Here is a 57671-nt window from a genome sequence, read left to right on the forward strand (position 1 = left end):
AAAGAGATAGACTACTGCCGAGTCGATCTTATGCTAAAAGGAGAAGATATCTATTTCAGCGAAATAACATTAAGTCCCAAAAGAGGCAAGCTTAAAATCACCCCTGCAATCTGGGACGCAAAACTCGGCAGTATGTGGGATCTGTCTCTTGCTGAAACAGACCCAATCGAGCCTGTTTATTCATGCCCTTGAACAGGCCATGAGAGTTTGAAAAGTGAGCCATTTTCTTGCGTTATACCATAGCTAACGTCTCCGCCGTGGGCACGCATAATGGCTTTAACTACCGACAACCCTAAACCACAGCCCTCTGGATTAATATTTTTAGCGTATTCTCCTCGCTGAAAAGGCTGGAATAAGGACTTCTGGAGTTCTTCAGGAATTCCAGGTCCTTTATCCTGAACGATAATAAAATTATCGTTTCCCACAATACCATTCTTTACTAAAAGAGTTTGTGATGTGGAATATTTTAAGGAATTATCAAAAAGAACGGTCAGACACTGAATAATACGTAAAGGATCGCAGATGCAACGCTGACAGCTAAGCTCGGTCACTATGTTAAAGCGTTTTGTTTCAAAGTCGGGCAAAAAGGTATCAAGCGCACTGGTGATTAGTGTCGCAAGATCGACTTCACTGAGCATCAAGGAATATCCTGCTCCTCCAGAGGAGCTCACGACTCGAAGATCCTCGATTAAGTTAGTCAGGCCTTCAGTTTGTTTAAGGAGGTTTCTGAAGAGCGGTGGTTCTGGTTCGAATACACCGTCAACCAGTCCCTGAAGCCTGCCCCGCAAAATAGTCACAGGTGTTCGGAGTTCATGAGCGATTGCAGCATTCCATAAATTTCGCTGTGCATCCAGCGTCTGTAACTTCTCCGCCATCTCATTAAAATCATCGACGAGTTTATTCATTTCCCCCAACTGAGAACCACAGTTAATCGCTCTTGCGCTAAGGTTCCCCTGAGAGATTTGTTTAAGGCTGTACGCTACATCATTCAAGGGTTTTAATATTCTTGCGGATAATTTTACAGTAAAAAAGAGCGAAACGACCAGACTGGTTAATGAAGCGATTAAGATCCACATCCAATCAAGAAAGGTCATAGCGTCTTCATTTTCAACGTTTCCCCCTCCCGGAAGATAGTAAATCAAGAAACTGTAAAACAAATAGGAACCCAGTACGGCAATTGCAATAATAACGAATGTTAAAGACAGCATATATGTCAAAATCTGACGGCTCAGGATCGTTTCTTTGTTCATTTTTTGTCACCCAACCGGTACCCTAATCCTCGGATGCTTTCCGGAATGCCCTTCAATCCGGCATGTTCAAGCTTTTTCCGAAGTTTACTCATATGGCTGTCTACAGTGCGATCCAGCGAGTCTCCCTCAGGCAAACACGCATCAAGTAACTCTTCACGAGAACAGACTTTTCTCGGGTTTCTTGCCAGATAGGCCAGAAGCTTAAACTCTGTGGTGGTTAATACTGGCGTGGAAACCTCACCTTGAGCAGTGATTTCAACGTAAAACTCATCAGGATAGATCGTTATAAAAGGCGTTCTTAAAGGCCGTGAATGTGTAGACTCTGCAACCGGTCTGGTTCTGCGAAGTACAGCTTCAACCCTGGCAATAACCTCTGATGGATTAAAGGGTTTTATCACATAGTCGTCAGCCCCTAGCCGTAGACCCATCAGTTTATCAACGTCTTGATCAAGTGCTGTAACCATGATGACGGGGACATTAGTTTCCTTTCTTAACGTTGTAAGAACATTCCAGCCATCATATACGGGCAGGTGAATGTCCAGCAGCAGAAGGTCGGGTTTGTGTTGACGAGTAAGGTTGATCGCCTGCTCGCCATCTTCGGCTCTTAAGGTTTTCATGCCAGCCTTATTTAAATAGCCCGTCAGTATGGCGGCGATGTCATCATCGTCTTCTGCGACGATAATCAGATTGTTGTTCATATTTTCTTCCACAGTGCTGATGACAACATGCATTTTACCCAGAAATACCTTTTATCGTCATGCTTAATGATTTTTCAACTTAACTTTAATAGACAGATATTATTTTAAAAAGTTCATTAAAAAGTTATTGCAAACTTAACCAGCCACGCTCTCCATATTCACTACACATTTTATAAATAATTAATCAACATCGCCAGGCAATAATCTACAACCATGTTGAGGGTTACATGCAATATGTACTGTTGTCTAAAGAGAGTTATGATGCTGACTAAATTTTTATTCCGACGTGAGAATTTGATGGCCTCACTTTTATTTTGTATCGTTACATATGGATTATTATCTACCTGGCTTCGCCTTGTGCATGCAATTAATGAAAAAGTAGAATCCACTTTACCTTCATCTTTACTGATTCGTGTTTTTATAATCATTGCTGCATTGTCATTTTTTCTTCAGAAAAAACCTGGAGTTTTAAAAAGTTTCATTGCAATAACGTTCGGTCTTATCTTACTGTTTCTACAAGCCATTACTGTACTACATCTGCTTTTGAATAGTTCTCCAGATATTAATGATTTTGTTTTTTATTATGAAAGTTTTTTATTGGTTTTCTTGTGCGGAGTACCTTTGTTTTTATGTTTAAGAATGGTTTGATATTCTGCATTGTCAGAATGATACTCAAATTAAGGGGTGAGTACACATATCCTCCATAAAACATCCATTCACGATTGACATCATCACGTTACACTTAGCGCATGTTTTTATGACAGCTCTATTATGCTGCCTCATTTACTTAGCTCAAATATAAACCAACGGCAGAATGCTTTTACACCCAGATGCTTAATACACATTTATCATGATTTATAAAGGCAACAACAAACCAACGGCTCCCGGGGTTGCTATCTCACTGAAGAGACTTGCTTGGCGGCACAGGAAGAAATTATGCATTACTTTCATGCTGGTTATTGCTGAAAACGTTGCATTCCTGCTCTACCCCATTTTGGCGGGCATGGCGATCAATGCCATCCTGGGCGGACAGACGTCACGTGCGGCCCTTTATGGCCTGATGGTTCTGTTTATGTGGTGCATGGGAGCCACCAGACGTAGTGTAGATACGCGAACATTTGCACGTATCTACGCAAGTCTTGCTGTGACAGTAGTTTTAGCCCAGCGAAAATATTCACTTAATCACTCGACTATTGCTGCGAGAGTCACTCTGTCCCGTGAATTTGTGGATTTCTTCGAGTTGCACCTGCCTGTATTGATTACCTCGATCATTTCCCTTTTCGGCGCAGCAACAATGCTGTTATGGATTGAATTCTGGACAGGAATAACCTGTTTGATCATCGTAGCCATACTGATGTGTTTTGTCTCAAGTTATACTTTCAAAAATGAGACATTCTACAGACGGCTCAATAATCGCCTTGAGAAAGAGGTCGATTATGTTAACAAGGCGTCTTTTGGTGCTCTTAAGCGACATTATGACACACTTGCCCGCCTGCGCGTGGTGTTATCCGACAGAGAGGCATGGGGATATTTATGCATAGGCCTTCTGGTTTCTGCTCTCTTTTCCATGACCATTATCAGGATGAGCATGGAGTCCGGAATTAATGCAGGACATATTTATTCCGTCATGACCTATATGTGGATGTTTGCAACAAGCCTGGATGACGCACCACAACTTCTTGAGAAATTTTCCCAGCTCAGGGATATCGGTAAACGAGTTTCGACAGACGATGAGACCTCTTTATCAGGAAAACCATGCTGAATTTTTACCCTTTGTATGTTGACTGGAAGTACATCTGATGCCGCACTTTTTCATTGAGCGCCCCATCTTCGCATGGGTTATCGCCCTGTTTATTGTTCTGACTGGAATATTGTCTATTCCTCGTTTACCGGTTGCGCAATACCCTGCCGTTGCGCCACCCGGTATTATCATTTCAGTGAGTTACCCTGGTGCCAGCCCGGAGGTGATGAACACGTCCGTCGTGTCTCTGATCGAGCGTGAAATTGCGAGTGTTGACAATTTACTCTATTTTGAATCTTCCAGTGACACGACGGGGATGGCGTCAATTATTGTAACCTTCAAACCCGGAACCGACATCAAACTCGCTCAGATGGATCTGCAAAACCAAATTAAAATTGTGGAATCTCGCCTGCCGCAGTCGGTAAGACAGAATGGGATAAGTGTTGAGGCAGCTAATTCCGGTTTTTTAATGATGGTGGGATTAAAATCCCAAAACGGGGACTATCAGGAAGCTGACTTAAGCGATTATTTTGCCAGGAATGTTACTGATGAACTCCGGCGCGTACCCGGTGTAGGTAAAGTCCAGCTTTTTGGTGGGGAAAAGGCGCTCCGCATATGGCTGGACCCGATGAAATTACACAGCTATGGGCTCTCAGTTACGGATGTATTAAGCGCCATCAGTCAACAAAACGTGATTGTTTCACCGGGCAGAACCGGAGATGAGCCTGCGGCTAGCGGGCAAGGTGTGACTTATCCTATAACGGTAAAAGGACAACTCTCTTCGGTTGAAGAATTTCGCAATATCACGATTAAATCGCAGGTCTCCGCCGCCCGCCTGACGCTGGCAGACGTCGCCCGCGTGGAATCCGGGTTACAAAGTTACGCATTTGGGATCCGTGAAAATGGGGTCCCCGCAACGGCGGCAGCTATTCAGCTTTCTCCTGGCGCAAATGCGATCAGTACTGCGTCGGATATCCGCGCACGGTTAACAGAACTGTCCGGTGTACTTCCCGAGGGAATGACATTCACCGTGCCTTTCGATACGGCTCCGTTTGTAAAACTGTCGATATTGAAGGTAGTTGAGACATTTGTTGAAGCCATGGTTCTGGTCTTTTTCGTGATGCTGCTTTTCCTTCACAAGATACGCTGCACGCTTATTCCTGCGATTGTGGCCCCCGTGGCGCTGCTCGGCACTTTTACCGTAATGCTATTAAGCGGTTATTCCATCAATATTTTAACCATGTTTGGAATGGTGCTGGCCATCGGGATTATTGTTGACGACGCGATTGTGGTAGTAGAGAACGTCGAACGACTGATGGAAGACAAAAAAATGTCTCCACAGGATGCCACGCGAGAAGCGATGCGTGAAATTACGCCGGCAATCATTGGCATTACGCTGGTGCTTACTGCGGTGTTTATCCCTATGGCCTTTGCCAGCGGATCCGTGGGTATTATTTATCGACAGTTCAGCATTTCGATGGCTATATCCATTTTACTGTCGGCATTCCTGGCACTGACGTTAACCCCTGCGCTTTGTGCAACCTTGCTCAAACCACATGGTATTCATCAGGGTAAAAGCAGCGCATTTTCAGCGTGGTTTAACGCTCACTTTCATCGCCTGACGACGTTTTACGCCACTGGTCTGGGATTTGTTCTGAAGCGTACCGGCCGTATGATGATGATCTACGCTGCATTATGTTTGGCATTGTTTGCCGGTCTGTCTTCCTTACCATCATCATTTTTACCCGATGAAGATCAGGGCTATTTTATGTCCTCAATCCAGCTCCCTTCTGATGCCACGATGCAGCGGACACTTAAGGTTGTCGATACATTTGAGGAGGAGATCGCCCACAGGCAGGCGGTAGAAAGTAACATTATGATCCTGGGATTTGGTTTCTCAGGATCAGGTCAAAATTCGGCCATGGCATTCACCACCCTCAAGGACTGGAAACAACGCAAAGGAACCACGGCACAGGAAGAGGCCGACCATATTCAGTCCCAAATGGCAAACGTGCCGGACGCCGTAACAATGAGTCTGCTGCCTCCGGCCATTTCTGATATGGGAACCTCATCCGGGTTCACTTATTATTTACAGGACAGAGGGGGGAAAGGCTATCAGGCACTCAAGCAGGCGGCCGATGAGCTTATTGTGCAGGCAAATCATAATTCTCAACTTGCCGATGTCTATATTGATGGGCTTGGTGAGGGAACAAGCCTTGACCTGCATATCGACAGGGAAAAAGCGGAGGCCATGGGGGTATCGTTTGATGAGATAAATCAAACCATTTCCGTTGCAACAGGTTCCAATTATGTTAATGACTATACCAATAATGGCCGGGTTCAGCAGGTTATCGTCCAGGCGGATGCGCCGTACCGGATGCAACCAGAACAACTGTTGGCTTTGTCTGTCAAAAATCGTCTGGGGCAGATGCTTCCGTTATCCACTTTTGTGACGCTTTCGTGGAATGTTGCACCACAGCAACTGATACGCTATCAGGGATATCCTGCCATACGCATAACCGGGAGTGCTGCACAGGGAAAATCGTCGGGTACCGCAATGGCGGCAATGGACAAACTGGCTGAGCACTTACCACCGGGATTCGCCGGTGAGTGGGCGGGAAGTTCGTTACAGGAAAAGGAGTCCGCATCACAGCTTCCGGGTCTTATTGTGCTCTCGGTTCTGGCGGTATTCATGGTGCTGGCTGCGCTTTACGAAAGCTGGTCCATTCCCTTCGCAGTCATGCTTGTTGTTCCTTTGGGACTGCTCGGTGCTGTGCTGGCCGTATCCGTTACGAATATGACGAATGACGTCTTTTTCAAAGTGGGCCTGATAACCCTGATTGGACTTTCCGCCAAGAATGCGATTCTGATTATCGAGTTCGCGAGACAATTGATGAAAGAAGGAAAGAGCCTTATCGATGCGACATTGACGGCTGGAAAGCAACGCTTACGGCCAATTCTGATGACTTCTCTGGCTTTCACATTAGGTGTGGTTCCACTGATGCTCGCCAGTGGAGCCAGCGACAGCACGCAGCATGCGATTGGTACCGGTGTATTCGGCGGGATGATTAGCGGAACGCTACTGGCCATTTTCTTTGTTCCGGTATTTTTCGTGACGATCACAAAATTTACTGGCATGCGTAAAGACAGACCGGGGAATAGCCGGAACGGCTAATCCCTGCCCTGTGTCCCGGCCAGTTTAAAGCAGGTTTCTTGCTGAACTGGCTGGCATTACATTATCAAGGACATTATGAACATCATTGTCACTCAACGGTTAATCATTCGCCCTTTTAAGGCAGAGGGTGCGGCAGCACTTTTCGATTACCTCTCTTCACCACGTGCTCCTTGCTTTAAGGATGAAAAGTTACATTCGCTAGCCGAGGCGAAGAGCGACGTGGCTAAACGAGCCACGGACCCAGCACAGTTTGCCGTTAGTCTAAAAGAAACTGATACGTTAATCGGACATATTTTTGCGGACAATAGCGACGAGCCAGACAGCAATACCTGGTCAGTGGGCTGGCATTTTAATCAACGTTATGAACGTCATGGATATGCGAGCGAGTCAGTTACTGCACTGTTTGATTATTTATTTAAAGTAAAAGATGCCAGGCGTTTGTATGCCTGGGTAGAAGTTTACAATCTGGCCTCTCAAAAACTCTGTGAACGTTTGCATATGCGGCATGAAGGTTGTTTTAAAGAGTTTGTCGCCTTTGAAAACGAGGATGGTAAGGCAAGGTATGACGACACAAACATCTATGCGTTACTGCAAAAAGAATGGGCGAAGTAGAGGACGAAGAATAATGTCTGCTTCACGCCCTGAGACATTCGACAAGCTTTTTATGGCTTCAGTAAAGGCGAGCGTCGCGCTTCGAGAGCCAGCAAATACTTCGCTTCATCGTACTGGGTTCGGGTCTTCCAGCAGCGGTAAATGATCCTTATCCATTTGAAGGCCAGAGCCCGGATTGCAGACTGGTGAGATTTTCCTTTTTCTCGCAGTCCCTGATAATACAGCCTGGCCCAGTATGATGAGTTAACCGTTTTGGCAGCCCATTCAACAAAGGTCTGCCGGACGAACTTGGCACACTGCCATCGCCAGTGAACCCAGGATTTCTGGCCACTTCGTTCTGTCACCGGCGCAATACCTGCGTAGTTTTGAATTTCTTCAGCGCTGTTAAACCGGTCACGGTTATCACCAAGTGCAGCAAGCATTCGTGGTCCCATACACGGCCCCATGCCCGGAAGTGATTTGAACAGCCCCGAATCTGGCAATGTCTCAAACAGCGTTTCGATTCGTTCGTCATAGGTTTTGATGATTTCACTCACGACTTTAATTTGTGTCGCCAGTGCTGTTGCCATCAAAGCATTAGCCTCTATAACACTCGGGTCTGTCGTCAACGGGATGGCGTTATCAATACTCACCACACGCTGCTCGGTAAGGGCCATTGCGCGACCACCTTTGGCATTCAGAAAGTTACGGATCGTGTCGTGCCGGGCTCGTTTCAATTGTTGCAGACTGGGCCACCGTATAAGCAGTTCACACAATAGCAAGCTACCCCGATGTGAGAACCACTCCAGGGGTTGAGGATAATACTGTTTGAGCGTGTTGATTAGCCGGTTCACAAAACGGCGTTTATCTTCAACCAACTGACGACGCTGCTCAACCAGTTGCTGAAGTAAGCGAATATCCGCATTGTCAGGTTCAATAGCTTTTATCTTCTGGGGGTAACGCAGCATTAACTCTAATGCCAGCTCAGCATCCTGCGGGTCATCTTTTGCGCCACTGGGTGAGAAAGCCTGCCGGTAACGAGCTAACGATAAAGCGTGGACAGGGAAACCCGAGCCAGTCGCGAACTGCCGCTGATAAATGACGTTACAGAGCAGTTTGCAAAGCGTATTGCATTAACGCCACTGCAAAACGAAGAACCAGTGGGTGCGGCTCTGCTGGCAAAAATGGCAGGCTAATAGATGGGGCTACGGCCCCATTTACTGCAGCCAAACTTTTGCTTATACAGGTTATAAGTTTAAGTACTTAACCTGCTGTCGCGAATTCCGGTAGTTTGTAAAACACCATTACTGGAGTAACACGATGCACATTATTAATGCTGAAGAACAGCACATTACCGCGATACGCAATATCTATGCTCACCATGTTCTGCATGGTACAGGTAGCTTCGAAACCGAACCCCCGGATACGCAGGAAATGCTTAACCGACTGAGGAACATTCAGTCTCGAGGATTCCCATGGTATGTCGCCCTACAGGGCGATAAGGTCATCGGCTACTGTTATATTTCCCGTTACCGCGAACGCCATGCTTATCGGTATACGGTCGAAAATTCGATATATATTGATCCGGCTTATCAGCGACAGGGCGTCGGAAAAGCACTGCTCGATCATGCATTAAAATGGGCCAAATCTCAGGGATATCGTCAGATGATTGCTGTTGTGGGTGACAGCGCTAACGTCGCTTCTGTTGCGCTTCATATCCGCGCAGGATTTACTGAAATAGGCACATTAAAGGACATTGGTTTCAAACATGGCCGCTGGCTTGACACGGTTTTGCTGCAAATGAAACTTGGTGAAGGGAATAGTACTCTGCCAGAAGATTCAGATCTTATGCTCTGAGGCAGGAATAAGGGGGCGTCTGCCCCCTTTATGTTTATTTCAATCGCTTACCTGTTTCATCAACGACTTTCTCGCCGTCTTCCTTAGCAAATGCGCCTTTTTGCGCATCCGGAAGAATATCCAGTACCACTTCGGAAGGGCGGCAAAGGCGCGTTCCCAACGGTGTCACCACAATCGGGCGGTTAATCAGGATCGGATGCTGAAGCATAAAATCGATTAACTGATCGTCAGTATACTTGTCTTCGGCAAGCCCCAGTTCTTCATAAGGCTCGACATTTTTACGCAGCAGCGCCCGTACTGTAATCTCCATATCTGCGATAAGTTTGACCAACTCATCGCGTGACGGTGGATTTTCAAGGTAATGAATGACTGTCGGTTCATTACCGCTGTTGCGGATCATCTCCAGCGTATTACGCGACGTGCCGCAGGCTGGGTTGTGATAAATGGTGATGTTGCTCATATCAGTATCTCATTACAAAGTGAAAGAGAGACGTAGCGCCAGCGCGGCTAGCGTTACAAACAGCACAGGCAGAGTCATGACGATCCCGGTGCGGAAATAGTATCCCCAGGTGATGGTCATATTCTTCTGTGAAAGGACATGCAGCCAGAGCAGCGTTGCCAGGCTACCAATAGGTGTAATTTTCGGGCCCAGATCGCAGCCAATCACGTTGGCGTAGATCATCGCTTCTTTGATAACGCCTGTTGCGGTGCTTCCATCGATAGAAAGAGCGCCAACCAGCACGGTAGGCATGTTGTTCATGATGGAAGACAGGAAAGCCGTCAGGAAGCCAGTACCCAGCGTCGCAGCCCAGAGTCCTTTATCCGCCAGTACGTTCAGCACACCGGAAAGGTATTCGGTTAGCCCGGCGTTGCGCAGACCGTAGACCACCAGGTACATCCCCAATGAGAAGATGACGATCTGCCATGGCGCACCGCGCAGCACTTTGCCAGTGTTAATGGCATGGCCTCGTTTCGCCACCGCAAACAGAATGACAGCTCCTACAGCAGCAATCGCGCTGACCGGGATACCCAACGGCTCAAGGACGAAAAAGCCAACCAGAAGAAGGATCAACACTATCCATCCGGTTCTGAAGGTTGCCAGATCTTTAATCGCCTTTGCCGGTGTCTTAAGGAGAGCCAGGTCGTAAGTCGGCGGAATATCTTTGCGGAAGAAAAGATGCAGCATAACCAGAGTGGCAACAATGGCTGCAATATCCACCGGCACCATTACCGACGCATATTCGGTGAATCCCAGACCAAAGAAGTCCGCCGATACGATATTCACCAGGTTCGACACGATAAGCGGCAGGCTGGCCGTATCGGCAATAAACCCGGCAGCCATGACAAATGCCAGTGTCGTGCCTTTGCTGAACCCTAATGCCAGTAGCATGGCGATGACAATTGGAGTAAGAATCAATGCCGCACCATCGTTGGCAAACAATGCCGCCACCGCTGCACCTAGCAGGACGATATACGTAAAGAGCAAACGGCCACGACCGTTACCCCAGCGCGAAACATGCAATGCCGCCCATTCGAAAAAGCCTGATTCATCAAGCAGCAGGCTGATAATAATCACGGCAATAAAGGTCGCCGTCGCGTTCCAGACGATATTCCACACCACCGGAATATCGCCCACATGCACAACGCCAGATATCAGAGCCAGTCCCGCGCCCAGCATTGCACTCCAGCCGATCCCTAATCCCTTTGGTTGCCAGATAACCAAAACAATGGTCAGGACAAAAATAGCGCCTGCCAGTAACATAAAACCTCCTGACAGGGCGACTTTGTCGCCCTGTATATGTCAAAAAATTAACTCATCAACTCTCTGAGCTTTTCAATACCGGCGGGCTCTGACGCCAGCACCGGAACAAGCGCTATACGGTTAGAGTGCTGATTCTTAACAGCCTCAATCTGAGGCAGTTCCTGACGAGCGCGCTGGCAAAGCAACGGAGAACGCGTATCCGCAGTGGAAAGGCTGTTATTGATAATCCAGCCCCACGGATGAATCCCCGCTCTTTCAAGGTCAGCCTGCAGGTTTGCCGCTTCCAGTACCGGTGTGGTTTCAGGCAGAGTGACCAGCAGGACTTTGGTGCGTTCCGGGTCCTGAAGCTGCATCATCGGAGTGGTAAAATGACCTTTATCCCCCATCTTCTTGGCAATCTCACGGTGATAAGCCCCGGTAGCATCAAGCAGTAATAGCGTATGCCCGGTAGGTGCTGTATCCATGACCACAAACCGTTTGCCTGCTTCACGGATTACGCGTGAGAACGCCTGGAACACCGCAATCTCTTCCGTGCAAGGAGAGCGCAAATCCTCTTCCAGTAGCCGTTTCCCTGCTTCGTCCAGATCTCTTCCCTTCGTCTCAAGAACATGCTGGCGATAGCGTTCGGTTTCATCGTGAGGGTTGATGCGGCTGACCTGAAGGTTTTTGAGGCTGCCGTTCAGCGTTGTACTTAGGTGCGCAGCAGGATCAGAAGTCGTGAGATGCACGTCAAATCCCATGTCTGCCAGCCTTACGGCGATGGCAGCAGCCATTGTGGTTTTCCCTACGCCACCTTTGCCCATCAGCATAATCAGGCCGTGTTCACTGCGAGCGATATCATTGACCAAGCCAGAGAGCGATAAGTTTTCAGGCGTGTACTGGATGTTCGTTACCGGGAGCGGTAATGCCTCAGAACCGGTATCCAGCAGTCCCTTCAATGCTGAAACACCAACCATATTGACTGGCTGTAGTAATAGGGTATCTGTCGGTAGCCCAGATAAACCGGCAGGAAGATTTGCCAGTGCCTCCTGCTCACGTTGCCATATCGCAGCGGCCAGGGCGTCATGTTCAGCTTCGGCTTTAGGCAGCACACCATTAATCACCAGGTATTGGTTTTTCAGGCCAATTGCGGCGAGTTCTTCATGGGTGCGGGCGACTTCCTGCAGCGTAGATTTTTGCAGTCGCGCAACCAGAACCAGGCGGGTACGTTCAGGATCGGACAACGCCTCTACCGCATGAGCATACTGCTCACGCTGCTTTTCCAGCCCGGCCATTGGGCCAAGACAGGAAGCACCATCTGGATTACTTTCAATGAAACTACTCCAGGCACCGGGAAGCTGGAGAAGGCGAATCGTGTGGCCCGTCGGCGCTGTATCAAAAATGATGTGATCGAAGCGGGTCAGCAGGGAAGCGTCTGTCAATAAGCCGGTGAACTCATCAAACGCCGCAATCTCAGTGGTACAGGCTCCTGAAAGCTGCTCGCTGATACTGTTAACAACGTCATCAGGCAAAAGACCTTTGATAGGATCAACGATTCTGGAGCGATATTGTTTCGCGGCTTCCTGCGGGTCGATTTCCAGAGCGGAAAGTCCATGAACTGCTGCCACAGGGCGAATGGTGTTACCGATAGCCTGATCGAATACCTGGCCGACATTGGAGGCTGGATCGGTACTGACCAGCAAAACCCGCTTACCCTGTTCAGCAAGGCGGATTGCCGTCGCGCAGGAAATAGAAGTTTTTCCTACACCTCCCTTACCGGTAAAAAACAGGTAAGGTGGGATATTCTGTAAGAATTTCATATGTCCTCCTGACATACTCAGCAACAGGAAGTATTACCACCACAGCAACTGGTGGGAGCTAACCCTACCTTCTCCAGCGGAATACCGAACCAGCGAGCCAGCTCAGCACGTTTTGGGTATCGTCCTGCCATCACAGTTTCACCGTCCAACAGCAGTAGCGGAAGCCCTTCTGCTCCAGATGCTTCGAGGAATGCTTTTGCTTTCTCATTCTGAACAAAGCTCATGGGCTGCTGCGCCAGGTTGTAACGTTCAACCTGTACGCCACGTCCTTTCAGCCACTGCACATCAGCAGAAAAATCAACCAGAACCTGATCGACATCTGAGCCACATACGCCGGTACTGCAGCACATTGCCGGGTCAAACACCGTTAACGTCTTCATTTTGAATACCTCACATTTGGAAAAACATATATGTTCAGGCAAATTTTTTAGATGCAAACAGCCTTACCGCTACCAGAGCAGTTTGCCGATGCCAGCTTACGGGCGATGGCCTGTACGTCGTCCTGTTGGCTTAACCAGGCCTGCTCAATCACCTGAGCAGCCCAGGATGGAATATGCGGGGATAAGCGATAATGAACCCATTTCCCCTGCTTGCGATCCAGCAATAGACCGCTTTCCCGGAGCATTGCCAGATGGCGGGAGATCTTGGGTTGCGACTGATCCAGCGCTGTACAGAGATCGCACACGCACAGCTCTCCCATCTCTCTGAGCAGCAGTACGATCCCTAGACGGGTTTCATCGGAGAGGTTTTTGAAGAGTTGTAGGGGCTTCATAGGAATTTCTCCTCTGACGGAAACATTCATTATCACGCGGAAAAATGAAACGATCAACATCACATGCATTTTTTCATATATGAAAGCAAAACTCAAAATTTTTAAAATTTAATAGTAAAAAATGTGAATAGGAAATATGATTTAACATCATGTTTTAAAACAATAAAACGTTTCAGCTTAATAACTTAGTAGGACTTTGATATGTACACTAATGTAGGAAGCTATTGGTATAAATTTGATTTTCATACACACACTCCTGCCTCATCAGATTACAAAGCGCCAGCAGAAACAGCAAAAGAGTGGCTCATTGCCCTGATGGAAAGAGAGGTTGACTGCGTTGCAGTAACTGACCATGTTAGTGGGGCATGGATTGATTGACCTGCCCCCAGGATTAGATACAAGGCTCAGTTAGTAATATCGAATCCTTCACTCTCAGAATTACCCTTTCTCCAGCTCGCTGCAAATTCAGACGGCGTCTGATAATTCAGCGTGGAGTGCGGGCGACATTCGTTATAATCCTGACGCCATTCGCTGATGGTTTTCCTGGCATGATTGACGTCGCTGAACCAGTGTTCATTCAGGCATTCATCGCGAAAGCGTCCGTTAAAACTCTCAATAAATCCGTTCTGCGTCGGCTTGCCGGGCTGGATAAGTCGCAGCTCCACTCCATGCTCAAAGGCCCACTGATCGAGCGCGCGGCAGGTAAACTCCGGGCCCTGATCGGTTCTTATCGTAGCCGGATAGCCGCGAAACAGCGCAATGCTGTCCAGAATACGCGTGACCTGCACGCCTGAAATCCCGAAGGCAACAGTGACCGTCAGGCATTCCTTTGTGAAGTCATCGACGCAGGTAAGGCACTTGATCCTGCGACCAGTAGCCAGCGCATCCATGACGAAATCCATCGACCAGGTCAGGTTGGGCGCCTCCGGGCGGAGCAGCGGCAGACGTTCTGTTGCCAGCCCTTTACGACGACGTCTGCGTTTAACGCCCCCAGCCCGTTCAGATGATAAAGGCGGTACACGCGCTTGTGATTAACCAGAAGCCCTTCACGGCGCAGTAACTGCCATATGCGGCGGTAGCCAAAACGCCTGCGCTCCAGTGCCAGTTCAGTAATGCGCCCTGATAAATGGGCATCAGCCGCCGGACGCTGAGCGTCATAGCGGCAGGTCGACAGGGACAAACCTGTGAGTCTGCAGGCACGACGTTGCGACAGACCGGTCGCATCACACATCAACACCACGACTTCGCGCTTCTGGTCTGTCGTCAGTACTTTCGCCCAAGAGCCACCTGAAGCGCCTCCTTATCCAGCATGGCCTCGGCGAGCAGCTTCTTGAGTCTGGCGTTCTCTTCCTCAAGCGACTTCAGGCGCTTAACCTCAGGCACCTCCATGCCGCCATACTTCTTACGCCAGGTATAAAACGTGGCGTCGGAAATGGCGTGCTTACGGCAGAGTTCACGGGCAGAAACTCCGGCTTCAGCCTCGCGGAGAATACTGATGATCTGTTCGTCGGAAAAACGCTTCTTCATGGGGATGTCCTCATGTGGCTTATGAAGACATTACTAACATCGCGGTGTATTAATCAACGGGGAGCAGGTCAGCAGATCTTCAGAAGTAAATGTAACTTTTCTCCAGAAAGCAGAAATGAAACTCAGCAAAAAAAGAAATTTTCTGGTATGGAACTCCTCCGTTTTGGAGGAGACCTGCTTGTATTTTCACTTTATCTAACGAATAAGTAGCTAAGTTTGTAGGTGAAATTATGATGCTATGATTAGATTAAATTTACCAATGTTATCAATGTAATCCGCATACCACTGCATCATCTCCCTCCGCCCTTCCAGATACAACGCATGGTTGTACGTCCCACGAATCGCATTCTTATCGACATGCGCAAGCTGGGTTTCAATCCATGCCGTATTGAACCCTTCCTCGTGCAAAATCGTACTCATCGTGTGACGGAAACCATGCCCCGTTACCTTCCCCGTATATCCAATCCGCTTAAACACCTGATTAATACTCGCTTCACTCATCGTCTTGCGGGGATCATTACGTCCTGGGAACACCAGTGGATATTGCCCTGACATCACTTTGAGCTGCTGTACGATTTCCAGCGCTTGGGTAGAGAGGGGGACAAGGTGAGGCCGTTTCATCTTCATACGCTCTGCAGGTATTTCCCACACCGCTTTCTCAAGATCAAACTCACTCCAGAAAGCACCTCGAAGCTCACCGGTGCGAACTCCCGTGAGGATCAGCAGACGTGCTGCAAGAACAACTAACGGGCTTCCAGTATAGCCTGTGAGAGCTTTAAAGAAGTCTGGTAACTCCTCTACAGTAAGGAAGGGATAATGCTTCGATTCATGCCCTGACATCGCGCTGGTTAGATCCGCTGCAGGATTGTATTCCGCGCGGCCGGTAACGATGGCATAACGAAAAACTTCGCTGCAGCGCTGGCGAACTTTCTTGGCCTTCTCTGTCGCGCCACGGTTTTCCATTCGACGCAGCACATTCAGCAGAACCAAAGGCTTGATGTCATTCACCGGCAGTTGGCCAATATAAGGGAAAATATCTTTATTGAAAGCTTCGATAATGTCGGAGGCATAACCTTCTGACCACCGGCTCACCTTCGTTCCGTGCCATTCAAGCGCAACAGCTTGAAACGTGTTGTTGAGCTGCACATCGCGAACCAGCTTTTCTTCTTTCTTGGCGAAAGACGGATCGATGCCCTCGGCCAGCTTTTTCTTGGCTTCATCGCGTAGTGCCCTCGCTTGTGCAAGGGACACTGCTGGATAGACACCAAAAGCCATACGCTTCTCTTTTCCATTGAAGCGATACTTCATCCGCCAGTATCTGGAACCAGAGGGAACAACCTCAAGATACAAACCAGCACCATCCGCCAGCTTATAGGCTTTCTCTCTGGATTTAGCAGCGTCTACCTGTCGCGCATTAAGCTTCATTGGGGGCATCTCCCTGGACCGAACACAGAATGCCCCCACTTATGCCCCCAGCGTCGACTAGATTTCGGTTGAGTCCAGTTGATGACAGGAGATAAGATACGGGCCAGAAACCGCATTATACGGGCTTTTAGTTGATTTCGGTAGACTTGGGAAGAGTTTGAAATGGTGCCGATAATAGGAGTCGAACCTACGACCTTCGCATTACGAATGCGAAGTTATTATACTTTTACCCCTTTAAAAACCTACTCTTAAAACAATTATTTCATTATAAAACATTAATTTATAAAAAACGCCTGTTGATAAAAATTGACAGGTGTTGATGTGTATTCCCCCAATTTACTTACACCAGCCGTTACATTATGGTGATGTAACCTTTCTCATCTGGAGACCAAAAATGGCACTTCCGAGACAAAAACTCACCTTCGAGCGCATTCGAAAATTTGCTTTAACTGAAGGTAAAAACCAAGCATTTCTTTGGGATGCGGATGTACCAACTCTGGCATGCCGGGCAACTCGCGGAACAAAAGCTTTTGTGTTCCAAAGCGTATATGCGGGAAAAACCCTTCGCATGACCATTGGCAACATTAACGATTGGAGGATTGATGATGCCAGGGCCGAAGCCAGGCGGCTGCAAACATTAATCGATACTGGGATAGATCCGCGTATAGCTAAAGCAGAAAAAATTGCTGAAGCGGAATCACAGCAGGCTGAATCTCGTAAAACGAAGGTAACCTTCTCAAGCGCTTGGGAAGATTATCTTCAAGAATTGAGAACCGGAATCAGCGCAAAAACTAAACGTCCTTACTCTGCACGTTATATTGCCGATCACGTGAACTTGTCCAGCCGTGGAGGCGAAAGTAAAAAAAGAGGCCGGGGCCCAACCTCGTCTGGACCATTGGCTAGCTTACTCGACCTACCGTTATCGGAACTAACACCAGAGAACATTGCCGTATGGCTAAGTACAGAGAGACAAAATCGGCCTACCGTCACTGCTCATGCCTACCGTCTGTTGCGTGCATTTATCAAATGGGCTAATTACCAGAAAAAATATCAGGGAATAATCCATGGCGATCTTGCACAAGATCATAACGTGAGAAAAATGGTTCCAGTATCAGCGAGTAAAGCGGGAGATTGCTTACAAAAAGAACAGTTAAAAAGCTGGTTCAGTGCCGTACGTAGCCTCAATAATCCCATTGCATCGGCCTATCTCCAGGTACTTTTGCTCACCGGTGCACGGCGTGAAGAAATTGCGTCACTTCGGTGGTCTGACGTAGATTTCAAATGGTCAAGCATGAGGATTAAAGACAAGATCGAAGGCGAACGTATCATCCCTCTCACTCCTTATGTTTCTGAGCTGTTAAGTGCACTAGTGCAATTCCCAAATTCTGACGTAAATAAGGAGTGTTGGGTTTTCAGAAGTAACAGCAAAAGTGGCAAAATTATTGAACCGCGTTCAGCACACAACAGAGCGTTAGCTCGAGCTGAGTTGCCACATATCAGCCTTCACGGCTTACGCCGTAGTTTTGGAACCCTGGCAGAATGGGTTGAAGTGCCAACAGGTATTGTTGCTCAAATTATGGGACACAAACCAAGTGCACTGGCGGAAAAACACTACCGCCGTCGTCCCTTAGATCTGTTGCGCAAATGGCATGAAAAAATTGAGACTTGGATCTTAGAACAAACCAAAACCAGTAAAAAAAAGAATGTTGAGTTGCGTTGATATTCAATATTATCAATAAGTTAAACGGAGTGTGGATATATTGACAGGAATACAAACTTAGATGAAAATCGACTCATAAACCTCAACCATAAAGGAGATGTATCAGAATGTTTGATTCAAAGACCAGTGCTTTAGACAATGACCAAGAGATTCTGGCGAACATGCTGGGATTAAATAATGCGGCTTTTGAAATCTATTACCATGCCCCATCAGCAGATGCAGGACCACTCGCTCAATGGTTTAAAAATCATTACAAGAAAGTTGCTCTTCATGCAATGAACCTTGCTATGAAACGGAAACACGTAAGAATTAAGTCACTTAGCATTGCATTTCAGAATGTAATTTTTCGGAGTGTGCCTCAAACAGGCTCGGCTGCAAGGTCACGTCGCAGCACCACCAAATCAGTTAAAAATTCTTTGTCTTCTAGTTCTAGCGATGGAAGTGATCCCGAACCTGCTGAGGCTTTTGGTTCCATATTCCCTTCTTGTTTTTGTCATATAAATTTCCTCTTTAATTCATTTGCCAACAACTCTTTTACAGAGGTGGCAGCATGAATCAATCTAAAATGTTACACTCATTAGATCTAGATAATATTTCCTTGGTATCTACTACTGAGTTAGCTGATTTTCTAAAGCGCAAACCTCAAACGATAAGAATGTGGTTGCATGAAGATCGCCTTCCCTTCGGTCTAGCCAGACCAATCAAAATTAACAATAGAAATTATTGGTTTGAAGATGATGTTAAAAATTATCTAAAAACGTTAAAAACAGCCAACGTTAAATGTTTGTGAGATATTTATTCATCATTAAAAATGATTCTGGAAATATTTCTTAGTCCATCAACTTGGCTTTTCATTGGTAGGATGGCGGTCCACTTCTATAGATAAGTGGACTGCTTCAAAAACAGTATAATTTTTCTAAAAAAGAGGAGCTATACAATGCATGTCTAAGGAAAAAAAATCTAAGCAAAATAAAGAACTTTGTCTGGAGTTTCAGACGCTGCCCACTTTTGCACAGCGATTAATAAGTTACATACATTACAAAACAGGAGCTCCCATTGAGCTTATTTTAATAGTGTTACTTGGGGTAATGGCATTTTCCTGTCAGGATAAATTTGATGTTCAGCTTAAAAATGGGAGAACATTTACATCACTTTATCTCCTTTTATTAGCACGGTCAGGTAGCAGGAAGTCAACCGTATTCAAAGCACTGATGGAAACAATCCATCAAATGGAAAAGGGAATGAAGAATATCTTTCTGGAAAAGGAAAAAATTTATGAACTGAAAAAAGTATCTTGGGATACGGAATTAAAAGAACTTAAAAAGCAATTTAGCAAAGCTGTTCGCCAGAAGGTTGATGTAGCTGAAACACGCGAAGCACTGGAGGAATGTCAGAAAAGTGGACCGGTAGCACCGGTTAGAAAGTATCTTACTAAAAATGATTCAACAAGCGAGGGACTTAAAAAGACATTAGCTCTGGGATCTCCGTCCTTGATGCTCGGTTCTGATGAAGCCGGAGGGGTGTTTGACAGTAGCCTTTTTCGCGATATATCAGTTCTCAACTCTCTTTGGGGAGAAGGGAGAATTTCAGACAGCAGAGCATCTCGTGACAGCTACGATGTTGATGATGTCCGGCTGACCATATTGCTGTTACTGCAACCTGCAATATTTAATGATTTTCTAAGCAAGCAAGGAAAAAAATTAAGAAACTCAGGGTTCTTAGCCCGTTTATTATTAATTGATCTGGAGCAAGTACCTGAACCATGCGATATCCCTGATGTATGTTCATGGTCTGATGAACCAGGGCTTGATGGTTTTTTCTCTATTCTTGTTAAGCACTTGCAAGACGGCATACAGCGTAGAGAAAACAATGAAGAACGTATCTGTATTACTTTATCTGAAGAGGCGAAAGCATTATGGGAAACACAAAATAAGCGAATCAGGGAACTTATGCAATCAGGAGGTGAGTTGCATCACTATGATGATTTTGGTTCCAGAATAATGGAACAAGCTACGCGAATCGCAGCAGTAATGCAAATGTTTATTACACCCGACTCACCAATAATTACTAGGGATACTTTTCTGTCAGCAGCTAAAATAAGTGAATGGTGTATTACCCACTTAATTTTAAAAGTAGATTCTACCAGAAAACCTAGCGAGAAAGAAAAGTTGCTATTTTGGCTTGAGGAACATGTTATCAGTAATAAATCTTACGATTTTAGGAGGCACACTATTCGTAGAGATGGTCCATACTCTCTTAGAAACATAGAGCGTCTGATACCCGTATTAAAGGAACTTGAGAAAGATGGCATAGTGCAGTTATTTAAAATGGACGGCGTTGACTATGTAAAATATATTGGTTCAGACGTGCATCCTTTTGATATGGCTAAAGCATCAAACATACCTTTAATTTCATCTGGATCTGTTGCTTTTAATAAACTACCAAAGAACGAATAACTTCAGAGTAGCTAAGTCTTTCTGGATAATATTTTTTTGTTCTAAAGCTCAATAATCCCGCGGCCTCAACTTAAATGACTAGGGAGGGCAACTCATGATTTTAAGGTGGTATATGTAATATACCTTAATTAAGGTTCTATACCTAATCAGTGCTTATCAGTAGTAACTTCCCTATAGGAGTTATATCCAACATCACATGGGTAGCGTGAGGGCTACCCATTACCTAATGATTAATATTTACATACTTAAGGATTATTATGAAATCACAATATTCTCTTACCAACGAAGAAATCGAGGACTTGGTACGTACAGCAGCCAAAAAGTATAAATCCCCTATTGACCTCAATATTCTCAATTCACTGCTTGAAATGGTCTACGACACACTGGAGCAGCATAACCGGATACTGGCTATTCGTACTGATACGAGGTTCGCTCTGTCTCATGTACCGGGAGAGCCTGATCTACCAATATGCTTCCAGCGCGAAGATGCGCAGGCAATCACTCGCTTCTTCGAGTCACTGAAAAGTCAGCTACGGGTAGATCATAACCGGTCCAAGAGACCGGGTGACCCGACATTTCCATCTTATGGGTGGTGTAGAGAACGTGACACAAGTGAGCATCCCCATTACCACCTGATGCTGTTATTTAATGCGGATGTGTATGGGTACTTGGGCAATTACCAGGAACTAAATGCTAAAAACATGGCTACCCGTATACAGAAAGCCTGGTGCAGTGCTCTAGGACTTGCTCACGAAGATTACTCAACATTAACTGAATTCCCGCCAAATGCTGTTTACAGGTTTAGCAGGATAGATGCCTTGGGCCGTAGTACGCTCTACTGGGATTTCCTGATTCGACTGGCGTACTTAGCCAAAACCAGAACTAAGGATGTCCACAGCGGTTACCGCAACTTTGGCACAAGCCAGTGTCAACACTTAGGCAGATTAACCTATTAATAGCACTCTGGGTGAGGTATTTATCCCCACCTAGTCAATTAACATAATTGATACATTTCTCGGTAAAAAATTCGATAATGTATCTTGATACCCTGCTACAACATGCTACATGTAGCAGCCGTAGCAGTTTCCAGAAGCAGTAAATGCCATTACTACATTTGCCTGTTATTCAACAAAGATGTCTACACCATCTCGGTGATTACAATCATGAAGACAACATAGGATATATGATTATCGGGGCATGGTACAGCCCCCAAGGCTGAAACTCGAAGAGCATTAAGGTCAGGTGCATTTTCCAGATGGTTGCCACTGCTGGACACCAACCCCCCTGACTTCAACAAGCATTTTAGGGGCCGCTTGAACGTCGGAATTATCTGTGCACAGCCAAAACCAAATATTTTTGAGAAAGTGTGAGTTTATCTAAGCACTTAATAACTACACAGTCTTCTTAAATTATCAGAAAGCTGAGCTTTAACATCCTTCAGGCTCACCCCCCATAATGCGGCTAACTGAGTCTCGGCTATCTCACTATCCCATGGCATTAGTGGAACATTACGAAACTTACCAAATGGCCCATCGGTTTCTGTAAGAATACGTGATTTAGGAATTTTCAAAGCTAACGCCTTCCCCTTAATTGTTTCGAGCATAGCGGGTCCTACGGAGAACCAACACCCTAAATCAATTGCTCTTTCTAGCTGCTTTGGTGTCCCAGTAAACCAATGTAATATCGCTATACCATCAATATTTTCAATCTCATCAATAGTATCTGATGCACATCCCCGACTGTGAATAGTCATAATCTTACCTCCAGCACGATGCACACTATTAAGTATGTGTCGAAATACCTTCAGCTGGATGTCCCAATGTTCTTTAAACCCCTTACCTCCATCAAGCCCTATTTCGCCAACATACCTTGTCTCCGAAAGTAGTGAATCGAACAGCTCTAACTCATGCGATCTTTGATGTGCAATTTGGGGATGGAGTCCAAGAGCGGTTCGGATTCGTTGGCTTTCTTTAGCCAGTAAAGAGGTCCCATGCCATGCTCTAGGTGTCGTTGTTACCGATAGTATATAAGTCCCTCGACGCCTGCACTCCTCAGCCACTTTTTCTGGCTGAGGATATAAGTCAAGATGACAGTGCATGTCGATGCTCAAACAATGCCCTCACTCATTAAGTAATTTTCAACCTCATTTAAGCCATCCAAAAACACCTGCTTGAAATCATTGAATGCTGCCACAGGTAAAGGACCGCTCTTGGCGATCCATGTTCCTATTCTAGAAGTCGATCTCTGTGCGATTGCAATCCTAAGAGCGATAAGATCATCTCTGCGATCAATTTCATTCATTACTTTAGCCAAGGACTGGAAAGTGTAATCTGCATCTCTACTAATCCCTCCAGCATGAAGTGAGGCCCGTCGAATGATGCACGGTACGCATACCCCGCACTGCTGATCCGTTCGTTTCCAATGACTGCAAGATACCGTACTTTCTACGACGTCAGATAAGAGTTGCTTGTTCAAGCATTGAGAAACCATTTGCCCCTTTGTTTTGAACTGATATGGATTAATTATTTGGCAAGGTATTCCGACCGCATCAAAGAGTTTTTGTATGCTGGAAATAAAATATGGATGTGTTGTTCGTGTACTCAACGTACCGATCCGGCGTGGGGTTAGTGGTGCATTTAACGAGATAAACCCATTTTCGGGCACAAAAAGATCGACCTTTTTTTGTTGAGATACTTCTTGAACAGCACAAGCGCCCACCGCCGCAAAAGCAAGAAAATTGAGGCTCCGCGTTCGCATCGTAATGTCAGTCACCCCTTGATATAGATGCGGATCAGCATTAATTTCAAACCGTGAGTATCGACCATTCAATCTTTCAGCAATTTGATCTTGTCGCGACTTATCTCCTTTATAAGCATGACTAACCAAAAGCGGAGCACGCCCCAGTGTCAGAAGATCTATTGCGCCAATAGCCGAATCCAATCCTCCCGAAAATAAGCTGACGCAATCAAGTTCTTTGAGCTTAATCAGGTGAAATCTTGAATGATGACTATATGGTTCAGGCGGTGCATAACCACCATTACAAAACTCGAAATCCCAGATGTCTCCACTAAGGAAATGCAAAGCGCTTTCAAGCTCCTTCTTTAGAGCAATCCATCGAGATGGCTCATGAAGGGGAAGACGTAGCGAGAGTTGACGAGTCCAACCATCCTCAGAGCTTTCACGCTGAACGAAAGTATCGGCGGCTGTAACCGCTAGTGCAATGCTCAAAAAATCCATGACCTGTGCTGGAATTTTGACTCCCAAGCGCTTAATTCGATCAATCGCAGGATTCCCAATAATAGATATATCCCCCCGCCCCTGCCCGCTTAATCCATAAAGTTGTACGGGCAACAAGTTCTCACTTGCTCGCGGTAATAGGCGATGTTCATGATGGAAAACTAATTGTGTCATTGGTAGGCCTCCCATTCTTGCCAAGCCTCAATGATTACCTGACGCTCAATTTTAACCATTTGATTTTTCGAAAAAGTTCTGATGTTGCCGACAAGTTTTGGAGCCATATGCTTATCAACAACAACTTTGATCAACTCTCGAAGTTCAGTTTCTGCATGGATGGCTTTTGAAGGAGTATCCGCTTTATTCCATGCCTTGTTAGAATCCATAACCATTTGCAAAAAAATGCTTTCAGCAAGATAACAAATCATTGTGTCAACAATCACACCATCTGTTATTTGTTGGGGATCGAAAATTGCTACACCATCGAGAGCTTCCACTAAGGCATGGTTCATGGCTGCACAAATCTTCTCTGAATCACCATCCTGCGATGTTAAAGCTTGAGCAATAGCTGATATTGCCATTTCGCATGGAAGGCCAGCTAAACTGCCCAAATCAATGCCTGGTTCTCCCGGAGCCGGAGGTACCCCCGCCAAAGCTCCAAACAATCCCCCCCCTGCCTGTGTGACACTCCCTAATCGTCGGGCTGCACTACTGCTACCTCCAGAGGCCTTTCGCGCGTAATGCCCTATGGCTTTTCTGAAGTCTGCTCTATTACCGTTTGAAACCGCATTCCCCAAAGATTCCCGGAACGGCGCGAACCTTCTTTCTTGTGGCGGGGGTAAGGGTTGCTGTGGCTGATCATCAGCCCAAGGTGGAACCAGTGGCGAACCACCACCTGGCCCTGTACTTGATTGTGAAGTTCCCATTAAGCGTCCTTATTCCATTGCTCATCTTTGAGTGCTGCAGCCATCCATACAGGTGGCTTCGTTCCCTGCTGCAATTCCTGCAAGTAACGAATTAATATACTGGCAGCATCTGCCGAGTGGCGAGCCAAAAGGCATGCACCAGAAAAACCCTTAGGTCTACGAGTCCAATCCGATGCTTGCCTTAACTGGCTAATTAAACCTTCCATTACAGGCACTTGTTCCTCACGAGGAAGCGTTTCCAAAAGAGCTTCTGCTGCGGGAGAACTGGTATTTTTCATTTCAATGAGTGCATTCAGTGCTTCCCGCCCATACGGCGATAAACCAACCACATATGCACCTATTGGCATAGTTTCTCTGGACAGATATATGGCGGCTCTCAAATCGATTCCACCAAGGCGCGGTTCAAGCTGAGCCCATTGAGCAATGAAAGCTTTAGTTGTTGGATTATCAGTCCATGTCTTTGGCGCTTCAGTAGGTATTTGACCGTCAGCTTCCTCAAGCTGTTTAAGCAACTGTGGTATACCTTGTTCAATATCCACTAGATGATATAAGTCAGCGGTACCATCTACTCCAACACATCGCTCAAAGATTACTAACTTAGTGATGATTGCTTCATCCAAAGGCATTGCTCGCCGCTTGGCAATTTGAGATCGCATTTTAACAACATTCAACAAGCGCTTAACGATTCTAGGATTGCCATGGATAATTGGCGAATTGGCTAATACAGGAGCAATACGGTCCGCACGAGCAAATGCCAAAGCGAGGTTACTATCCTCAGACTCACCAGTCATTTCCAGAGCGTCCTGGCGTGTTATAGGTTCATCTTTCCAAGATTGCTGTAATGCCTTTTCCAAGCCGTCACGGAGCGTAGTAAGTTTTTCGCCTTTTAAGCCATGCTCAATTGCATAAAGCATGAACAGATATGAACGAATCTCACGCACCCCTGCTTTTGGCACCCGAATAGGAACCTGGATGAGCTTATCAAGATAGTCTATTTGATGCCGCTGTGATGCCCCCTTGAAGTAATCAGCTACTGAAGAACGAATCATGTCCTCATCTGCTGCAATGATAAAGGCTGTATTAGTTAAGAAAAGGAATAACCTGATCGCTTCAAGTGTATGGATAGCATTAGCCGGTAGGCAGCGATCGAGGTTATCAATTACCACGATGAGTGGCTTGCCAAGCTCTTCTAAAATTTCCCCATATTCCTTACGAAATGCATCAATCTGCTGAGGAGGGCTTTTTTTAGCCTCAGGTTTAATCAAACCACCAGCCTTCTCTTTGCTTTCTTTAGCCAGATTGCCCAAAGCCTCATATTCTTCCTGGCTTTGGATACCGTCGGTAGCATTCCTAAACGCGCCAATTCCCCTAGAAAGTAAACCGCCAGTAGGGACTCCAGCAAATAAAGCAGCTCCTTCCGCCAGAAGCCCCATTGCTCTAAACCCATCAACTCGGCTCAGAAGTCTCTTCGCTTTTGAGATGAGAGTCGTATTTCCATCAGCTGCTTTTGTCAATGCTGTAGCGATGACTTCAAGTAAAGCTGCTCGCGCATCGTCATAGCCCTGATAGAGCCAAGAGTCAAAATTAATTACAATCCAATCTTTTTCATCTTGCTCAAGTTTTTGCTCTATCAATTTCAAAAGTGAAGATTTACCTGCCCCCCAATTTCCAAAAATGCCGATTGATACTGGTAACATGTTTTCGGTAGTAAGCACGTCTACAGCTAACTGGGATACTTCACCAAAATTTAGGTAATCCTCTGATGATTCCTTATCTGACCACATCTATTTATCCTTATTTCTCTTGACTGATGGAAGATTCAAATCCCAGGGCAAGGTCTATTCAAGATGTTGCTTCGGTTATCAACTTGTTAAGGGTTACAACTCAACTACCTGATTATATTTTCAATTCTCGGATAAGTGATATGCCCAATGATCGCACAAATCAGCCTGTAATCGGCTACGTAGAAGACCTCATGGTCCTCAGTACTTTGCTCACCGATGAAGAAAATCTGAGCCCTGTCTTTTAGCTTTTTCTTCCCTGCATCCTTCGCTTCTTCCTGGGCGGCCTCCAACTCGTTTCGAAGTGCTGTGCGTTTAGCTTGGGACCAGCCGCTCCATTCCACATGGAGTTTGTAACTTCGAGAAGGCTTGAGCTTTCCGGATTCATCTTTAACCCATTCTCCCGAAAGCGGAATGACAATCCGATTCTCATCTTGCTCAAATTTTTGCCACAACAACTGTGAGTAGAAAACTCGCAGTTCCGGATAGGGCTGAATCGGATCTTTAAGTTTTTTAAAGACAGTCATGTAAGTATCGGCATCAATATCCGGTATATGTAGTGACATACCTCGATCATAAGGGAAACGAATAAACGCTCTACAAATCTGACGAATAGCATTAACCGGACGACGCGATTGCCGTGTTGGTGCATTGCCTTTACTGGATGTTGATGATGCAGAACGCGTTGTGCTCGAATTGTTTTCACCACCCGTTGTGTCAGGATCAACAACCGGGCGTTTTTCAATCAACTTTAACCCTGCAGGCATCAAACCCGGTGCACTGTCCAAGAGATGGCGGACGCTTTTCTTCTGGCCCTGCTTAACAACAGTGCTCTCAGCATCAGCATCGCAGTTGATGTGTTCTTTTCCTGGCATTTTATTAAACGACGGTCTTTTCTTACTGCCTTTTTGCCAGGCGGAAGGATACATTTCGATTCCGCATCCCCAGCAGACATAACCACTGGTATCAACGATATCCAACAACCAGAGCTCTTCAGCATCCACTTTTTCTCCGGTGCGTTTGTCACGAGCAGATTCCATCCTTTCCTCCTAAAATGAACAGCCCTCGAGTTTTCTCAGGTTGAGATCCTAACAGCCCTGCTTTATCACCTGGCCCAGCGCTGTTAGGTTACCTGGTTATCCGCATCTCAGATGCCGTCACCCCTTCAGGTGTAGGAACGAGTGACCACAAGCGTGCATCAATGCCATCATTTTGCAGTTTGCGCATGAAATAACGCGCCTGAAGGGCATCATGTGTTGCAATTACAACCTGGAAGCCATGATCAACTATGTAATCACGCAGCAAATCGAATACGGACGCTGCATGGACCAAGTCATGATGCTGTGTTGGGTCATCCAGAAGAAGGCAGCGCCATGAGGACCACTGGTGCTCCAATGCCATGGAGAGCAAGAAGGTAAGCTGTAGATCAGTAAGCTGAGCTTCGCTCGCTATCGCCGGAACCGGTACTGACTCCCCATGTAACGGAACAGATACTTCAGCATGTTCCTTTCTGTAGATACTGCGAAAACCCAAACTGGTGCCAGTAAAGCGCTGTTCTCTGACTACGCGTTTGAGCAAAGCCTGCCACCTTGGAACGACAGAGAGCACATGTTTTTGTACATTCGAGATTTCAGTAGACAGGCAACGATTGAGCGTCTCCATCGCTTCAGATAATTGCAGCAACTGCGTCTGATTTGTTCTCTCGTTATCAATTCGCTGGCTAAGGTTCGTAGCGAATTCCTGCTCCGATGATGTTCCTCGGCGACGATCTATAAGCCCTTGCGCCAAACGAGTCTTTTCCAGCTTACTCCAAGTACCAATCTCAATTTTGAGTGTTTGTAACTGTTCTGAATGTCGGGACAGGTCGGCAACAGAAGACTGCAGTTGAATCTCTTTACTGCTCGCCACTTCGAGAGCGGGATCACCGGGAAAGGAGAGTTGTCTCCATGAATACCGGATTGAGGCTAGCTGAGCCTGAGCGTCAGTAATCTGCTTTTCGAGAACACTTATCTTATTATTAGCTTCAGTTAAAGAGGTACTCTGTCTATCCAATGCAGACTGCTCAGCCTCAATTTTTGATTTTAATTCAGCTAGTTGAATCGTATTTTTATTTTGTTCAGTGGACAAATCAGCCAGCGTTTTTGAAGGGAGTGCCCCTTCTGTTATTGCAGCTAATGCAGCGGTTGTTTGTACAAGACTAGCCAAGGCTCCGGCCCGATTCTGACGCGCAATATCCAGTTCGCGAGTCGACGTTTGATATGCGTTTTTAGACGCTTCCAATATTTCAGGTGTCGGTAGGGGGGCAAGGTTAAGCTGTTTTTCGTCAAGCTGCTGTTTCGCTGAAGCATTTGATTCTTCGCGACGTTGGATAGATGCTTTCGCTAGTTGTACCGTATCTCCATCAAGAAGGATGTTTGTTTTGAGTTGATTGATCTCCGCTATTGAGCGAACGATATCGCCTCGCAGTGCAATAATTTTACTCTGGCACGTTTTCAATTCTGTTTCAGTATGCGTCACTGTTTCTGTGCATTTACGCAAGTGATCGGATGCTGTTTTAACTCGCTGTTCTGCTTCGATGACTTTGGGGTCTATAGCCTCTAATGATCTAGTAATGCGTTCATGGAGAACGGCAGCGCCGTGTTCCACTCCACATAAAGGGCAGTCCCCGCGATCCTCTGGTAAATGTGCGGCAATGGTAGCTACAGATTGCCTTATAGAGTCAGCAGTAGACGTGAGCATCTCATGGAACTGCTTCGCTGAAAGCTCATCTGTTTCAGCTGATACCTTTAACGAATTCGCGGTATGAAGATACTCCTGAAGTACACGCTCCTGAATTTCCTCATTGCTAACCAAGTCGGTAATGGCCGCAATATGTTGAAGAATGTCTTCCCAGCGCTTGATAAGTTGATGAGTAGTGAGTACTTCACTATCTACAAGCTGCAGAGACTTACGCTGTTTATTTATAAGTTCATGTTCAATACGTAGCTGTTCGTTCCCCTCATGTACGTGACGCAAGGTTGATGCCAGAGACTGGGCGTCGGCCAACGCTTTGTCAGCTGACGCCAAGTCAAGCTTACATTGCTCGAAGGCCTCTTTGGTTCGCGCCTCACTATTGAGCCGGTTAAGCTGCTGTATAATTACATCACGTTCTGCTTCAGCTGTGACAAGTTCCTTCTGGAGTTTATCTTTTTTATCAACTAGCTGGGCTCGTTCCTGTTCTTTTTGTGTCAGTTCCTCTTTAGCAGTTATAAGCTCATTGCCAAGCTGCTCAGAACGCGCTTGCTCAGAAACGAACCGGCCAATTAGTCCATCCACTTCCATAAGCGCAGTAATCTGTTCGCGAAGTCGGTTCAGCTTTGCTTGTACTGTTTGCTCTAATGCCTCGTGCATTGTTTCCAGATTGCTGATACCCACTGGCGGAACCAGTAAACCTACTGGCAATTGTTCTGCACTCTGAGTATTGCGAGCGATGTCTGAGATTGATTCTGCGATGTTTTCTTTACTACGCAGGGCCCCCTGAGATTGTGATGCCGCCTGGTCCCGATCAAGAATCAGACTTTGCCACTCCCCAAGCTCAGCTTCGAGCGCCTCAAGGGCTCCCTTTGCTTGCTTCAGCTTTTCAGTGAGAACGCGGCGAATGCCGCCAAGAGCATTACTAACTAGGGTTCCATCTTTACCGATTGGCAAGCGAGCCAGTTGAGCGCCCGCAACTTTTGCATCCGCTTTGACCAGCCATTGGCCCTCGCGCTGATCCAGTAAGTGGGTAAGTCTTAATAAAAAGGGGATGTCCTCCGAATTCGTATCCGGAAAAAGAGAGCTTAAATCACCAGTCCTTTCGACGTCACCTTCGTTGCTCACCTGCGCAGAGGCTTGTACATCCCCAAAATCCAAGACCACCTTAGCGACAGTCTGGCTGTCCCTGATAATGGGTGAAAGATTCTCGCCTAGACGAGAAATATTACCCGTGAGACTAAATTCGATCGCTTCGAAGAAGGCCGTTTTCCCCGTACCGTTAGGGGCCAGTAAAATGGTTGCACCGCCACTTAGCTCAATTTTGGTGTCGGTACCGTATCGGCGGACATTTGAGAGTGTGATAGATTTAAGTTGTTTCATTGAAAGTCCTTCTCTCCAAACATCATATCCCTCAGCGCATTAACAATTTCATCGCCAGATTTCTCAGAGAGCAACAATTCACGCCATGTTTCGAGATGAGGTTCTACCCAAGAGTGTGCTTGCCCCATCGAGTTCAGAGACGCTAGCAGAGGATCGCTGATATCATTCCCACCTCTCGCAGGTGTTAAAGACGCCAGAAAACTTCGATCAAGGAAGGAGTCAATATCTTCCTGCTTTCTGAACACCACCTTCCTGCAAAATCGATCGTCCGTTTCAAAACGGGCAGCATCTTCTGACTCAACTCCATCGATGAGCATAAACATGTAAAGGTCTGCTGTCTGAGGCTCTGCAAGTATGTCTCGGATATCAGCGGCCCATCGGAAAGCGCTCTGGATATTATCCACGTTACTAGGAAATGCTGTGATCAGCACTGTTCGCCATCCAGCATTTTCCCGATTAATGCGTCTGAGTTGTATTGCAGTCATGCCGATATCAATTGAGGGTGAAACCATTTCGTCCACATCTGGAAAATGAACTTCATAGCGGCCCTTAGCACGCTTGGTTATAGCAGTAACGAGTTCTTGGATTGTCGGCATTTCAGGATCCCTTCGCATTCTTCTCAATGGCCGATTCACGAGCGAGCTTTCGATCTTGCCACTGCTTAGTGAAATGTTGGCGTACGGAGTCAAGTGTTCCGTTATGTAAATGACGAAACATACCAGACCGCGTGACGAGCAGGTGAGGTTGACGCTCCGCGGCCATACTGGTCGCAGTCTCTGCGTCGTCAGCCATACCTATATTCAATAATTCTGATGGGGATGTACTCACACCCGATAAGATAACGATGGGATCCGGATTAGGGCCAATAACGTCTATTAACGGATCGTCAGAAAGCTCACGTACTCCCGAAAAACCACCCGCAGGACCAGACCAGTACTTAAGAGCAATGCTCAATACTGGGCCACCTTCCTGAAAAGATTCCCAGTTATTACTGTCCTCAGGCAAACCCACAGCAACCAGTAATAAGGTTTCAACAGCGGTAACAAGAAGATTTAAAGTACGAAGGCCCAGGCGAAGCGCATATCTTTCATTTTTTTTCTCCGTTTTCGGATAGAGAAGCTGATCCATGAATTTTCGGCGTTTTTCTGGTGCAGCTGCGAACCCACTCAGCCATGACTGCCAAACCTTCTCCATCGCATCTGCTAGCGCCGAATCTGAGATTGAGCCAAGCTTTTCTGAAACCCCTTGAAGAAGGCGTTGCCACAGCACGTCGTCCATAGCTTTAGCAAGCGCTTCAGCTTCTCCTCGAGCAGCATTTACTGTCTTAAATTCATAATCCTGTGCACAGGATAGGCGTTCGGCATTTTCAAGCCAAGGTAGGTCGCTGAAGTCATGTTCTGCACAGCCAAGTGTGTGTCCAATTTCATGACCAACGCTACTGCGCCACACTGGTTCACCTAACATCAGCCCCTGACTGCCTTGGGGTAAATGCAAAGCTATACGCACAATAGCAGAAAGAAGAGTCAGATTATCGCCTAATGGGGGGGAGTAATTGGCATACACTCTGAGCTTGCGGTTGCCGGGCTCACGACTCCACATGTGCTCAACGACCCCTTTTGCGGACCTATCTGTTGAACCGGCAAGATCAAGCGTTCCGGCTAATGACCAAGTTTTACTAGCCATATTAGAACCGTCGCTTAACTGATACTGAACCCAGGTTTCAACATCAGGGCGCAGTTCACTTCGCAGTTCTTGGACGACGTCATGGCATCCCAAGGCTGCTACGTCAGATGTTTCTGCCGCGATATAGGTAATTAAACGGTCCAGTGTACGATTCGGATCGCTGAAGTAACGACCAAGCGAGTGAATTGTCCGATCTTTTAATGTCGCATCGTTACCAATACAATTGATCTTAACCCGGCGAAGCACATTTCGTATCTGACTCCAATCTTCGAATCCACACCAAGTTGTTAGCCATAAATAAGCCCTCGTGGTTGGACCATCCTGACGTTTAGCTAATTCCTCTACACTGAGTCCTTTTTGACTACAAAGATCACAGACTTCTTCTAAATGATTGACTGAAAAATTATCTTTTATCTGCAGATGCAGACCCACGAGGGTGAGTCTAAACTCACGATTAGGGGATTCATCAAGTTTTCCCGCTTTCGCGATTCTGGCAAGACTGGAAAACGCCGAGTCTAAAACGGAATTGGTCGGGGAGATGGGCGAGGAACCCTTTCTGGGTTTTTTAGCGAGTTGTACAGCTTTATCAGGATCTTTGGTACAAAAGTCAGTCGACTGGCGCTTAATCTGTAAATGCTCATAGTGGTCTGTGGTGTGCATGATTACTACATCGTCCCACTCCTCAATGCCACCTTGTTCAGCACCAATCGACAGAGGTGCCAGCCTTCCACTTAAGAATTTATCAAGCATGTCCGCCAGACACTGAGCAATCACCAGCTTTTCATAGTCAGACTTCCGCTCTAACCGGAACCTTCTGAGCATTCAGATTTTCCTTATTGCATTTTCTGCCCCAAAAAAAATTAGGGATATGCTAACCGAATTGGCAAGGGTTTTATAGTGAGCTTGGTTTCATCTTGCAGTAAGAATTAAACGTTTTTTATGGTTCTTTGTGGCTTACAGCGCTGATAACTTCTTGATGATACATAAATTGAGAGGCGTACCAGTTGTCAGCGCTACCTTTCTGTAAGGTGTGATAGAAGTTATGCAGGTATCTACGTTGTTGGGTTTAATGACTTAAACTTTTGGGAATACCCTGAATCACTTCAAAGTGTAATTCTCAGGGGTGGAATAGCTATACATCGCTCATAACAGATCCCTCGTTCCTTCAGACGGTTCGCTTAGTGCTGTGAGTCCAACGAGTGGAAACGCATACCAGCATTATAAAAAATTTCAGACAGATATTATCTCCCTGAACATACCCCTCAACGGCAGAACCACAAGGTTCTGCCGTTTTTGTATTCTTTTCAGAGGAGCAGTAATGAAACAATTTGACGGTCTGCAGTCACTGCAGCAACCGCTTTCCGGCCTGCCCCAGTGGGTCTCTGAACACATTCTGCAGCGGATAAATCAGTTAACCCACTACGAGCCTGTAATAGGGATTATGGGGAAAACCGGCGCGGGTAAGAGCAGCTTGTGCAATGCTCTGTTTGCCGGGGAGGTGTCACCAGTCAGTGATATTGCAGCCTGCACACGCGAACCCTTGCGCTTTCGCCTGCAGCTGGGAAAGCGCTATATGACCATCGTGGATCTGCCCGGTGTGGGCGAAAGTAGCGTTCGCGATAACGAGTATGCCGCGCTGTATTGTCAACAGCTTCCCCGTCTCGACCTGGTGCTGTGGTTGATCAAGGCCGATGACCGGGCACTGGCGGTGGATGAGCATTTTTATCATCAGGTGATTGGTGAGGCATACCGGCATAAAGTGCTGTTTGTTATCAGCCAGTCCGACAAGGTTGAACCCACCTGCGGTGATGAAAAGCTATCTACAGAGCAGAAACAAAATATCAGCCGCAAAATCTGTCTGCTGCATGAGCTGTTCCAACCTGTAAACTCTGTCTGCGCGGTGTCGATACGTTTGCAGTGGGGGCTGCGGGTGATGGCTGAAAGGATGATCCGTTGCCTGCCGCGTGAGGCCAGCAGTCCGGTAGCAGTTCAGCTTAGTGCTCCTCTTCGTACCGATGCCGTTAATAAAAAAGCCCGTGACGATTTTGGTGAAACAGTAGGCTCAGTACTGGACACTGTAAGTTCCCTGCCCCTCATACCGGCCCCGGTTCGGACAGTTATCCAGTCTGTACGCAATATCGTGGTATCAGTCGCCCGTGCAGTCTGGGGTTTCTTCTTCTGAACATTAACCATTCCAACCCGTAGTTTCCTGAGCCCTGCCGCCATTTTGCGGCGGGGCTTTTTGTATTTATTTTTCATCATGAGGAGTCTGCTTATGACCCGTCTGGCTTCGCGCTTTGGCGCAGCAAATCTTATCCGTCGTGACCGTCCGTTAACTCACGAAGAGCTGTTTCGTGTGGTGCCCAGTGTCTTCAGCGAGGAGAAGCATGCGTCACGCAGCGCACGTTATACCTGGATACCAACCATTACCGTTCTTGAAAATCTGCAGCGTGAGGGCTTTCAGCCTTTCTTTGCCTGCCAGACCCGTGTTCGTGACCCTGGGCGTCGCGAGCATACAAAGCACATGCTGCGCCTGCGTAGGGAGGGGCAAATTACCGGCAAACAGGTCCCGGAAATTATTCTGCTCAACTCTCATGATGGCTCCAGCTCGTATCAGATGTTGCCGGGATTATTCCGTGCCGTATGCCAGAACGGACTCGTCTGCGGTGAGTCGTTTGGCGAGGTGCGGGTGCCGCACAAAGGAGATGTGGTGACTCAGGTGATAGAGGGGGCGTATGAAGTGCTGGGGATTTTTGACCGTGTGGAAGAGAAACGGGATGCCATGCAGTCGCTGATTTTGCCGCCACCTGCACAACAGGCTCTGGCACAGGCTGCACTGACGTACCGTTTCGGTGAGGACCACCAGCCGGTGACAGCACCTCAGATACTCTCCCCACGCCGCTGGCAGGATGAGAGCAATGATCTGTGGACCACATACCAACGTATTCAGGAGAACCTGATTAAGGGCGGGCTCAGTGGAAGGAGTGCGAAAGGCGGAGGAACGCATACCCGTTCGGTGCGCGGTATTGACGGTGATGTGAAGCTTAACCGTGCACTGTGGGTGATGGCGGAAGCGATGCTCTCCGGATTTGAGGCAAACAGATGTTAACTCCGGCAGTATGCGGACACCTCCTGTCCGTTTGCTGATTAATTTCCAGGCAGCTTTTCCTCAAAAGACTATGAAGCCGCATTCTGATTGCATTCATCCTGCAGAAAAAATACCGCTTCAGCTGTCCGTATCCTGTCCGGCCCTCTCGTTACACTAATCACTTAATTTTCAGTCCATTAACAGAGTGGGGAACGCCTCTCATGTCTCAGTCTGAGCGCCGCCATGAGCGCCTTGCGGTTCGCCTGTCGCTGATTATCAGCCGTCTTGTGGCGGGGGAAACGCTGGCCATACAGACACTGGCCGTCGAATTTGGCGTGTCAGTGCGCACATTGCGTCGGGATTTTCGCGAGCGTCTGGCCTATCTCGACCTGGAGTTCCGTAACGGGCAATGTCGTCTACTGTCCGGCAGCCGTCAGAGGGAGCTGACGGTGCAGACCTTTGTCCGTCAGTCCGGTGTGGAGGCTCTTTTTCCGGATATTGACAACCAACTGATCAACTCACTATTGAGTGCCAGCGAGTCTCCCTGCCTTATCTGGCACAGCACCAACTCCAGAACACAGGCACGGACTGAAGTTTTTACGCGACTTATCCGCGCCATCACTGAACACCGTCGGGTTACGCTACTGGCAGAAGGTCATCGTTGCACAGGTCTGGCCCCCTATCGACTGGTGTGCAGCGACGGCTGCTGGTACCTGACCGGTGAACATGAAGGACATATATCGGTTTTCACACTGGGTGATATTCACACGGTGACATTCAATCCTGCGCTTTTTGTCCCGGATACACAGGTACGTAATCTGTTGTCACATCCCGATTTTCTTCGGGTTTTACCTCACTTTCAAACTTTCCATTCACTTCTCGTTGTCGGCGACGACGGTTTTTCACCCTATAAGGAGCAAAGATGAAATTACTCACTGCAACCACACTGGCGCTCAGTCTGTGCGTCGGAACAATTTTGCCAGTAGCCGCTGAAAATGTTGTGGGTACTGTTAAGGCCTGGCAATACATGCAGGCAGACGGCTGGAAATCAGCTGATGGTCTGGACAACCATACCCTTAGCAATGCGCTGTATGGTGCCAGAGTGATCGATAATTATCCCTGGACTCGGCAATTCCTGCTACGTCAGGGATACAATGGAGGTTATTTTATAGCCGATAAAAATACTAAAACGGTACGCAAACTGTCGCTTAAAACAGCCAGTGGTTCTTCCTCAGATTTGACATCTGTCTACCAGGGTGAGGGAAAGGCATGTGGTTTCGTTCTGATTGATACGCAGGCGGCATTGCTTGACGAGGCACAGCAGCGAGCGAGTGGAACTGATGACCCGGCAGAGACAGTGCGAGTAGCCCGGATAAAATTTAAACCAAACACCCTGATGGTCGTGCCTGATAACTGCGTCAATCCCAAACAACAGGCCGCGCTGGAGGCTAAGCGTTCTCAAAAAGACAGGGAGCTGCAGCAATGGGTGGCAAAGCAGAGTATGGCTGAACTCTGCCGCCGAACCGGTAACTGTTGAGGATCTGATTACAGATGTTTTAAACCACGCCAGATGGTTTACATGCATATCTGGCGCAATCCAGTTCCCATTTATTAGGAAGATCATGCTAAAAATAATAATCGCTGTTATCCCTGCTTTCATTCTCTCACTTACTGCCTTCAGTGCCAGTGCCGCGCAGCTTCCGGAAAGTCTGATGGACAAAGACAACCCCGGCCAGGAATACTGGTGCCAGGGGAACGACATCAACACTACCATCTGCTCGTTGACCGATGTCAGCGATGACCGTAAGTTTGCCCTGATTCAGGACCTGCCTGGTCCAGCCTGTGAAGATTTAAGCTTCGGGGTTATTGACCTGGTATTTAACACTGGACTTAACATCTCTTATGACGGTGGTGACTGCAAGGGAGATGTAAAGGCCGGATTTGTGCGTGGCACAAAAGATAATGCCCTGTATGTGAAGATTGTCCGGGGCAGCAAAACTTTGCGCCTGTATAAGGTACAGACGGGGTTCTGACTGAATCCGCATAACAACACTCTCTCAAAACCCCTGACGCATCTGCGTCAGGGGTTTTTGCTTTTAAGGTGCACCGAATGCCTGAATCTCAATTACTGCCGTCGGACCCTTTCACCCGACAGCAGGCCGACGCTATTACCAGCCGGTATCAAAACGTCGCTATAGAAGATGACCAGTGCAGTCACTTTCGCCTGGTAGTTTGTGACTCCGAAGGTCGAATGGTCTGGCGGGCATGGAGCTTTGAAACGGATGCCGGTGAAGGACTTAACCGCTATATCCGCAAGTCAGGCATCCTCAGAGCATCCTCCTGCTGACTACACCCATTCATCATCCCTGTATGTCCTTCCCATACGCCAGCCATCGTCGCTGGCGTTTTTATTCACGGAGAATATCCATGACGACACAAACGCAATGCGAATTGATGTCCGCTAATGAACCTCAATTTGACCTTACTGCAACACCCGTACCTGACGAACAGCGTCTCGATTTCTGGCCGCTGTACTTTGGCGCTATCCCGCAGTGGATATCGCTGGAACCCCGTATTTTCGCCTGGATGGACCGCTTCTGTGATGAGTACAGCGGTGGTATCTGGTCCTTTTACACGCTCAGCAATGGCGGCGCGTTTATGGCCCCTGATGCAGACGGTGACGATAAATGGCATCTGCTCAACGGCATGAACGGCAATGGTGCGGAAATGAGCGCAAAAGCTGCAGGTATCGCTGTCTGCCTTATTGAATACAGCCATCACGCCTGTCGTACAGAATGTGACGCTATGACCGCACACTATTATCGCCTGCGGGACTATGCCCTGCAGCATCCTGAAGCTCACGCCATTCTGCGCATCATCGACTGACCGGAGGTACAACGAATGAAACAGCTTTCCTTTTTGCCCGGCGAGATAACGCCACAGGACCGGCGTCTCATCCAGCGTGCCCTCAGGATTCTGGACCGGCATCTGCATGAGCCCGGGGTAGCCTTCACCTCCACTCATGCCGTTCGGGAATGGTTACGACTGCATATGGCCGCACTTGAGCGGGAAGAGTTCCGGGTGTTGTATCTGGACAACCAGAATCAGCTTATTGCCCATGAGACGCTCTTTAGCGGCACGATTAACCGCACCGAGGTCCATCCCCGGGAAGTAGTCAAACGTGCTCTGTATTTCAATGCGGCGGCGGTGATACTGGCGCATAACCATCCTTCCGGCGAGACGACGCCCAGCCAGGCTGATAAAGCCCTCACGCAGCGGCTGGTTCAGGTACTTCAACTGGTGGATATCCGCGTACCTGACCATCTGATTGTCGGCGGCAGGCAAATCTATTCGTTCGCAGAACACGGTCTGCTGTGAGGTATTGACATGAAAATTATCAGTAAACGCCGGGCAATGACGATATACCGCCAGCATCCTGAGTCCCGAATCTTTCGCTACTGCACCGGCAAATATCAGTGGCACGGTAGCGTCTGTCATTACACCGGCAGGGATGTTCCGGATGTCACAGGAGTCCTTGCTGTGTACGCCGAACGCCGCCAGGACTGCAACGGGCCTTATACCTGCTTGATGAGTATTACCCTGAACTGACAATAAAGGAGAACTGTAATGAGCAACATCACATGGGGCCTGCAGCGCGATATTACGCCACGCCTGGGAGCTCGTCTGGTGCAGGAGGGCAACCGGCTGCACTATCTGGCTGACCGGGCCAGCATCACCGGTGAGTTCAGTGACGCCGAATGCCGGAAACTGGATGAAATATTCCCGCACTTTATCAGCCAGATGGAATCCATGCTGACCACGGAAGAACTGAATCCCCGTTACACCCACGGTATTACCCTGTATCACAATGGTTTTACCTGCGAAGCCGATACCTTTGGCAGTTGCGGCTACGTATACATCGCTATTTACCCCACTCAGCGTTAATTACCTTCACGAGAGCAAACATGAAACCTCAACCTGCAACAACTTCGCGGGCGGTGAAGCCCTGTCTGTTGCCCGTGGCTGTCTGGAAAATGTTACTGACACGCCTGCTTGAACAGCACTATGGCCTGACACTGAACGACACCCCGTTCAGTGATGAAACTGTGATTCAGGAACACATTGATGCCGGTATCACGCTGGCTGATGCCGTTAACTTTCTGGTGGATAAGTACGAGCTGGTTCGTATCGATCGCAGAGGGTTTAGTTGGCAAGAACAATCACCTTATCTTCGGGCCGTTGATATTCTGCGAGCTCGACAGGCAACTGGCTTGTTACGACAAAGCCAAAGTGACCTAGAACGCTGAATTCTACGAGCAGCATTCCCAATCTTCATCACCAATATTTCTCCTTTATTTACTCCTTGCATAATGCGTCTGCTACTTACAGTGGACGCAATACATCTTACGGACAAAATATCATGTAAACAGATAGTAAGACCTTTCGTGATCAACTGAGACAGTTTGTCTCAGCCAGCACTAGACAACAAGCTCTGATCAAGATGATGCCCCTAACACTATTAAATGCTACTCATTTGATAAATTGAGGGTTCCATAACAAAGTAGTAGATTGCCTTGTCATACAGTAATCAAGTAACTAAGCTGACCGGCTTAATGGCGGTAGTACTGCTTGTTTTGTACAATTAGTTGCGTAATGGTCTCTGATCAGATAAATATACAACTGTTTTTATATACAGGTTTAATGGCATGTTACAATATACATCTGTAGAGATTTGCGCAGGAGCAGGAGGTCAAGCCTTAGGGTTACATAACGCTGGCTTCGCTCACCGCGCACTAGTCGAGATTGATCCAGCTGCCTGCGAAACTCTTCGCCTCAACAATGAGCTCCATTCTTTGGGTTGGGGAGATATCGTAGAAGGTTGCGTTAAGCATTTTGCTGAACACACTGCATATAGTTTTTCTGATGTTGATTTGGTTGCAGGGGGAGTTCCTTGCCCACCATTCTCAAAAGCAGGGAAGCAACTTGGCAAAGATGATGAACGTGATTTGTTTCCGACGGCGCTCAAAATTGTGAACACCATTAAGCCAAAAGCAGTAATGATTGAAAATGTTTCTGGTTTATTAGACCCAAAGTTTAAGCAATACCGGCAAGAACTAGATCATGCTTTCTCTGCAATGGGCTATAAAACCTTTTGGAAACTTCATCATGCCTCTGATTACGGAGTTCCTCAGCTTCGCCCACGTGTTCTTTTAGTGGCATTGCGTGGTGAATATGCAGCTCATTTTCATTGGCCGAGTGAAACGTTGATACCGCCGACTGTGGGTGATGCCCTCTTTGACTTAATGTCAATGGGAGGTTGGGAAGGAGCTGAAGCCTGGAGAAAGGCAGCAGATAATATAGCTCCTACACTTGTTGGCGGCTCCCATAAGCATGGTGGGCCAGATCTTGGCCCGACAAGAGCCAAAAGATCCTGGCAAGCGCTTGGAGTCAATGGACATTCCATAGCGGATAATGGCCCTGAAAAGGGGTTTATCGGGTATGTTGGAAGAGACGGAAAAATTCGGACTGGTTTTGAAAATATGCCTCGTTTGACTGTAAGAATGGCTGCACGAATCCAAGGTTTCCCCGACTGGTGGAAATTCTCTGGTAAAAAAACAGCTGCTTATCGTCAAGTCGGTAACGCTTTCCCCCCCCCTGTTGCCGAGGCAACAGGAAGGCAAATCCGTAAAGCACTCGAAGCTGTTGACATCATGAAAAAACAACAGTTGGCGTTACCACTCGAGTCAAATGATATTCAGAGCTTGCGTATTGCGTAGGCAACGATTTCGTCTAATGAAATCCCATCTGCATCGGCTAGCTGCTGAGCTTTTCTTAAAGCAGCTTCTGGCAGATGGAGCATTGTTGTTATCCCGAACTTTTCAGGGAATGCCCATGAGCATGTGTAACAATCATCAGTACATCCCTCACATGCTCTTCTCTTACCTACGTTGCAATTGTGGCAAAGAGCTTGCCAATTGGTTAACTCATTTCCACCACCACGTGACAAAGGTATTTTGTGATCCGCTTGTAGCCCCCTGACCCCAGCAGCAACAGTTTTACCACATGTTGCACATGTGTTGCTGTGGTTAGAAAATAAACCAGATCGTTGTGATTCTGTCAGGTATTCCCTTTCCATTGGTGGGGCAATCATATTTGATTTTAGCCGCCAAGCATGCCCCGAGAACTCCGCAATGTACGAGCTTTCGAGATCACAGCCTAGTTCATCTCGTAATTCTCTTGTTCGTCTATCGAAGTACTTTTGCCCTGTCAGTTCCAGTAGTTCTATTGATGAGACCCAAGGTTTAGGAAAATCAATATCATCCGAGCCCCATAATCTCTTCAGGATAGTCAACTTGACTTCACTCAATCGCTTTTTTTTAGGTAACGCTGACAAATAATTTTCGAATAATTCCATGCTATCTCTCGAAAGAAACCTTAAAATCACAAGGGATTACACCACAGATGGAAGTGTACAGGGAAGGGCTATCTTAAAATCAGGCATACCTAAACAGGCTAAGAACCAAAGCTTCACAATACGTATTTTTCAAAAAAATCGTTCTGATATCACTACTAATGAACATCCTATCATCAATGTGAAAAATCGACAGGAATGAGCCAACCTGAAATTGCATATATCAACTGTTGATGTAGGTCGATGAAAATCACTTACACATACAGTTACACGCGAAAAAATTATAATATAAGCAAAGAGAGTTTTTAACGTAACTAATTGATTTTGATGGTGCCGATAATAGGAGTCGAACCTACGACCTTCGCATTACGAATGCGCTGCTCTACCAACTGAGCTATATCGGCACTGATAAAGACATGCCCACGACTGTGAACACGGGGTAGAAGGTTAAAACTAACCGGGCGATGCGTCAATGGCCTTGCGAATCAAACGCCTATTTTTGCATCACCCGGTTTCAATTACGCACGAATCGTGTCGTCACCGAAGCCGATCCACTTGTATGTGGTCAGTGCTTCCAGCCCCATCGGTCCGCGTGCGTGTAATTTCTGCGTACTGACCGCCACTTCCGCACCCAGTCCAAACTGGCCGCCGTCGGTAAAACGGGTGGAGGCGTTAACGTACACCGCAGACGAATCCACCTCGTTAACGAAGCGGTTAGCGTTGTGCATATCGCGCGTCAGAATCGCATCTGAATGCTGGGTGCCATGTTCACGAATATGGGCGATGGCCTCATCCAGGTCACTGACGATTTTTACGTTCAGATCCAGCGACAAAAACTCGTCGTCGTACTCTTGCGCTTTTACCGCCACCACGTTGGCAGGACCGGCCTGCAATTGGGTCAGCGCTGCCTCATCAGCATGCAGCGTGACGCCGCTTTGCGCCATCTGCTGGCTCAACGCTGGCAGGAAGCGTCCGGCGATATTCTGCTGCACCAGCAGCGTCTCGACGGTATTACAGGTACTGGGACGCTGAGTTTTGGCGTTAACGATAATCCGGAGTGCGGCGATGATATCTGCGCTTTCATCCACATAGATATGACAAACGCCAATGCCGCCGGTGATCACCGGAATGGTCGACTGTTCGCGGCACAGTTTGTGCAGGCCAGCGCCGCCGCGCGGGATCAGCATATCGATGTATTTATCCATGCGCAGCATTTCGCTGACCAGCGCGCGGTCCGGATTATCAATCGACTGCACGGCGGCGGCCGGTAAACCACAGGCCTCCAGCGCCTGCTGAATCACTGCTACGGTTGCCGCGTTTGTCCGGTACGTCTCTTTACCACCGCGCAGGATCGCCGCATTGCCGGTTTTCAGGCACAGGGAGGCGACATCAACGGTGACGTTAGGACGCGCTTCATAAATCACGCCAATCACGCCCAGCGGGACGCGACGACGCTCCAGACGCAGGCCGCTATCCAGAAGACCGCCGTCAATCACCTGCCCGACCGGGTCGGCGAGGTTGCACACCTGACGTACGTCGTCGGCGATGGCTTTCAAACGTGCCGGGGTCAGCGCCAGACGGTCAAGCATAGCTTCGCTCAGACCATTTTCCCGCGCCTGCTCAACGTCTTGTGCGTTAGCGCTGAGGATGCTTTCGGTTTGTGCTTCCAGTTCGTCGGCAATTTTTTCCAGCACGCGGTTTTTTTCGCGGCTGGAGAGTAGCGCCAGCTTATACGACGCTGCTTTGGCAGCAATGCCCATTTGTTCCAGCATATGACTGCTCCTTAACGGGTGATCATGTCATCGCGATGGACGGCAACCGGGCCATATTCATAGCCGAGGATTGCGTCAATCTGTTGAGAGTGATGTCCGGCAATACGGCGCAGCGCGTCGCTGTTATAGCGGGTGACGCCGTGGGCAATATCACGCCCTTCAAGATTGCAGATACGAATCACTTCACCACGAGAGAAGTTGCCTGTCACGCTTTTAATGCCTTTTGGCAGTAACGAACTGCCGCGTTCCAGAATGGCGGAGGTTGCCCCTTCATCGACGGTGATTTCCCCGGCAGGCGGTGCGCCGAAGATCCAGCGTTTGCGGTTCTCCAGCGGAGAAGCCTGAGCATGAAAACGCGTCCCCACGGACACGCCTTCCATTACATCGCCAATCACACCAGGCTTGCTGCCTGCGGCAATAATGGTGTCGATACCGGCGCGGCAGGCCACGTCTGCCGCCTGCAGCTTGGTGCCCATACCGCCGGTACCGAGACCAGAGACGCTGTCTCCGGCGATAGACCGCAGCGCGTCATCAATCCCGTAGACGTCTTTAATCAGCTCAGCCTGCGGATTAGTACGCGGGTCAGCGGTGAACAGGCCCTGCTGATCGGTGAGCAGCAGCAGCTTATCGGCCCCGGCCAGAATCGCCGCCAGCGCCGACAGGTTGTCGTTATCACCGACTTTGATTTCGGCGGTTGCCACCGCGTCGTTCTCATTGATGACAGGAACGATGTTGTTATCCAGCAGCGCACGTAACGTGTCGCGGGCGTTAAGGAAACGTTCTCTGTCTTCCATATCCGCACGCGTCAGCAGCATCTGCCCGACATGGATGCCGTAAATGGAGAACAGTTGTTCCCACAGTTGAATCAGTCGACTCTGCCCTACCGCCGCCAGCAGCTGTTTAGAGGCGATCGTTGCCGGGAGCTCAGGGTAACCAAGATGCTCACGCCCGGCGGCAATCGCGCCCGAAGTAACAATAACAATGCGATGCCCTGCGGCATGGAGCTGCGCGCACTGGCGGACCAGTTCTACGATGTGGGCACGGTTCAGGCGGCGCGATCCGCCCGTTAGCACACTGGTGCCAAGTTTTACCACCAGCGTCTGGCTGTCACTCATGATTCTCTGCCATTCAAGATTGGGGAAATGATATCAAACGAACGTTTTAGCAGGACTGGCCCCGGTTGCCAACAGCCAGCGCACAAAGCATGAAATTTTATTGCGCAGGATCAGCAAGCGTAGCGGCAAGTTTTGACGTTTTTATGACAGAAACAAATAAACATCCTTTTTTAAAAATATTCTTACTTTGTCATAAAACGTTCATTGCCAGACGTTAAAAACCTTCCTGTCTTTGAACGGGGATTACACCCAGTAAATATTCGCGCGTACTTTAAATCAGGAATGAAAATGAAAAAGAGCACTCTGGCATTAGTGGTGATGGGTATTATGGCATCAGCATCCGTACAGGCCGCGGAAGTATATAATAAAAACGGAAATAAACTTGACGTGTACGGCAAAGTTAAAGCCATGCACTACATGACCGATAATGACAGCAAAGACGGCGACCAGAGCTATATCCGTTTTGGTTTTAAAGGCGAAACCCAAATTAACGATCAGCTGACCGGCTATGGTCGTTGGGAAGCTGAGTTCGCGGGCAATAAAGCCGAAAGCGATTCCAACCAGCAAAAAACACGTCTGGCCTTCGCGGGCCTGAAATTGAAAAACCTCGGTTCCTTCGACTACGGTCGTAACCTGGGTGCGCTGTACGACGTTGAAGCGTGGACCGATATGTTCCCGGAATTCGGTGGAGACTCTTCCGCACAGACCGATAACTTCATGACCAAACGCGCCAGCGGTCTGGCGACGTACCGTAATACCGACTTCTTCGGCGTCGTTGACGGCCTGGATCTAACCTTGCAATACCAGGGTAAAAATGAAGACCGCGATGTGAAAAAACAGAACGGTGATGGTTTTGGTACGTCGGTGACCTATGACTTTGGTGGCAGCGATTTCGCCATCAGCGGCGCGTATACTAATTCCGATCGTACCAATCAGCAGAATCTGCAAAACCGTGGTGCGGGCGATAAAGCCGAAGCCTGGGCAACAGGTTTAAAATACGATGCCAACGATATTTATATTGCCACGATGTACTCTGAAACGCGCAAAATGACGCCTATTTCTGGTGGCTTCGCCAATAAAACACAGAACTTCGAAGCAGTAGTTCAGTACCAGTTTGATTTTGGTCTGCGTCCGTCCCTGGGATATGTGCTGTCGAAAGGCAAAGATATTGAAGGTATCGGCAATGAAGACCTGGTAAATTATATCGACGTGGGCGCGACCTATTATTTCAACAAAAATATGTCGGCGTTTGTTGATTATAAAATCAACCAGTTGGATAGCGATAATAAGCTGGCCATCAACAATGATGATATCGTCGCGGTGGGGATGACCTACCAGTTCTGATTTAGCATAAAAAATGCCGGATGGGGTTGCGCCGCCATCCGGCATTTTGCTGTTCACTATGCCGTTAATTTAACCGGCTGATCCTTAAAGTCGTCCGCAGGCTCCAGTGCCAGATTCAGCGACGTTAGCAACCCACGCAATTTTTCATGAAACTCACGTAAGGTGTACTCCAGTCGATCTACCACTTCAGTCTCTTTGATGGGCACGGCGGTCCAGTTGCCGTCTTGATCAAACAAACCAAACTGGTAGCTGTACGTGAAGCGTTTTTCCTGTGCTTCTAACTCCATCCACCAGCCCCAGAATTCACGCTTCTCCGGCGCGGGTTTCACGTTGACGCAAACAGCCAGACAATCGAAAAAAAATCGATTATCTTCGCACTGCCCTTCCCGGATGTAGGGGCCAAGCGCGGTTAATTTCTTGATCAATCTGCTTTTCGGGTGTCCACTCGGTAACGTCATTGCGATCTCCTTAGGTGAAGCAACTGTTTTACCAAATCAATAAAATTTAGCAATCTATTAACACAATCTATGACTGATCCATCCGGTTATTTCTTGCAGCGCTTTATCAAAATTGCGATACACCGGGTTGAACGGGATCTCCATCAGCTTACCGTCAGAAGATGACGATGTGATTAAGCGAGACTCGTCTTCCGGACTAAACGGATCGTTTTTCCAGAACCCCGACAGCATCGGCGTTGGACAACGTCGGCCCAGCAGGCCTTGTACCTTTAATGAATAGCGATTGAGTTCGACACGCAGCGCATCATCGGAGGCGTCGTGCATACCCAGACGGCTGGCCAGCACATCAAGATACATTTCCGGGACGCTTGCCTGGCGCTGTGGGTCGCTGAGCAGCGCATGCACCACCGGCCCCAGACACGCCACGGCCTTCAGACGCGACGACTCCAGATAAGCCAGTCGTACCGCCACGTTGGCGCCAAAGCGAAAACCAAATGCCGCCACACGGGTGTGATCGACCCAGGGAATGTTAGGCAGCGCTTTTAATACGTGCTGATGCAGTTGGCTGGAATCCTGGGTCAGTTTCCATTTTGACGAGAACCCAACTGAGGGCATATCTAGCGTCAACATGGCAATGCCGCGCGGGGCAAAATAGCGCTCATACAGGGTGTAGTAGTCCGTTTGCATGGAATCCAGCCCTCCGCACATCAGCACCGTCGGGAACGGGCCATCACCTTTTGGCATATGCAAAAAACCGGTGATCGGCGCGCCACCGGGAACCGTGAACTCCAGTTCGCGCAGCTTGCCGGGCAAGCGCTGAGCCGCCTCTTCGTAGGCGCGGTTCGCCAGAGCCTGCGCCTGTTCAGCCAGCTCATCGCCTTTCAGATGCGGATACGCCGCAATGTTGTACAGCGTAGAGGCATGCAGCCAGTGGCGTCCGCTAATTTGCGGGTCCTGTTCTGCCATGGCCTTCTGCTGCCAGTCCATCGCCTGCTTCGCCCACTCGTAGATCCAGTTTCCGCCACGATAGCCAATGACCGTGTCATAGAGCTCTTTATCCGTGCGCTCTGCTTCGCTCATGACGATACGCGCCTGCACCTCAAGGATTTCGCGCGGATCGACGCCACGCCAGATCCACATCAGGCGATTCACCATACGGTACCAGTGCGGGATGGTTGTGCCATCCAGGGCAGATTGCACAGACGGCTGCGCGCCGTGATTAAATCGACGAACCAGCGTTGACGTTTCAGGGTGTTTGAAGCGGGGTTTAAACAGGACTTCGCTGAGGTTAGCCTGTGACATGATTACGGCCTCCATGAGTACTCACTAAGGCATAGTGTAACCTGACACAGCACAAAAAGAACAACGCCCGGCATAGCCAGGCGTTGAAAACGATTTAGATTAGCGACCAGAAATCGGAGGGACGAACACGACGCCCATATCCCACGGCTGCTCAATCCAGGTATCCTGAGGGATATCAACCACATAATCATTCACCAGCGGACGACCTGCCGGCTTAGCGAAGATGGTGACGAAATGCGCTTTAGGGTACATTTCGCGAATCGCAACAGCGGTACCGCCGGTGTCAACCAGGTCATCGATGACGATGAAGCCTTCACCGTCACCTTCGGCACGCTTCAGTACGGTCAGTTCGCGCTGATTGTCGTGATCGTAGCTGGAGATGCATACGGTATCGACATGGCGAATACCCAATTCACGCGCCAGCAGTGCACCTGGCACCAGACCACCACGGCTAACGGCAATGATGCCTTTCCATTGTTCTGAAGGCATCAGGCGGCTCGCCAGTTTACGTGCATGGATCTGCAACATGTCCCAGGTGACGACGTATTTTTCGCTCATGTGAAGTGTCCCAGCCTGTTTATCTACGGCTTAAAAAGTGTTCGAGGGGGAAATAGGTTGCGCGAGATTATAGAGATCTGACGCGCTAAAAACCAGTGTTAAGCGGAATCCATGCCTCTTTTTACATGCTTTTTGCTAGCCGTGAGCAGAGAAAGTGGTATTCTCAATTGCATCGCGCAAGCCTGACTTGTGGTGTTTTTTATTCTGCTAACCCCGTGGCCTGTAAGTCTATTTTGCAGGACATCGCCAAGGAGACTCAACGTGTCTGAACTGTCTCAATTATCCCCGCAACCGCTGTGGGATATTTTTGCCAAAATCTGTTCTATTCCTCATCCGTCCTACCATGAAGAGCAACTCGCTGAACACATTCTGAGCTGGGCCCAAGAGAAAGGTTTCCACGTCGAGCGCGATCAGGTCGGGAATATCCTGATTCGCAAACCCGCTACCGCAGGAATGGAAAACCGCAAGCCGGTTGTTCTGCAGGCGCACCTGGATATGGTGCCACAAAAAAACAACGATACCGTCCACGACTTCACCAAAGATCCTATCCAGCCTTATATTGACGGTGAATGGGTAAAAGCCCGTGGCACCACGCTGGGTGCGGATAACGGCATCGGTATGGCCTCTGCGCTGGCCGTTCTGGCGGATGACAGCGTGGTTCACGGCCCGCTGGAAGTTCTGCTGACCATGACCGAAGAAGCGGGCATGGACGGTGCGTTTGGTCTGCAGGCTAACTGGCTGCAGGCAGATATTCTGATCAACACCGACTCCGAAGAAGAAGGTGAGATCTACATGGGTTGCGCGGGGGGGATCGACTTCACCACCAATCTGCCGCTGTCTCGTGAAGCCATTCCTGCAGGTTTCCAGACCTTTAAGCTGACGCTGAAAGGCCTGAAAGGCGGTCACTCCGGCGGCGAAATCCATGTTGGCCTCGGTAATGCCAACAAGCTGCTGGTACGCTTCCTGGCAGGCCACGCTGAAGAGCTGGATCTGCGTCTGGTTGACTTCAACGGCGGTACGCTGCGTAACGCTATCCCGCGTGAAGCCTTCGCCACCTTTGCTGTTGCCGCAGATAAAGTCGATGCGTTAAAAGCGCTGGTCAGCACTTATCAGGAAATCCTGAAAAACGAGCTGGCAGCAAAAGAGAAGAATCTGGCACTGCTGCTGGATGCCGTTACTGACGATAAAGCCGCGCTGACCGCTCAGTCCCGCGATACCTTTGTTCGTCTGCTAAACGCCACGCCAAACGGCGTGATCCGCAATTCAGATGTGGCAAAAGGCGTGGTGGAAACCTCACTGAACGTCGGCGTTGTCACCATGACTGAAGACAACGTGCAGATACACTGCCTGGTTCGCTCACTGATCGACAGCGGTAAAGACTATGTTGTGAGCATGCTGGATTCGCTGGGCAAGCTGGCCGGTGCTAAAACCGAAGCCAAAGGCGCGTATCCTGGCTGGCAGCCGGACTCAAACTCGCCGGTCATGCATCTGGTGCGCGAAACCTATCAGCGTCTGTTCAACAAGACGCCGAACATCCAGATTATCCACGCTGGCCTGGAATGCGGCCTGTTCAAAAAGCCGTATCCAGAGATGGACATGGTTTCCATCGGGCCAACCATCACCGGTCCGCACTCCCCAGATGAGCAGGTTCATATCGAAAGCGTCGGCCATTACTGGACGCTTCTGACCGAACTGCTGAAGTCAATTCCGGCGAAATAAGTCTCTGCAATAAATGCCGGATGGCGCTGCTGCTTATCCGGCCTACGATCGCGTATGTAAGCCGGATAAGGTATTTATGCCGCTATCCGGCAACGCATCCAGCTTAAAGTCCCAACAACAGCTGCCTTTCCAGCTGTGGGTCAAGCAGCGTGACGTGTAATCCCACCAGCCTGACTCCGCGCCCACCCCGACGTTCATCCCAGGTTTTGCGCGCCGTTGTAATTAAATCGTCTTTACTTAAGCGTGGCCAAACATGTTCCTGCGTGGTCTGCTGAAAATCATTAAACTTTAATTTGATGCCCTGGCGAGCAATGCATAAATCCGGTTTTACCTTTGCCAGACGCCGCTCCAGCTCAGGATAAAGCCGCTCAATAATTACCTCACACTCTGACCACTCATGAATATCCTCCGCCAGCGTGCGTTCAACGCCGACGGATTTGCGCAGTCTGTCGTTGTTCACATCCCGCTCATCAATACCCTGGCTGCGCTCCCACAGCACGCGCCCAAATTTGCCAAAGCGCTTAAGTAATATTGCCAGATCGCACTTTTGTACATCTTCACAGGTGCGTAATCCCATGGATTCCAGCTTGGCGGCAGAAACTTTGCCGACGCCGGGAATTTTTCCCAACGGTAGCGTTCTGATAAATTCAGGTACATCATCCGGCGTGATCACAAATTGTCCGTTGGGCTTATTGAGATCGGAAGCGATCTTGGCCAGAAACTTCACCGGTGCAATTCCCGCGGAGGCGGTGAGCTGTAGCTCGTTAAAAATCGTCTGGCGGATTTGCTGGGCAATCAGCGTGGCTGAGCCGTGGCAATGGACGCTGTCGGTGACATCCAGGTAGGCTTCATCCAGCGAAAGAGGTTCGATAAGCGAGGTGTAGCGCGCGAAGATCGCCTGAATCTGGCGGGACGCTTCTTTATACGCCTCATAACGACCGGGTAATAAGGTGAGATGCGGGCACAGTTTTAGCGCCATCCCCGTGGGCATCGCGCTGCGTACGCCAAATTTCCGTGCAGGATAGTTGGCGGTGCTGATCACCCCCCGGCGTTCACGGCTGCCGCCGATAGCAATGGGAATATCACGTAGGGCGGGGTTATCGCGCATTTCTACCGCTGCGAAAAAGCAGTCCATATCGACATGTATGATTTTGCGCATCACCCCTCCCATAACACTGTTTAAGTATACAGTATATTTATGTAATGAGAAGTCTGTAATACGTCTTACGGTGCTGCGGGTCCATTCATCACGAAACGAGCATCGCACAGGTAACGCACAACATCTTTTGGCGCATGCTCTGCAGGGTTACCCGCCGTACTGATAAACAGCCTGTTCACTTTTCTCACATTCGCCCGTAGCAGTTTTTCAACAGCCATCCGGTGAAAAGCATCATCCTCAACGCAAAAAAGCTCATAGTCCCCCAAACGTTCGCCGCAAATTTCGCAGTGATTCATCCAGTAGCGCAGTCCCGTCGTTTTACTCTTATCCAGGTAGTAATTGCTGGCTTTGATGTCCTTCATTATCTCTTCTGGGAGCGCATTAATATGGAACAGAAACGTATTGCGCCTGACGGGCAGCCACCCTTCCCCCCCATCCTGAATTTTTTTAATAAACCGGGTAAACATTACCCCGTGAATACGTGTGGATTGATGGCAATTCCAGCAGTGCATCTTCGAGGTTATAACCAAATAGTATGGCGCCATGATGTTGTAACTATTCATGCTGTAGACATACTCTGAAAGTGCGCCCTTTAGCCCATCAGATTCGGTGTACCAGATCCCTGAAACGTTGTCGAAATATGCCCCTTGACAGGTCACATCCGTAACATTATCTGATTGAATATTCAGTGGAATTATGTGGTCTATATTTATCACATTACCCTCCTGAGGATAATATGCCCCCACATTGCATGGGGGCAGGGAATAAAATTAATGAGGGACTGGTGTGGGTTGTTGGTGTAAGGAAGTCACCTGCTTTTTTTTGTCCAACTTATCCACCAACGGTTGCACAACTTTCTCTCCGTGCTGACCAAAGTATTGATACAGCGTGTCGGACGCACTTTGCGTCAACACCATGATTTCAATGCGACGGTTGCCCGCACTCTCTGGGTTTTTCGCATCCAGCAGCATTTGGTCCGCCATGGCGCTAACTTGCATGACTTTATCTTGTGGCATACCGGCATCTTCCAGAACGCGACGGGCCGATAATGCTCGGTCGCCGGAAAGGTTCCAGTTGTTATAGAGGTTGCTCTTATAGCTCATCGCATCCGTATGGCCGGTAATGATGATCCTGTTGTCCAACGAATCAAATACGGGAGCAAGTTCAACCAAAAGAGATTTAAAGAACGGCATAATTTTTGCGCTACCGCGTTCAAACATATTGCGGTTCTGATCATCTTTAATCAGCACGCGTAACCCCTGGGGGACGATCTCCATTTCCAGGTTGGTTTCCATATGTGCGTTACGGGCAATGGTGTTGATATTGGTTGCCAGCTCACCCAATTCACGCGCGGATTTTTGCTTGAGCAACACCGTTTTCTCGTTTACATCCATCGCTTTTTTGGCGTTTTCTTCTGTGATCTGGGCGCTCGTCTGCGCAGTTTCCTGCGGATGTGCGGTTTTATCCAGTTTGTTTCTCGTGACGTTTTTCTTCTGGGCGCCCGGTGCTATCGGTTGCTTACCCAGCTTGTTTAACGGTGCCATACCGCCACCGTTAAAGATGGACTGACCATGTAATGCAGCCACGATGTTTTCGCGATCTGCCTTACTGACGCTGTTCACAATCCATAGCGTCATAAACAACGCCATCATCGCCAGCGTAAAGTCGGCAAATGCCACCTTCCACGCCCCACCGTGATGACCAACGTGATTCTTTTTAATTTGTCGCCGAATAATGGTGGTCTTCGCACCGCGATCGCGACGAGTTGGCGCCTTCCTCATGCTTATTCTTGCTCCAGCATCGCATTCACCCACGCATCCAGATTGGCAAAAGTAGGTTTAGAGGCCAGGTGAAGAAGTTTACGTCCCGCATCTACAGCCAGCAGAGTTGGCTTACCGCCCGCTTGTGCTACCAGCACGGTGCGCACACACTCAAGCAGTGAGTGCTCTGCGCGAGCCTGTTGTTCCATCGCGTTCGCCAGCGGGTCCATCAGGCAGTAACAGATGAATACCCCCAAAAAGGTCCCCACCAGCGCAGCTGCAACTTTTAAACCGATAAGCGCAATCGATCCATCGATAGACTGCATGGTGATGATGATCCCCAGTACCGCCGCGCAAATTCCAAATCCTGGCATCGCTTCGGCAGTACGCTGTAACGAGCGTGAAGGGGTCAGCAGTGACTCTTCCGCAGTATCCAGCTCTTGATCAAGAATCCCCTCCAGCTCATGGGCATCAATTTTCCCCATCGCCATTAAACGGAAGTTATCGGCGATAAATGTCACCAGACGCTTCTGCGTCAGTACCAGCGGGTATTTCTGAAAGATGGTACTTTCTTCCGGCTGCTCAATATGCTGATCCAGCATGCGTAGCCCGCCGTTTTGTACCATTTCCAGCAATTCGTACAGGCACATCAGTAACTGTCGCTGAAACTCCGGTCCCATTTTCTTTTTACTGATCACCCCTTTAATTTGATGGATGATTTCTTTAAGTACATGCATTGGGTTGCCAATGATCATGGCCCCAACACCGGCCCCAATAATAATGATAATTTCCGCCGGTTGCCAAATAGCAATTAATTGCCCGCCAGCCTCAAAATAACCACCAAAAACACAACCTACAACCACTAATAAACCAAAAATTTTTTGCATTACATCCTCCGCATTTCGATTCGGTATTGTTAATCCTGATATAAGCAATCACGAATCTTCTGCGTGATTTTTTTATTCATTTGACAAATTCGGGCTTCTGTCAGCCCCAGCACCAACGCGATCTCTTTTAAATTCATATCGTGCTGGTAATACATTGAGAGCACCTGCCCCTCTTTTTCACTGAGCTGGTTCAGGGCGTGGCTCAGCATTTCCTGAGTCACAATTTGTTCCTCAATACCTCGCCCTTCAAGCGGTGCAATCGGCATGTCACCATTCAGTAATTCATCCAGACTGGCTAGCGTTTCAGCACCTTCCAGCTGTTGGTATTCCTGATAATCCTCTGACGATAAACCCAATTGCGAGAGTTCTTCCCATCCGGGTTCATGTCCGAGTTGTTTGCGCGCATCACGAATCAGATCTTTAATCTGGTGGTATTTCTGGCGCAACTGACGAGGTCGCCAGTCAAGGCTGCGGAGTTCATCCAGTATGGCACCGCGTATGCGGTGTACTGCATAACCAGCAAAGCCTTCATCAGGCAACCCATAGCGGCGAATCGCGTTCAGCAATCCCATCAGTGCGGTTTGCTCCATGTCCTGTCTGTCGATAACACAGGTACATTGTGGCGCAAGTTGACGCACCACTTTGCGCACCAATGGCAGATAAGCCTGTAAGTAATGGCTCTCCTGCTTTGGTGTCAGCACGGGTGTCGCATTAAAATCTTCTGACTCGTAAGCATCCTGTATCATGTTATTCTCTGGCTCATCGTTTATTGAAACACGACTTTTTTCACCAAAATATCCTTATAAGGCGTAGCCATTTTGCGCATGGTTAATTCTTTTTTCAGCGTATTAGAAACCATTGTCCTGATTTCCGATATTTTCAAAGAACGCACCTCTTCATATTTCATATCAGAGAGCTGATCGACAGTAATACTCTGATATAATGGTTCTTCTTTTTTTATTTTTTCAGCATCTTTATCTGAATCAACCACCATGACTAATTCCGCCAACATATAATGATCTTCACCTTCATTATCATGTAGCGTAACCACCGTTTCCGGTAGGGAGACAAAAATACTGCTGGTTTCATCCTGGCTATCCTCAGCCTGGCCATCAGATTTTTCCGCTACAGTCGCAGCTGTAGTTCCCTTATTCATATAATGATAAACGCCCCAGCCAGCCCCACCTGCAATACCCAGAGCGACGACGGAGCTGATCACACACGCGATAACAATTTTCTTCATTTTACTTTTACACTTTGATCAGAACGGATTCATTCCGTTGAAATTGAGGTTCATCATTGAGCATTAATGCTGACGTCACCTCGTCCTGTTGATGGCCAGATTGCTGCTGGTTATGTTGTTGCTGCGATTGCCCCTCGGAAGAGACCTGAACATTCACTTCCATGAAGTTCTGCGCCGTCAGATGTTGGCGTAAATTCTCGCTAAATTGCTGTAACGAGCGGCAGACATCGCTTTGATTGGCACCGATATGCACCATGAGTTTTCCCGCATCCAGCTGCACGGCAATTTCCAGTTTGCCAAGCGATGGAGGGTCAAGACGAATAGTAGAAATTTGCTGTTGTTGACCTAACTGGAACTGGATCCGGTCCTTCAAGAGGGCGGTGAGTTTTTCGCCCAGTTCATCCGTCGACATTTCCATCGGCGTCGATGCTTGCGCCGACATGACGCTACGGTCAGCTACAGCATTCGCAGGCTGATTGCCCTGTACGGCCGAATTGAGCAAATTCTGCGCGGATACAGGCTGATTGACGGTAATGCCGTCACTTTTTTTCACCGCCAGTGAGCGAGGAAATCCGTTTTCCTCTGTTTTCACGCGGGCAGAAATTTGCTGCATGGTCGACAGAGCAGGTTTCTCCGGAGAAATAGCCCGTAAATCCTGGGCGGAAAATGTCGCCAGTTTGGCCTGCTGGTCCGGGGTTGCCTGCGGCATGTCCTCGGTTAGTGAGGCCAGTAACGCCTGTATTTTAGGCGGCAGTGAGGCTAAATCAGAAGTAGAGGGCGAAGGCACAGCGTCAGCTTTTCCTTGCTGCGACATCGAACTCACTAACTGATGGAGGATCGGAGAACCCGTATTACCGGATTGCACCTGCGCCAGCATTTTCAGCATTTCACCATCAGGCTGTTTTTGTGAGCCCGCAGGTACAGCTGACTGAGCAGGTTGTGCCAGCAGCATCGCCAGTAACGCCTGCATTGCGGCAGGATCAGCGTCATCGCTTTGGCGTTTGGCTATTGAGGCTTGCTGATGCTGAGTTTTTACACCGAGCAGACGCTCAGCCACAGCGTTAAGCCCTGCCTGTGGTAATGAAAAAGTGCTACCGCCCGTCGTGGTTGCCGGTGGCGAAATAGTCGCTTTTCCCGGCGTGGCCTCTGCCAACGCACTGGCCGAAGCCAGTAATACAGGATTCATGCCTTCTCCGATATTAAATTAACCATTGAGTACGCCAACATTCCTTCCTGGTTTTGCTGATGTTTATCCATGCGCGCTTTGAGTTCTTCTGCACGCTGCGTTCGCCGTTCAATCAACGCCTCAAACGCCATAAGCAGTTTGCTTTTCACTTTATGCAGCGCTGCAGCGTCTGTTTCCCAGGCAGCATAGGCATGAAAGTCACGCATGACCTGCTGATGCAGACCGGGTAATCGACGCCACCGTTTTTGATCCAGGGCGTCGTTCATTGCCTCTACCAAGGCATAAAGCTGCTGTTGCTGACGTTCTCTTTCCATCGACTTATCCCAGCTTGGCCGATAAACCTTCCCAGCCTGTGCGTAGATTCGTCAGGATGAGGATCACTTCATCAATTTTTTCTAACGACATTTCACCGCTGGCTTCATACAGACGGTAGACACAGTGGTCATACAGTCGGGACAGATTGACGACCAGATCACCGCCGGTTTCAAACTCCAGCGAGCTGGTTAAAGCATTGAGAATATCGATGCATTTATTAATACTCTGCGCTTTACGCTCATACCGTTTGTTCTCAATATGACTTTTGGCGCGTTCCAGTTCGTCCATCAGCCCCGAAAACAGCACCAGCACCAGCTCAAGAGGTGATGCCGCCGCCGTACGGGCAGCAAGATCCATCTCTTTATATTGCGAATAACCATCCTGCGTGTCGTACATTTAATTTCTAATCCTTCTGCTAAATCAGCCAATTACATGAATGCAGCCATACTGACCTTCATGGTGTACGTTTCCACCAGCGTATTGGTGTACTCTTCCACATAGCGCTCATAGTTGGTGTTATAGGTGTTAGTCAGCTGATCGCCTTCGTCCTGAATTTTGCTCTGCTGGTCATCAATGTTTTCCTGGCGCATAGCAATGATGCCGTTACTGGAATCCAGATAGCTTTCCATCAGGTCATCCATCTGCGCGACCATACTGTCATCACCGACAAATATTGAAGTCAGCCCGTCCGGATTTTCGTCCATTTCTTCGCTGAACTGAGTGGAGTCAATCTGTAAGTGCCCATCGGAATCCAGCGTGATGCCATAATCGACAATCGATACGCCACCGTAAGAAGCGTGAGCAATATCATCCATCTGATTTGCCAGCGAATTCATACCCGCA

58 protein-coding genes, 1 tRNA gene and 3 pseudogenes (1 of these 62 running past the window's edge) are annotated in these 57671 nt (G+C 48.2%); 27 read left to right on the forward strand and 35 right to left on the reverse strand.

Going from position 1 to position 57671, the window contains the following annotated elements; all coding sequences use genetic code 11:
• Positions 1 to 192 (forward strand): ATP-grasp fold amidoligase family protein (locus IMQ48_RS00605; protein ID WP_304520286.1); only part of this gene is annotated, 192 nt, incomplete at its 5' end.
• On the opposite strand, the gene IMQ48_RS00610 is transcribed toward IMQ48_RS00605, so the two are convergent.
• Positions 177 to 1250, reverse strand: a complete 1074-nt coding sequence (locus tag IMQ48_RS00610) for an ATP-binding protein (RefSeq protein WP_163361703.1) — start codon at positions 1248 to 1250, stop codon at positions 177 to 179. The two genes, IMQ48_RS00605 and IMQ48_RS00610, sit on opposite strands and share 16 nt — an antisense overlap.
• Positions 1247 to 1948 carry a response regulator gene (locus tag IMQ48_RS00615; protein ID WP_163361702.1) on the reverse strand — a complete coding sequence of 234 codons (702 nt, stop codon included), beginning with the start codon at positions 1946 to 1948 and terminating at the stop codon, positions 1247 to 1249. The genes IMQ48_RS00610 and IMQ48_RS00615 overlap by 4 nt, the downstream gene beginning before the upstream one ends.
• Before the next feature lie 258 nt (positions 1949 to 2206).
• Between IMQ48_RS00615 and IMQ48_RS00620 the strand changes: the two genes are divergently transcribed.
• The 4 genes from IMQ48_RS00620 to IMQ48_RS00635 all read left to right on the forward strand — a co-directional run bounded on the left by IMQ48_RS00620 (position 2207) and on the right by IMQ48_RS00635 (position 7476).
• Positions 2207 to 2596, forward strand: coding sequence for a transporter (locus tag IMQ48_RS00620; RefSeq protein ID WP_181501954.1), 390 nt, complete (start codon positions 2207 to 2209; stop codon positions 2594 to 2596).
• 202 nt (positions 2597 to 2798) lie between these two features.
• The gene (locus tag IMQ48_RS00625; RefSeq protein WP_179373295.1) at positions 2799 to 3710 is read left to right on the forward strand and encodes an ABC transporter six-transmembrane domain-containing protein; all 912 of its coding nucleotides are present in this window, start codon (positions 2799 to 2801) and stop codon (positions 3708 to 3710) included.
• A gap of 37 nt (positions 3711 to 3747) precedes the next feature.
• Complete coding sequence (kexD, locus tag IMQ48_RS00630) at positions 3748 to 6864, forward strand: multidrug efflux RND transporter permease subunit KexD (protein WP_196207499.1); 3117 nt, start codon at positions 3748 to 3750, stop codon at positions 6862 to 6864.
• Positions 6865 to 6939: 75 nt separating this feature from the next.
• Positions 6940 to 7476, forward strand: a complete 537-nt coding sequence (locus IMQ48_RS00635; protein WP_181501956.1) for a GNAT family N-acetyltransferase — start codon at positions 6940 to 6942, stop codon at positions 7474 to 7476.
• Between the two features lie 50 nt (positions 7477 to 7526).
• Here the strand turns inward: IMQ48_RS00635 and IMQ48_RS00640 are convergent.
• Positions 7527 to 8519: pseudogene (locus tag IMQ48_RS00640) on the reverse strand (IS110 family transposase); the annotation flags it as partial.
• Here IMQ48_RS00640 and IMQ48_RS00645 point away from each other — a divergent pair.
• Both IMQ48_RS00645 and IMQ48_RS00650 read left to right on the forward strand, forming a co-directional pair.
• Positions 8511 to 8651, forward strand: coding sequence for a hypothetical protein (locus tag IMQ48_RS00645; RefSeq protein WP_181502610.1), 141 nt, complete (start codon positions 8511 to 8513; stop codon positions 8649 to 8651). The pseudogene IMQ48_RS00640 and the gene IMQ48_RS00645 overlap by 9 nt on opposite strands.
• Before the next feature lie 124 nt (positions 8652 to 8775).
• Positions 8776 to 9312 (forward strand): GNAT family N-acetyltransferase, encoded by a 537-nt coding sequence (locus IMQ48_RS00650; RefSeq protein WP_117137624.1) that lies wholly within the window; start codon positions 8776 to 8778, stop codon positions 9310 to 9312.
• A 34-nt stretch (positions 9313 to 9346) separates the two neighbouring features.
• Here the strand turns inward: IMQ48_RS00650 and arsC are convergent, their stop codons facing one another.
• The 5 genes from arsC to arsR are packed head-to-tail and all read right to left on the reverse strand — an operon-like array spanning position 9347 to position 13645.
• Positions 9347 to 9772 (reverse strand): glutaredoxin-dependent arsenate reductase, encoded by a 426-nt coding sequence (gene arsC / locus IMQ48_RS00655; RefSeq protein ID WP_181501957.1) that lies wholly within the window; start codon positions 9770 to 9772, stop codon positions 9347 to 9349.
• Between the two features lie 12 nt (positions 9773 to 9784).
• The gene (gene arsB, locus IMQ48_RS00660; protein ID WP_020839045.1) at positions 9785 to 11074 is read right to left on the reverse strand and encodes an arsenite efflux transporter membrane subunit ArsB; all 1290 of its coding nucleotides are present in this window, start codon (positions 11072 to 11074) and stop codon (positions 9785 to 9787) included.
• A gap of 47 nt (positions 11075 to 11121) precedes the next feature.
• Positions 11122 to 12873 carry an arsenite efflux transporter ATPase subunit ArsA gene (arsA, locus tag IMQ48_RS00665; RefSeq protein ID WP_085551238.1) on the reverse strand — a complete coding sequence of 584 codons (1752 nt, stop codon included), beginning with the start codon at positions 12871 to 12873 and terminating at the stop codon, positions 11122 to 11124.
• 17 nt (positions 12874 to 12890) lie between these two features.
• Positions 12891 to 13253: an arsenite efflux transporter metallochaperone ArsD gene (gene arsD / locus IMQ48_RS00670; protein ID WP_000855179.1), complete on the reverse strand. Its 363-nt coding sequence runs from the start codon at positions 13251 to 13253 to the stop codon at positions 12891 to 12893.
• Positions 13254 to 13300: 47 nt separating this feature from the next.
• Entirely contained in the window at positions 13301 to 13645 is a 345-nt protein-coding gene (arsR, locus tag IMQ48_RS00675; protein ID WP_096875271.1) for an As(III)-sensing metalloregulatory transcriptional repressor ArsR, read from the reverse strand.
• 201 nt (positions 13646 to 13846) lie between these two features.
• Between arsR and IMQ48_RS00680 the strand changes: the two genes are divergently transcribed.
• On the forward strand, positions 13847 to 14023 hold the full coding sequence (locus tag IMQ48_RS00680; protein WP_196207575.1) for a hypothetical protein: 177 nt from the start codon (positions 13847 to 13849) through the stop codon (positions 14021 to 14023).
• A gap of 26 nt (positions 14024 to 14049) precedes the next feature.
• Here IMQ48_RS00680 and IMQ48_RS00685 read toward each other — a convergent pair.
• Positions 14050 to 15172: pseudogene (locus tag IMQ48_RS00685) on the reverse strand (IS3 family transposase).
• Between the two features lie 228 nt (positions 15173 to 15400).
• Positions 15401 to 16597 (reverse strand): integrase arm-type DNA-binding domain-containing protein, encoded by a 1197-nt coding sequence (locus tag IMQ48_RS00690; protein WP_085551233.1) that lies wholly within the window; start codon positions 16595 to 16597, stop codon positions 15401 to 15403.
• A gap of 319 nt (positions 16598 to 16916) precedes the next feature.
• On the opposite strand from IMQ48_RS00690, the gene IMQ48_RS00695 reads away from it, so the two are divergent.
• The 5 genes from IMQ48_RS00695 to IMQ48_RS00715 all read left to right on the forward strand — a co-directional run bounded on the left by IMQ48_RS00695 (position 16917) and on the right by IMQ48_RS00715 (position 21729).
• Entirely contained in the window at positions 16917 to 18317 is a 1401-nt protein-coding gene (locus tag IMQ48_RS00695; protein WP_196207500.1) for an integrase family protein, read from the forward strand.
• Positions 18318 to 18424: 107 nt separating this feature from the next.
• Entirely contained in the window at positions 18425 to 18871 is a 447-nt protein-coding gene (locus IMQ48_RS00700; RefSeq protein ID WP_196207501.1) for a hypothetical protein, read from the forward strand.
• Complete coding sequence (locus IMQ48_RS00705; protein ID WP_230326234.1) at positions 18868 to 19107, forward strand: AlpA family transcriptional regulator; 240 nt, start codon at positions 18868 to 18870, stop codon at positions 19105 to 19107. Before IMQ48_RS00700 ends, IMQ48_RS00705 begins: the two co-directional genes overlap by 4 nt.
• A gap of 151 nt (positions 19108 to 19258) precedes the next feature.
• On the forward strand, positions 19259 to 20773 hold the full coding sequence (locus IMQ48_RS00710; protein ID WP_196207502.1) for a YfjI family protein: 1515 nt from the start codon (positions 19259 to 19261) through the stop codon (positions 20771 to 20773).
• Between the two features lie 257 nt (positions 20774 to 21030).
• A complete protein-coding gene (locus IMQ48_RS00715; RefSeq protein ID WP_196207503.1) occupies positions 21031 to 21729 on the forward strand; it encodes an inovirus Gp2 family protein in 699 nt (232 codons plus the stop codon).
• A 428-nt stretch (positions 21730 to 22157) separates the two neighbouring features.
• On the opposite strand, the gene qatD is transcribed toward IMQ48_RS00715, so the two are convergent.
• The 8 genes and pseudogenes from qatD to IMQ48_RS00760 all read right to left on the reverse strand — a co-directional run bounded on the left by qatD (position 22158) and on the right by IMQ48_RS00760 (position 33332).
• Positions 22158 to 22871: a Qat anti-phage system TatD family nuclease QatD gene (gene qatD / locus IMQ48_RS00720; RefSeq protein ID WP_109956519.1), complete on the reverse strand. Its 714-nt coding sequence runs from the start codon at positions 22869 to 22871 to the stop codon at positions 22158 to 22160.
• An 8-nt stretch (positions 22872 to 22879) separates the two neighbouring features.
• On the reverse strand, positions 22880 to 24199 hold the full coding sequence (gene qatC, locus IMQ48_RS00725; RefSeq protein ID WP_181218209.1) for a Qat anti-phage system QueC-like protein QatC: 1320 nt from the start codon (positions 24197 to 24199) through the stop codon (positions 22880 to 22882).
• Entirely contained in the window at positions 24181 to 24672 is a 492-nt protein-coding gene (locus tag IMQ48_RS00730; protein ID WP_230326236.1) for a hypothetical protein, read from the reverse strand. The genes qatC and IMQ48_RS00730 overlap by 19 nt, the downstream gene beginning before the upstream one ends.
• Before the next feature lie 260 nt (positions 24673 to 24932).
• The gene (locus IMQ48_RS00735; RefSeq protein ID WP_131405240.1) at positions 24933 to 26717 is read right to left on the reverse strand and encodes a P-loop NTPase fold protein; all 1785 of its coding nucleotides are present in this window, start codon (positions 26715 to 26717) and stop codon (positions 24933 to 24935) included.
• 210 nt (positions 26718 to 26927) lie between these two features.
• Positions 26928 to 26984: pseudogene (locus tag IMQ48_RS23170) on the reverse strand (hypothetical protein); the annotation flags it as partial.
• Between the two features lie 858 nt (positions 26985 to 27842).
• A complete protein-coding gene (locus IMQ48_RS00750) occupies positions 27843 to 30827 on the reverse strand; it encodes an AAA family ATPase (protein ID WP_181218205.1) in 2985 nt (994 codons plus the stop codon).
• Complete coding sequence (locus IMQ48_RS00755; protein WP_181218203.1) at positions 30824 to 31423, reverse strand: ABC-three component system middle component 1; 600 nt, start codon at positions 31421 to 31423, stop codon at positions 30824 to 30826. Before IMQ48_RS00755 ends, IMQ48_RS00750 begins: the two co-directional genes overlap by 4 nt.
• Position 31424: 1 nt before the next feature.
• Positions 31425 to 33332: an ABC-three component system protein gene (locus IMQ48_RS00760; RefSeq protein WP_181218201.1), complete on the reverse strand. Its 1908-nt coding sequence runs from the start codon at positions 33330 to 33332 to the stop codon at positions 31425 to 31427.
• Positions 33333 to 33828: 496 nt separating this feature from the next.
• Here IMQ48_RS00760 and IMQ48_RS00765 point away from each other — a divergent pair, with 496 nt between their 5' ends.
• The 12 genes from IMQ48_RS00765 (at position 33829) to IMQ48_RS00820 (ending at position 41375) form a co-directional block, all read left to right on the forward strand.
• Positions 33829 to 34692, forward strand: a complete 864-nt coding sequence (locus IMQ48_RS00765; protein WP_181218199.1) for a GTPase family protein — start codon at positions 33829 to 33831, stop codon at positions 34690 to 34692.
• Between the two features lie 93 nt (positions 34693 to 34785).
• A complete protein-coding gene (locus IMQ48_RS00770; RefSeq protein WP_181218197.1) occupies positions 34786 to 35619 on the forward strand; it encodes a DUF932 domain-containing protein in 834 nt (277 codons plus the stop codon).
• Between the two features lie 200 nt (positions 35620 to 35819).
• A complete protein-coding gene (locus IMQ48_RS00775) occupies positions 35820 to 36524 on the forward strand; it encodes a WYL domain-containing protein (RefSeq protein WP_108168490.1) in 705 nt (234 codons plus the stop codon).
• Positions 36521 to 37135 (forward strand): hypothetical protein, encoded by a 615-nt coding sequence (locus IMQ48_RS00780; protein ID WP_108168489.1) that lies wholly within the window; start codon positions 36521 to 36523, stop codon positions 37133 to 37135. Before IMQ48_RS00775 ends, IMQ48_RS00780 begins: the two co-directional genes overlap by 4 nt.
• An 85-nt stretch (positions 37136 to 37220) precedes the next feature.
• Positions 37221 to 37631: a hypothetical protein gene (locus tag IMQ48_RS00785; RefSeq protein WP_043082399.1), complete on the forward strand. Its 411-nt coding sequence runs from the start codon at positions 37221 to 37223 to the stop codon at positions 37629 to 37631.
• A gap of 77 nt (positions 37632 to 37708) precedes the next feature.
• On the forward strand, positions 37709 to 37945 hold the full coding sequence (locus IMQ48_RS00790; protein WP_108168488.1) for a DUF905 domain-containing protein: 237 nt from the start codon (positions 37709 to 37711) through the stop codon (positions 37943 to 37945).
• A gap of 80 nt (positions 37946 to 38025) precedes the next feature.
• A complete protein-coding gene (locus IMQ48_RS00795) occupies positions 38026 to 38484 on the forward strand; it encodes an antirestriction protein (protein ID WP_108168487.1) in 459 nt (152 codons plus the stop codon).
• Between the two features lie 15 nt (positions 38485 to 38499).
• Positions 38500 to 38976, forward strand: a complete 477-nt coding sequence (locus IMQ48_RS00800; RefSeq protein ID WP_108168486.1) for a RadC family protein — start codon at positions 38500 to 38502, stop codon at positions 38974 to 38976.
• A gap of 9 nt (positions 38977 to 38985) precedes the next feature.
• Complete coding sequence (locus IMQ48_RS00805) at positions 38986 to 39207, forward strand: DUF987 domain-containing protein (RefSeq protein ID WP_196207504.1); 222 nt, start codon at positions 38986 to 38988, stop codon at positions 39205 to 39207.
• Positions 39208 to 39225: 18 nt separating this feature from the next.
• Positions 39226 to 39543, forward strand: a complete 318-nt coding sequence (locus IMQ48_RS00810; protein ID WP_196207505.1) for a type IV toxin-antitoxin system YeeU family antitoxin — start codon at positions 39226 to 39228, stop codon at positions 39541 to 39543.
• A gap of 20 nt (positions 39544 to 39563) precedes the next feature.
• Positions 39564 to 39905: a TA system toxin CbtA family protein gene (locus tag IMQ48_RS00815; protein WP_196207506.1), complete on the forward strand. Its 342-nt coding sequence runs from the start codon at positions 39564 to 39566 to the stop codon at positions 39903 to 39905.
• A 399-nt stretch (positions 39906 to 40304) separates the two neighbouring features.
• On the forward strand, positions 40305 to 41375 hold the full coding sequence (locus tag IMQ48_RS00820) for a DNA cytosine methyltransferase (RefSeq protein WP_039026461.1): 1071 nt from the start codon (positions 40305 to 40307) through the stop codon (positions 41373 to 41375).
• On the opposite strand, the gene IMQ48_RS00825 is transcribed toward IMQ48_RS00820, so the two are convergent.
• The 4 genes from IMQ48_RS00825 to proB all read right to left on the reverse strand — a co-directional run bounded on the left by IMQ48_RS00825 (position 41354) and on the right by proB (position 44897).
• The gene (locus IMQ48_RS00825) at positions 41354 to 42013 is read right to left on the reverse strand and encodes an HNH endonuclease (RefSeq protein WP_182290967.1); all 660 of its coding nucleotides are present in this window, start codon (positions 42011 to 42013) and stop codon (positions 41354 to 41356) included. The two genes, IMQ48_RS00820 and IMQ48_RS00825, sit on opposite strands and share 22 nt — an antisense overlap.
• Before the next feature lie 325 nt (positions 42014 to 42338).
• Positions 42339 to 42414: transfer RNA gene (locus IMQ48_RS00830), tRNA-Thr, on the reverse strand.
• A 114-nt stretch (positions 42415 to 42528) separates the two neighbouring features.
• Positions 42529 to 43782, reverse strand: a complete 1254-nt coding sequence (proA, locus tag IMQ48_RS00835) for a glutamate-5-semialdehyde dehydrogenase (protein WP_196207507.1) — start codon at positions 43780 to 43782, stop codon at positions 42529 to 42531.
• An 11-nt stretch (positions 43783 to 43793) separates the two neighbouring features.
• Complete coding sequence (gene proB, locus IMQ48_RS00840) at positions 43794 to 44897, reverse strand: glutamate 5-kinase (protein ID WP_096758188.1); 1104 nt, start codon at positions 44895 to 44897, stop codon at positions 43794 to 43796.
• 288 nt (positions 44898 to 45185) lie between these two features.
• On the opposite strand from proB, the gene phoE reads away from it, so the two are divergent.
• Positions 45186 to 46241 (forward strand): phosphoporin PhoE, encoded by a 1056-nt coding sequence (phoE, locus tag IMQ48_RS00845; protein WP_196207508.1) that lies wholly within the window; start codon positions 45186 to 45188, stop codon positions 46239 to 46241.
• A gap of 56 nt (positions 46242 to 46297) precedes the next feature.
• Here phoE and crl read toward each other — a convergent pair whose 3' ends face one another.
• The 3 genes from crl to gpt all read right to left on the reverse strand — a co-directional run bounded on the left by crl (position 46298) and on the right by gpt (position 48559).
• Positions 46298 to 46699: a sigma factor-binding protein Crl gene (gene crl, locus IMQ48_RS00850; protein ID WP_196207509.1), complete on the reverse strand. Its 402-nt coding sequence runs from the start codon at positions 46697 to 46699 to the stop codon at positions 46298 to 46300.
• A 57-nt stretch (positions 46700 to 46756) separates the two neighbouring features.
• Positions 46757 to 48001, reverse strand: a complete 1245-nt coding sequence (gene frsA, locus IMQ48_RS00855) for an esterase FrsA (protein WP_196207510.1) — start codon at positions 47999 to 48001, stop codon at positions 46757 to 46759.
• A 99-nt stretch (positions 48002 to 48100) separates the two neighbouring features.
• Positions 48101 to 48559: a xanthine phosphoribosyltransferase gene (gene gpt, locus IMQ48_RS00860; RefSeq protein ID WP_115259349.1), complete on the reverse strand. Its 459-nt coding sequence runs from the start codon at positions 48557 to 48559 to the stop codon at positions 48101 to 48103.
• A gap of 261 nt (positions 48560 to 48820) precedes the next feature.
• Between gpt and pepD the strand changes: the two genes are divergently transcribed.
• Positions 48821 to 50278, forward strand: a complete 1458-nt coding sequence (gene pepD / locus IMQ48_RS00865; RefSeq protein WP_196207511.1) for a cytosol nonspecific dipeptidase — start codon at positions 48821 to 48823, stop codon at positions 50276 to 50278.
• A gap of 103 nt (positions 50279 to 50381) precedes the next feature.
• Here the strand turns inward: pepD and dinB are convergent, their stop codons facing one another.
• From dinB to fliD, 10 genes are all read right to left on the reverse strand, one after another.
• Positions 50382 to 51437 carry a DNA polymerase IV gene (gene dinB, locus IMQ48_RS00870; protein WP_196207512.1) on the reverse strand — a complete coding sequence of 352 codons (1056 nt, stop codon included), beginning with the start codon at positions 51435 to 51437 and terminating at the stop codon, positions 50382 to 50384.
• 65 nt (positions 51438 to 51502) lie between these two features.
• Positions 51503 to 52153, reverse strand: a complete 651-nt coding sequence (locus tag IMQ48_RS00875) for a DNA primase (RefSeq protein WP_196207513.1) — start codon at positions 52151 to 52153, stop codon at positions 51503 to 51505.
• 54 nt (positions 52154 to 52207) lie between these two features.
• A complete protein-coding gene (lafU, locus tag IMQ48_RS00880; RefSeq protein ID WP_196207514.1) occupies positions 52208 to 53218 on the reverse strand; it encodes a putative lateral flagellar export/assembly protein LafU in 1011 nt (336 codons plus the stop codon).
• A gap of 2 nt (positions 53219 to 53220) precedes the next feature.
• Complete coding sequence (motA, locus tag IMQ48_RS00885; RefSeq protein WP_196207515.1) at positions 53221 to 54084, reverse strand: flagellar motor stator protein MotA; 864 nt, start codon at positions 54082 to 54084, stop codon at positions 53221 to 53223.
• A 29-nt stretch (positions 54085 to 54113) separates the two neighbouring features.
• Positions 54114 to 54830, reverse strand: coding sequence for a FliA/WhiG family RNA polymerase sigma factor (locus IMQ48_RS00890; protein ID WP_196207516.1), 717 nt, complete (start codon positions 54828 to 54830; stop codon positions 54114 to 54116).
• 20 nt (positions 54831 to 54850) lie between these two features.
• Positions 54851 to 55327, reverse strand: coding sequence for a flagellar basal body-associated protein FliL (gene fliL, locus IMQ48_RS00895; protein WP_196207517.1), 477 nt, complete (start codon positions 55325 to 55327; stop codon positions 54851 to 54853).
• A 7-nt stretch (positions 55328 to 55334) separates the two neighbouring features.
• Positions 55335 to 56513, reverse strand: a complete 1179-nt coding sequence (locus IMQ48_RS00900) for a flagellar hook-length control protein FliK (RefSeq protein WP_196207518.1) — start codon at positions 56511 to 56513, stop codon at positions 55335 to 55337.
• A complete protein-coding gene (locus IMQ48_RS00905; RefSeq protein WP_196207519.1) occupies positions 56510 to 56827 on the reverse strand; it encodes a flagellar protein FliT in 318 nt (105 codons plus the stop codon). Before IMQ48_RS00905 ends, IMQ48_RS00900 begins: the two co-directional genes overlap by 4 nt.
• 4 nt (positions 56828 to 56831) lie before the next feature.
• Entirely contained in the window at positions 56832 to 57224 is a 393-nt protein-coding gene (fliS, locus tag IMQ48_RS00910; RefSeq protein ID WP_196207520.1) for a flagellar export chaperone FliS, read from the reverse strand.
• A 32-nt stretch (positions 57225 to 57256) separates the two neighbouring features.
• Positions 57257 to 57671, reverse strand: partial view of a flagellar filament capping protein FliD gene (fliD, locus tag IMQ48_RS00915; RefSeq protein ID WP_196207521.1) — the 3' end only. Its footprint extends 911 nt past the window's final position; the window shows 415 of its 1326 coding nt (coding positions 912–1326); its start codon lies off the right edge, out of view; it ends in the stop codon at positions 57257 to 57259.

It is taken from the genome of Citrobacter sp. Res13-Sevr-PEB04-36 (genome assembly GCF_015672735.1).
In the GTDB taxonomy this organism is placed as follows: Bacteria; Pseudomonadota; Gammaproteobacteria; order Enterobacterales; family Enterobacteriaceae; genus Citrobacter.

Coding starts and splice junctions, on each gene's coding strand:
- IMQ48_RS00650 (WP_117137624.1), top strand. CDS start 8,776: ATGCACATTATTAATGCTGAAGAACAGCACATTACCGCGATACGCAAT.
- IMQ48_RS00735 (WP_131405240.1), bottom strand. CDS start 26,717: ATGTGGTCAGATAAGGAATCATCAGAGGATTACCTAAATTTTGGTGAA.
- IMQ48_RS00700 (WP_196207501.1), top strand. CDS start 18,425: ATGTTTGATTCAAAGACCAGTGCTTTAGACAATGACCAAGAGATTCTG.
- frsA (WP_196207510.1), bottom strand. CDS start 48,001: ATGTCACAGGCTAACCTCAGCGAAGTCCTGTTTAAACCCCGCTTCAAA.
- IMQ48_RS00705 (WP_230326234.1), top strand. CDS start 18,868: ATGAATCAATCTAAAATGTTACACTCATTAGATCTAGATAATATTTCC.
- lafU (WP_196207514.1), bottom strand. CDS start 53,218: ATGAGGAAGGCGCCAACTCGTCGCGATCGCGGTGCGAAGACCACCATT.
- IMQ48_RS00775 (WP_108168490.1), top strand. CDS start 35,820: ATGTCTCAGTCTGAGCGCCGCCATGAGCGCCTTGCGGTTCGCCTGTCG.
- kexD (WP_196207499.1), top strand. CDS start 3,748: ATGCCGCACTTTTTCATTGAGCGCCCCATCTTCGCATGGGTTATCGCC.
- crl (WP_196207509.1), bottom strand. CDS start 46,699: ATGACGTTACCGAGTGGACACCCGAAAAGCAGATTGATCAAGAAATTA.
- arsR (WP_096875271.1), bottom strand. CDS start 13,645: ATGAAGCCCCTACAACTCTTCAAAAACCTCTCCGATGAAACCCGTCTA.
- IMQ48_RS00900 (WP_196207518.1), bottom strand. CDS start 56,513: ATGAATCCTGTATTACTGGCTTCGGCCAGTGCGTTGGCAGAGGCCACG.
- IMQ48_RS00615 (WP_163361702.1), bottom strand. CDS start 1,948: ATGAACAACAATCTGATTATCGTCGCAGAAGACGATGATGACATCGCC.
- IMQ48_RS00815 (WP_196207506.1), top strand. CDS start 39,564: ATGAAACCTCAACCTGCAACAACTTCGCGGGCGGTGAAGCCCTGTCTG.
- fliL (WP_196207517.1), bottom strand. CDS start 55,327: ATGAAGAAAATTGTTATCGCGTGTGTGATCAGCTCCGTCGTCGCTCTG.
- IMQ48_RS00610 (WP_163361703.1), bottom strand. CDS start 1,250: ATGAACAAAGAAACGATCCTGAGCCGTCAGATTTTGACATATATGCTG.
- IMQ48_RS00780 (WP_108168489.1), top strand. CDS start 36,521: ATGAAATTACTCACTGCAACCACACTGGCGCTCAGTCTGTGCGTCGGA.
- dinB (WP_196207512.1), bottom strand. CDS start 51,437: ATGCGCAAAATCATACATGTCGATATGGACTGCTTTTTCGCAGCGGTA.
- IMQ48_RS00785 (WP_043082399.1), top strand. CDS start 37,221: ATGCTAAAAATAATAATCGCTGTTATCCCTGCTTTCATTCTCTCACTT.
- IMQ48_RS00625 (WP_179373295.1), top strand. CDS start 2,799: ATGATTTATAAAGGCAACAACAAACCAACGGCTCCCGGGGTTGCTATC.
- IMQ48_RS00800 (WP_108168486.1), top strand. CDS start 38,500: ATGAAACAGCTTTCCTTTTTGCCCGGCGAGATAACGCCACAGGACCGG.
- arsA (WP_085551238.1), bottom strand. CDS start 12,873: ATGAAATTCTTACAGAATATCCCACCTTACCTGTTTTTTACCGGTAAG.
- IMQ48_RS00635 (WP_181501956.1), top strand. CDS start 6,940: ATGAACATCATTGTCACTCAACGGTTAATCATTCGCCCTTTTAAGGCA.
- motA (WP_196207515.1), bottom strand. CDS start 54,084: ATGCAAAAAATTTTTGGTTTATTAGTGGTTGTAGGTTGTGTTTTTGGT.
- IMQ48_RS00760 (WP_181218201.1), bottom strand. CDS start 33,332: ATGCTCAGAAGGTTCCGGTTAGAGCGGAAGTCTGACTATGAAAAGCTG.
- IMQ48_RS00715 (WP_196207503.1), top strand. CDS start 21,031: ATGAAATCACAATATTCTCTTACCAACGAAGAAATCGAGGACTTGGTA.
- proB (WP_096758188.1), bottom strand. CDS start 44,897: ATGAGTGACAGCCAGACGCTGGTGGTAAAACTTGGCACCAGTGTGCTA.
- fliS (WP_196207520.1), bottom strand. CDS start 57,224: ATGTACGACACGCAGGATGGTTATTCGCAATATAAAGAGATGGATCTT.
- phoE (WP_196207508.1), top strand. CDS start 45,186: ATGAAAAAGAGCACTCTGGCATTAGTGGTGATGGGTATTATGGCATCA.
- IMQ48_RS00710 (WP_196207502.1), top strand. CDS start 19,259: ATGTCTAAGGAAAAAAAATCTAAGCAAAATAAAGAACTTTGTCTGGAG.
- proA (WP_196207507.1), bottom strand. CDS start 43,782: ATGCTGGAACAAATGGGCATTGCTGCCAAAGCAGCGTCGTATAAGCTG.
- IMQ48_RS00905 (WP_196207519.1), bottom strand. CDS start 56,827: ATGGAAAGAGAACGTCAGCAACAGCAGCTTTATGCCTTGGTAGAGGCA.
- IMQ48_RS00695 (WP_196207500.1), top strand. CDS start 16,917: ATGTGTATTCCCCCAATTTACTTACACCAGCCGTTACATTATGGTGAT.
- arsB (WP_020839045.1), bottom strand. CDS start 11,074: ATGTTACTGGCAGGCGCTATTTTTGTCCTGACCATTGTTTTGGTTATC.
- IMQ48_RS00620 (WP_181501954.1), top strand. CDS start 2,207: ATGATGCTGACTAAATTTTTATTCCGACGTGAGAATTTGATGGCCTCA.
- IMQ48_RS00890 (WP_196207516.1), bottom strand. CDS start 54,830: ATGATACAGGATGCTTACGAGTCAGAAGATTTTAATGCGACACCCGTG.
- IMQ48_RS00795 (WP_108168487.1), top strand. CDS start 38,026: ATGACGACACAAACGCAATGCGAATTGATGTCCGCTAATGAACCTCAA.
- IMQ48_RS00750 (WP_181218205.1), bottom strand. CDS start 30,827: ATGAAACAACTTAAATCTATCACACTCTCAAATGTCCGCCGATACGGT.
- IMQ48_RS00770 (WP_181218197.1), top strand. CDS start 34,786: ATGACCCGTCTGGCTTCGCGCTTTGGCGCAGCAAATCTTATCCGTCGT.
- qatD (WP_109956519.1), bottom strand. CDS start 22,871: ATGCACTGTCATCTTGACTTATATCCTCAGCCAGAAAAAGTGGCTGAG.
- IMQ48_RS00765 (WP_181218199.1), top strand. CDS start 33,829: ATGAAACAATTTGACGGTCTGCAGTCACTGCAGCAACCGCTTTCCGGC.
- IMQ48_RS00810 (WP_196207505.1), top strand. CDS start 39,226: ATGAGCAACATCACATGGGGCCTGCAGCGCGATATTACGCCACGCCTG.
- IMQ48_RS00690 (WP_085551233.1), bottom strand. CDS start 16,597: ATGAAGCTTAATGCGCGACAGGTAGACGCTGCTAAATCCAGAGAGAAA.
- qatC (WP_181218209.1), bottom strand. CDS start 24,199: ATGGGAGGCCTACCAATGACACAATTAGTTTTCCATCATGAACATCGC.
- gpt (WP_115259349.1), bottom strand. CDS start 48,559: ATGAGCGAAAAATACGTCGTCACCTGGGACATGTTGCAGATCCATGCA.
- IMQ48_RS00825 (WP_182290967.1), bottom strand. CDS start 42,013: ATGGAATTATTCGAAAATTATTTGTCAGCGTTACCTAAAAAAAAGCGA.
- arsD (WP_000855179.1), bottom strand. CDS start 13,253: ATGAAGACGTTAACGGTGTTTGACCCGGCAATGTGCTGCAGTACCGGC.
- IMQ48_RS00790 (WP_108168488.1), top strand. CDS start 37,709: ATGCCTGAATCTCAATTACTGCCGTCGGACCCTTTCACCCGACAGCAG.
- IMQ48_RS00680 (WP_196207575.1), top strand. CDS start 13,847: ATGTACACTAATGTAGGAAGCTATTGGTATAAATTTGATTTTCATACA.
- arsC (WP_181501957.1), bottom strand. CDS start 9,772: ATGAGCAACATCACCATTTATCACAACCCAGCCTGCGGCACGTCGCGT.
- IMQ48_RS00755 (WP_181218203.1), bottom strand. CDS start 31,423: ATGCCGACAATCCAAGAACTCGTTACTGCTATAACCAAGCGTGCTAAG.
- IMQ48_RS00820 (WP_039026461.1), top strand. CDS start 40,305: ATGTTACAATATACATCTGTAGAGATTTGCGCAGGAGCAGGAGGTCAA.
- IMQ48_RS00805 (WP_196207504.1), top strand. CDS start 38,986: ATGAAAATTATCAGTAAACGCCGGGCAATGACGATATACCGCCAGCAT.